General features: G+C 52.2%; 75 protein-coding genes and 7 pseudogenes (2 of these 82 running past the window's edge). 26 read left to right on the forward strand and 56 right to left on the reverse strand.

What is annotated here, in order from left to right; all coding sequences use genetic code 11:
• The 20 genes and pseudogenes from ACQ86N_RS36470 to ACQ86N_RS36565 form a co-directional block, all read right to left on the reverse strand.
• Window positions 1-327, reverse strand: the 5' end (the start) of a protein-coding gene (locus ACQ86N_RS36470; RefSeq protein ID WP_431211336.1) for a DUF1735 domain-containing protein. Its footprint begins 366 nt before the window's first position; only the first 327 of its 693 coding nucleotides appear in the window; the start codon lies at window positions 325-327; its stop codon lies off the left edge, out of view.
• A gap of 227 nt (window positions 328-554) precedes the next feature.
• Entirely contained in the window at window positions 555-2060 is a 1506-nt protein-coding gene (locus ACQ86N_RS36475; RefSeq protein ID WP_431211337.1) for a SusD/RagB family nutrient-binding outer membrane lipoprotein, read from the reverse strand.
• Between the two features lie 30 nt (window positions 2061-2090).
• Window positions 2091-2351: a hypothetical protein gene (locus ACQ86N_RS36480; protein WP_431211338.1), complete on the reverse strand. Its 261-nt coding sequence runs from the start codon at window positions 2349-2351 to the stop codon at window positions 2091-2093.
• Window positions 2348-4300: a TonB-dependent receptor domain-containing protein gene (locus ACQ86N_RS36485; protein ID WP_431217732.1), complete on the reverse strand. Its 1953-nt coding sequence runs from the start codon at window positions 4298-4300 to the stop codon at window positions 2348-2350. Before ACQ86N_RS36485 ends, ACQ86N_RS36480 begins: the two co-directional genes overlap by 4 nt.
• Before the next feature lie 29 nt (window positions 4301-4329).
• Window positions 4330-4875, reverse strand: coding sequence for a TonB-dependent receptor plug domain-containing protein (locus tag ACQ86N_RS36490; protein ID WP_431211339.1), 546 nt, complete (start codon window positions 4873-4875; stop codon window positions 4330-4332).
• Entirely contained in the window at window positions 4793-5314 is a 522-nt protein-coding gene (locus ACQ86N_RS36495) for a carboxypeptidase-like regulatory domain-containing protein (RefSeq protein WP_431211340.1), read from the reverse strand. The genes ACQ86N_RS36490 and ACQ86N_RS36495 overlap by 83 nt, the downstream gene beginning before the upstream one ends.
• 531 nt (window positions 5315-5845) lie before the next feature.
• Window positions 5846-6001, reverse strand: a complete 156-nt coding sequence (locus ACQ86N_RS36500; protein WP_431211341.1) for a hypothetical protein — start codon at window positions 5999-6001, stop codon at window positions 5846-5848.
• Window positions 6002-6206: 205 nt separating this feature from the next.
• Window positions 6207-6416, reverse strand: coding sequence for a hypothetical protein (locus ACQ86N_RS36505; RefSeq protein WP_431211342.1), 210 nt, complete (start codon window positions 6414-6416; stop codon window positions 6207-6209).
• 67 nt (window positions 6417-6483) lie between these two features.
• A complete protein-coding gene (locus ACQ86N_RS36510; RefSeq protein WP_431211343.1) occupies window positions 6484-6957 on the reverse strand; it encodes a SusD/RagB family nutrient-binding outer membrane lipoprotein in 474 nt (157 codons plus the stop codon).
• A gap of 121 nt (window positions 6958-7078) precedes the next feature.
• Window positions 7079-7686, reverse strand: a pseudogene (locus ACQ86N_RS36515) (SusD/RagB family nutrient-binding outer membrane lipoprotein); the annotation flags it as partial.
• Window positions 7587-8054 (reverse strand): hypothetical protein, encoded by a 468-nt coding sequence (locus tag ACQ86N_RS36520; protein ID WP_431211344.1) that lies wholly within the window; start codon window positions 8052-8054, stop codon window positions 7587-7589. The gene ACQ86N_RS36520 and the pseudogene ACQ86N_RS36515, both read right to left, overlap by 100 nt.
• A gap of 29 nt (window positions 8055-8083) precedes the next feature.
• On the reverse strand, window positions 8084-8272 hold the full coding sequence (locus ACQ86N_RS36525) for a hypothetical protein (protein ID WP_431211345.1): 189 nt from the start codon (window positions 8270-8272) through the stop codon (window positions 8084-8086).
• Complete coding sequence (locus tag ACQ86N_RS36530; protein WP_431211346.1) at window positions 8269-8457, reverse strand: hypothetical protein; 189 nt, start codon at window positions 8455-8457, stop codon at window positions 8269-8271. Before ACQ86N_RS36530 ends, ACQ86N_RS36525 begins: the two co-directional genes overlap by 4 nt.
• Before the next feature lie 16 nt (window positions 8458-8473).
• The gene (locus tag ACQ86N_RS36535; RefSeq protein ID WP_431211347.1) at window positions 8474-9169 is read right to left on the reverse strand and encodes a hypothetical protein; all 696 of its coding nucleotides are present in this window, start codon (window positions 9167-9169) and stop codon (window positions 8474-8476) included.
• On the reverse strand, window positions 9141-9317 hold the full coding sequence (locus ACQ86N_RS36540) for a hypothetical protein (protein WP_431211348.1): 177 nt from the start codon (window positions 9315-9317) through the stop codon (window positions 9141-9143). Before ACQ86N_RS36540 ends, ACQ86N_RS36535 begins: the two co-directional genes overlap by 29 nt.
• A 34-nt stretch (window positions 9318-9351) precedes the next feature.
• Complete coding sequence (locus tag ACQ86N_RS36545) at window positions 9352-9558, reverse strand: hypothetical protein (protein ID WP_431211349.1); 207 nt, start codon at window positions 9556-9558, stop codon at window positions 9352-9354.
• Between the two features lie 4 nt (window positions 9559-9562).
• Complete coding sequence (locus ACQ86N_RS36550; protein ID WP_431211350.1) at window positions 9563-9841, reverse strand: hypothetical protein; 279 nt, start codon at window positions 9839-9841, stop codon at window positions 9563-9565.
• Between the two features lie 271 nt (window positions 9842-10112).
• Window positions 10113-10466, reverse strand: coding sequence for a hypothetical protein (locus tag ACQ86N_RS36555; RefSeq protein ID WP_431211351.1), 354 nt, complete (start codon window positions 10464-10466; stop codon window positions 10113-10115).
• Window positions 10435-10560 (reverse strand): hypothetical protein, encoded by a 126-nt coding sequence (locus ACQ86N_RS36560; protein ID WP_431211352.1) that lies wholly within the window; start codon window positions 10558-10560, stop codon window positions 10435-10437. Before ACQ86N_RS36560 ends, ACQ86N_RS36555 begins: the two co-directional genes overlap by 32 nt.
• A gap of 34 nt (window positions 10561-10594) precedes the next feature.
• On the reverse strand, window positions 10595-11242 hold the full coding sequence (locus ACQ86N_RS36565) for a TonB-dependent receptor plug domain-containing protein (protein ID WP_431211353.1): 648 nt from the start codon (window positions 11240-11242) through the stop codon (window positions 10595-10597).
• Window positions 11243-11837: 595 nt separating this feature from the next.
• Between ACQ86N_RS36565 and ACQ86N_RS36570 the strand changes: the two are divergent.
• The 6 genes and pseudogenes from ACQ86N_RS36570 to ACQ86N_RS36595 form a co-directional block, all read left to right on the forward strand.
• Window positions 11838-12023: pseudogene (locus tag ACQ86N_RS36570) on the forward strand (tetrahydrofolate dehydrogenase/cyclohydrolase catalytic domain-containing protein); the annotation flags it as partial.
• Window positions 12024-12047: 24 nt separating this feature from the next.
• Entirely contained in the window at window positions 12048-12182 is a 135-nt protein-coding gene (locus ACQ86N_RS36575) for a hypothetical protein (RefSeq protein WP_431211354.1), read from the forward strand.
• A complete protein-coding gene (locus ACQ86N_RS36580; protein WP_431211355.1) occupies window positions 12151-12471 on the forward strand; it encodes a hypothetical protein in 321 nt (106 codons plus the stop codon). The genes ACQ86N_RS36575 and ACQ86N_RS36580 overlap by 32 nt, the downstream gene beginning before the upstream one ends.
• Before the next feature lie 44 nt (window positions 12472-12515).
• Entirely contained in the window at window positions 12516-12608 is a 93-nt protein-coding gene (locus tag ACQ86N_RS36585) for a hypothetical protein (protein ID WP_431217733.1), read from the forward strand.
• A 116-nt stretch (window positions 12609-12724) separates the two neighbouring features.
• Window positions 12725-13042 carry a radical SAM protein gene (locus tag ACQ86N_RS36590; protein WP_431217734.1) on the forward strand — a complete coding sequence of 106 codons (318 nt, stop codon included), beginning with the start codon at window positions 12725-12727 and terminating at the stop codon, window positions 13040-13042.
• Window positions 13039-13239 (forward strand): hypothetical protein, encoded by a 201-nt coding sequence (locus ACQ86N_RS36595; protein ID WP_431211356.1) that lies wholly within the window; start codon window positions 13039-13041, stop codon window positions 13237-13239. The genes ACQ86N_RS36590 and ACQ86N_RS36595 overlap by 4 nt, the downstream gene beginning before the upstream one ends.
• A gap of 34 nt (window positions 13240-13273) precedes the next feature.
• On the opposite strand, the gene ACQ86N_RS36600 is transcribed toward ACQ86N_RS36595, so the two are convergent.
• Genes ACQ86N_RS36600 through ACQ86N_RS36635 form a run of 8 tightly spaced genes read right to left on the reverse strand, consistent with a single transcriptional unit; the run spans window position 13274 to window position 19065 of the window.
• Window positions 13274-13708, reverse strand: coding sequence for a BT_3044 domain-containing protein (locus ACQ86N_RS36600; protein WP_431211357.1), 435 nt, complete (start codon window positions 13706-13708; stop codon window positions 13274-13276).
• On the reverse strand, window positions 13654-14169 hold the full coding sequence (locus ACQ86N_RS36605) for a DUF1735 domain-containing protein (RefSeq protein ID WP_431211358.1): 516 nt from the start codon (window positions 14167-14169) through the stop codon (window positions 13654-13656). Before ACQ86N_RS36605 ends, ACQ86N_RS36600 begins: the two co-directional genes overlap by 55 nt.
• Window positions 14084-15172, reverse strand: coding sequence for a SusD/RagB family nutrient-binding outer membrane lipoprotein (locus ACQ86N_RS36610; protein WP_431211359.1), 1089 nt, complete (start codon window positions 15170-15172; stop codon window positions 14084-14086). The genes ACQ86N_RS36605 and ACQ86N_RS36610 overlap by 86 nt, the downstream gene beginning before the upstream one ends.
• Window positions 15153-15737, reverse strand: a complete 585-nt coding sequence (locus ACQ86N_RS36615; protein ID WP_431211360.1) for a SusD/RagB family nutrient-binding outer membrane lipoprotein — start codon at window positions 15735-15737, stop codon at window positions 15153-15155. Before ACQ86N_RS36615 ends, ACQ86N_RS36610 begins: the two co-directional genes overlap by 20 nt.
• 31 nt (window positions 15738-15768) lie before the next feature.
• Complete coding sequence (locus ACQ86N_RS36620; RefSeq protein ID WP_431211361.1) at window positions 15769-16500, reverse strand: hypothetical protein; 732 nt, start codon at window positions 16498-16500, stop codon at window positions 15769-15771.
• Entirely contained in the window at window positions 16497-17429 is a 933-nt protein-coding gene (locus tag ACQ86N_RS36625; RefSeq protein ID WP_431211362.1) for a TonB-dependent receptor domain-containing protein, read from the reverse strand. The genes ACQ86N_RS36620 and ACQ86N_RS36625 overlap by 4 nt, the downstream gene beginning before the upstream one ends.
• Window positions 17426-18400, reverse strand: coding sequence for a hypothetical protein (locus tag ACQ86N_RS36630; RefSeq protein WP_431211363.1), 975 nt, complete (start codon window positions 18398-18400; stop codon window positions 17426-17428). Before ACQ86N_RS36630 ends, ACQ86N_RS36625 begins: the two co-directional genes overlap by 4 nt.
• On the reverse strand, window positions 18388-19065 hold the full coding sequence (locus tag ACQ86N_RS36635; protein WP_431211364.1) for a carboxypeptidase-like regulatory domain-containing protein: 678 nt from the start codon (window positions 19063-19065) through the stop codon (window positions 18388-18390). Before ACQ86N_RS36635 ends, ACQ86N_RS36630 begins: the two co-directional genes overlap by 13 nt.
• A gap of 422 nt (window positions 19066-19487) precedes the next feature.
• Here ACQ86N_RS36635 and ACQ86N_RS36640 point away from each other — a divergent pair, with 422 nt between their 5' ends.
• From ACQ86N_RS36640 to ACQ86N_RS36680, 9 genes and pseudogenes are all read left to right on the forward strand, one after another.
• A complete protein-coding gene (locus ACQ86N_RS36640; RefSeq protein ID WP_431211365.1) occupies window positions 19488-20519 on the forward strand; it encodes a tetratricopeptide repeat protein in 1032 nt (343 codons plus the stop codon).
• A gap of 172 nt (window positions 20520-20691) precedes the next feature.
• Window positions 20692-21423 (forward strand): OmpA family protein, encoded by a 732-nt coding sequence (locus tag ACQ86N_RS36645; RefSeq protein ID WP_431217735.1) that lies wholly within the window; start codon window positions 20692-20694, stop codon window positions 21421-21423.
• A 66-nt stretch (window positions 21424-21489) separates the two neighbouring features.
• On the forward strand, window positions 21490-22602 hold the full coding sequence (gene dprA, locus ACQ86N_RS36650; protein WP_431211366.1) for a DNA-processing protein DprA: 1113 nt from the start codon (window positions 21490-21492) through the stop codon (window positions 22600-22602).
• Between the two features lie 53 nt (window positions 22603-22655).
• The gene (locus tag ACQ86N_RS36655) at window positions 22656-23282 is read left to right on the forward strand and encodes an IMP dehydrogenase (RefSeq protein WP_431211367.1); all 627 of its coding nucleotides are present in this window, start codon (window positions 22656-22658) and stop codon (window positions 23280-23282) included.
• Window positions 23249-24156, forward strand: a pseudogene (gene guaB, locus ACQ86N_RS36660) (IMP dehydrogenase). Before ACQ86N_RS36655 ends, guaB begins: the two are co-directional and overlap by 34 nt.
• Window positions 24157-24269: 113 nt before the next feature.
• Window positions 24270-25274, forward strand: coding sequence for a hypothetical protein (locus tag ACQ86N_RS36665; protein WP_431211368.1), 1005 nt, complete (start codon window positions 24270-24272; stop codon window positions 25272-25274).
• A gap of 219 nt (window positions 25275-25493) precedes the next feature.
• Window positions 25494-25856 (forward strand): nitrilase-related carbon-nitrogen hydrolase, encoded by a 363-nt coding sequence (locus tag ACQ86N_RS36670; protein ID WP_431217736.1) that lies wholly within the window; start codon window positions 25494-25496, stop codon window positions 25854-25856.
• 12 nt (window positions 25857-25868) lie between these two features.
• Window positions 25869-26717, forward strand: coding sequence for an alpha/beta fold hydrolase (locus ACQ86N_RS36675; protein WP_431211369.1), 849 nt, complete (start codon window positions 25869-25871; stop codon window positions 26715-26717).
• The gene (locus tag ACQ86N_RS36680; protein WP_431211370.1) at window positions 26714-27382 is read left to right on the forward strand and encodes an SDR family NAD(P)-dependent oxidoreductase; all 669 of its coding nucleotides are present in this window, start codon (window positions 26714-26716) and stop codon (window positions 27380-27382) included. Before ACQ86N_RS36675 ends, ACQ86N_RS36680 begins: the two co-directional genes overlap by 4 nt.
• A 105-nt stretch (window positions 27383-27487) precedes the next feature.
• Here the strand turns inward: ACQ86N_RS36680 and sprA (ACQ86N_RS36685) are convergent.
• The 9 genes and pseudogenes from sprA (ACQ86N_RS36685) to ruvA form a co-directional block, all read right to left on the reverse strand.
• Window positions 27488-30594 (reverse strand): annotated as a pseudogene (sprA, locus tag ACQ86N_RS36685) (cell surface protein SprA).
• The gene (sprA, locus tag ACQ86N_RS36690) at window positions 30546-31187 is read right to left on the reverse strand and encodes a cell surface protein SprA (RefSeq protein ID WP_431211371.1); all 642 of its coding nucleotides are present in this window, start codon (window positions 31185-31187) and stop codon (window positions 30546-30548) included. The pseudogene sprA (ACQ86N_RS36685) and the gene sprA (ACQ86N_RS36690) overlap by 49 nt, the downstream one beginning before the upstream one ends.
• A gap of 64 nt (window positions 31188-31251) precedes the next feature.
• Window positions 31252-31530 (reverse strand): annotated as a pseudogene (locus ACQ86N_RS36695) (hypothetical protein); the annotation flags it as partial.
• A complete protein-coding gene (gene sprA / locus ACQ86N_RS36700; protein WP_431217737.1) occupies window positions 31463-32641 on the reverse strand; it encodes a cell surface protein SprA in 1179 nt (392 codons plus the stop codon). The pseudogene ACQ86N_RS36695 and the gene sprA (ACQ86N_RS36700), both read right to left, overlap by 68 nt.
• Window positions 32602-32928, reverse strand: coding sequence for a hypothetical protein (locus ACQ86N_RS36705; protein ID WP_431211372.1), 327 nt, complete (start codon window positions 32926-32928; stop codon window positions 32602-32604). Before ACQ86N_RS36705 ends, sprA (ACQ86N_RS36700) begins: the two co-directional genes overlap by 40 nt.
• Window positions 32929-32972: 44 nt before the next feature.
• On the reverse strand, window positions 32973-33305 hold the full coding sequence (locus ACQ86N_RS36710; RefSeq protein ID WP_431211373.1) for a hypothetical protein: 333 nt from the start codon (window positions 33303-33305) through the stop codon (window positions 32973-32975).
• Between the two features lie 42 nt (window positions 33306-33347).
• Window positions 33348-33590: a hypothetical protein gene (locus ACQ86N_RS36715; protein ID WP_431211374.1), complete on the reverse strand. Its 243-nt coding sequence runs from the start codon at window positions 33588-33590 to the stop codon at window positions 33348-33350.
• 206 nt (window positions 33591-33796) lie between these two features.
• Window positions 33797-34849 carry a cell surface protein SprA gene (sprA, locus tag ACQ86N_RS36720; protein WP_431211375.1) on the reverse strand — a complete coding sequence of 351 codons (1053 nt, stop codon included), beginning with the start codon at window positions 34847-34849 and terminating at the stop codon, window positions 33797-33799.
• Window positions 34850-35084: 235 nt separating this feature from the next.
• Window positions 35085-35537, reverse strand: coding sequence for a Holliday junction branch migration protein RuvA (gene ruvA, locus ACQ86N_RS36725; RefSeq protein WP_431211376.1), 453 nt, complete (start codon window positions 35535-35537; stop codon window positions 35085-35087).
• A gap of 204 nt (window positions 35538-35741) precedes the next feature.
• On the opposite strand from ruvA, the gene ACQ86N_RS36730 reads away from it, so the two are divergent.
• From ACQ86N_RS36730 to ACQ86N_RS36740, 3 genes are read left to right on the forward strand one after another with little or no spacing between them, the layout of a single operon-like run.
• Window positions 35742-35966, forward strand: a complete 225-nt coding sequence (locus tag ACQ86N_RS36730; RefSeq protein WP_431211377.1) for a hypothetical protein — start codon at window positions 35742-35744, stop codon at window positions 35964-35966.
• Between the two features lie 10 nt (window positions 35967-35976).
• Complete coding sequence (locus ACQ86N_RS36735) at window positions 35977-36822, forward strand: beta-ketoacyl-ACP synthase III (protein ID WP_431217738.1); 846 nt, start codon at window positions 35977-35979, stop codon at window positions 36820-36822.
• Window positions 36822-37217, forward strand: a complete 396-nt coding sequence (locus ACQ86N_RS36740; RefSeq protein ID WP_431217739.1) for a GNAT family N-acetyltransferase — start codon at window positions 36822-36824, stop codon at window positions 37215-37217. The genes ACQ86N_RS36735 and ACQ86N_RS36740 overlap by 1 nt, the downstream gene beginning before the upstream one ends.
• On the opposite strand, the gene ACQ86N_RS36745 is transcribed toward ACQ86N_RS36740, so the two are convergent.
• The 6 genes from ACQ86N_RS36745 to ACQ86N_RS36770 form a co-directional block, all read right to left on the reverse strand.
• Window positions 37214-37498 carry an ACP S-malonyltransferase gene (locus tag ACQ86N_RS36745; protein WP_431211378.1) on the reverse strand — a complete coding sequence of 95 codons (285 nt, stop codon included), beginning with the start codon at window positions 37496-37498 and terminating at the stop codon, window positions 37214-37216. The two genes, ACQ86N_RS36740 and ACQ86N_RS36745, sit on opposite strands and share 4 nt — an antisense overlap.
• Window positions 37443-38105, reverse strand: a complete 663-nt coding sequence (locus ACQ86N_RS36750; protein WP_431211379.1) for an ACP S-malonyltransferase — start codon at window positions 38103-38105, stop codon at window positions 37443-37445. Before ACQ86N_RS36750 ends, ACQ86N_RS36745 begins: the two co-directional genes overlap by 56 nt.
• Before the next feature lie 98 nt (window positions 38106-38203).
• Window positions 38204-38800, reverse strand: coding sequence for a GTP cyclohydrolase I FolE (gene folE / locus ACQ86N_RS36755; protein WP_431211380.1), 597 nt, complete (start codon window positions 38798-38800; stop codon window positions 38204-38206).
• A gap of 10 nt (window positions 38801-38810) precedes the next feature.
• Window positions 38811-39065, reverse strand: a complete 255-nt coding sequence (locus tag ACQ86N_RS36760; RefSeq protein ID WP_431211381.1) for a 6-pyruvoyl trahydropterin synthase family protein — start codon at window positions 39063-39065, stop codon at window positions 38811-38813.
• Window positions 39058-39174, reverse strand: coding sequence for a hypothetical protein (locus tag ACQ86N_RS36765; RefSeq protein WP_431217740.1), 117 nt, complete (start codon window positions 39172-39174; stop codon window positions 39058-39060). Before ACQ86N_RS36765 ends, ACQ86N_RS36760 begins: the two co-directional genes overlap by 8 nt.
• A 74-nt stretch (window positions 39175-39248) precedes the next feature.
• Window positions 39249-39656, reverse strand: a complete 408-nt coding sequence (locus ACQ86N_RS36770) for a 6-pyruvoyl trahydropterin synthase family protein (protein WP_431211382.1) — start codon at window positions 39654-39656, stop codon at window positions 39249-39251.
• Window positions 39657-39799: 143 nt separating this feature from the next.
• On the opposite strand from ACQ86N_RS36770, the gene mqnB reads away from it, so the two are divergent.
• Complete coding sequence (mqnB, locus tag ACQ86N_RS36775) at window positions 39800-40474, forward strand: futalosine hydrolase (RefSeq protein WP_431211383.1); 675 nt, start codon at window positions 39800-39802, stop codon at window positions 40472-40474.
• A gap of 22 nt (window positions 40475-40496) precedes the next feature.
• The gene (locus ACQ86N_RS36780) at window positions 40497-41324 is read left to right on the forward strand and encodes a 1,4-dihydroxy-6-naphthoate synthase (RefSeq protein WP_431217741.1); all 828 of its coding nucleotides are present in this window, start codon (window positions 40497-40499) and stop codon (window positions 41322-41324) included.
• Between the two features lie 4 nt (window positions 41325-41328).
• Here the strand turns inward: ACQ86N_RS36780 and ACQ86N_RS36785 are convergent, their stop codons facing one another.
• The 4 genes from ACQ86N_RS36785 to ACQ86N_RS36800 form a co-directional block, all read right to left on the reverse strand.
• Window positions 41329-42639: a cryptochrome/photolyase family protein gene (locus ACQ86N_RS36785; protein WP_431211384.1), complete on the reverse strand. Its 1311-nt coding sequence runs from the start codon at window positions 42637-42639 to the stop codon at window positions 41329-41331.
• Window positions 42640-42688: 49 nt separating this feature from the next.
• Window positions 42689-43534: an aminotransferase class IV gene (locus ACQ86N_RS36790; RefSeq protein WP_431211385.1), complete on the reverse strand. Its 846-nt coding sequence runs from the start codon at window positions 43532-43534 to the stop codon at window positions 42689-42691.
• Window positions 43512-44183 (reverse strand): response regulator, encoded by a 672-nt coding sequence (locus tag ACQ86N_RS36795; protein ID WP_431211386.1) that lies wholly within the window; start codon window positions 44181-44183, stop codon window positions 43512-43514. The genes ACQ86N_RS36790 and ACQ86N_RS36795 overlap by 23 nt, the downstream gene beginning before the upstream one ends.
• A 669-nt stretch (window positions 44184-44852) precedes the next feature.
• Window positions 44853-45512 (reverse strand): response regulator, encoded by a 660-nt coding sequence (locus ACQ86N_RS36800; RefSeq protein ID WP_431211387.1) that lies wholly within the window; start codon window positions 45510-45512, stop codon window positions 44853-44855.
• A gap of 716 nt (window positions 45513-46228) precedes the next feature.
• Between ACQ86N_RS36800 and ACQ86N_RS36805 the strand changes: the two genes are divergently transcribed.
• The 6 genes from ACQ86N_RS36805 to ACQ86N_RS36830 all read left to right on the forward strand — a co-directional run bounded on the left by ACQ86N_RS36805 (window position 46229) and on the right by ACQ86N_RS36830 (window position 49803).
• Entirely contained in the window at window positions 46229-46597 is a 369-nt protein-coding gene (locus tag ACQ86N_RS36805) for a hypothetical protein (RefSeq protein WP_431211388.1), read from the forward strand.
• A 61-nt stretch (window positions 46598-46658) separates the two neighbouring features.
• Window positions 46659-47318, forward strand: a complete 660-nt coding sequence (locus tag ACQ86N_RS36810) for a hypothetical protein (RefSeq protein ID WP_431211389.1) — start codon at window positions 46659-46661, stop codon at window positions 47316-47318.
• 116 nt (window positions 47319-47434) lie between these two features.
• On the forward strand, window positions 47435-48211 hold the full coding sequence (locus ACQ86N_RS36815) for a sensor histidine kinase (RefSeq protein ID WP_431211390.1): 777 nt from the start codon (window positions 47435-47437) through the stop codon (window positions 48209-48211).
• Window positions 48212-48284: 73 nt separating this feature from the next.
• Window positions 48285-48533, forward strand: coding sequence for a response regulator (locus ACQ86N_RS36820; protein WP_431211391.1), 249 nt, complete (start codon window positions 48285-48287; stop codon window positions 48531-48533).
• Between the two features lie 2 nt (window positions 48534-48535).
• Complete coding sequence (locus ACQ86N_RS36825; protein WP_431211392.1) at window positions 48536-48934, forward strand: response regulator transcription factor; 399 nt, start codon at window positions 48536-48538, stop codon at window positions 48932-48934.
• 80 nt (window positions 48935-49014) lie between these two features.
• Entirely contained in the window at window positions 49015-49803 is a 789-nt protein-coding gene (locus ACQ86N_RS36830) for a hypothetical protein (protein ID WP_431211393.1), read from the forward strand.
• Here ACQ86N_RS36830 and ACQ86N_RS36835 read toward each other — a convergent pair.
• The 9 genes and pseudogenes from ACQ86N_RS36835 to ACQ86N_RS36875 all read right to left on the reverse strand — a co-directional run.
• The gene (locus ACQ86N_RS36835) at window positions 49754-50239 is read right to left on the reverse strand and encodes a CoA-transferase (protein WP_431211394.1); all 486 of its coding nucleotides are present in this window, start codon (window positions 50237-50239) and stop codon (window positions 49754-49756) included. The genes ACQ86N_RS36830 and ACQ86N_RS36835 overlap by 50 nt on opposite strands.
• 21 nt (window positions 50240-50260) lie before the next feature.
• Window positions 50261-50695: a CoA transferase subunit A gene (locus tag ACQ86N_RS36840; RefSeq protein WP_431211395.1), complete on the reverse strand. Its 435-nt coding sequence runs from the start codon at window positions 50693-50695 to the stop codon at window positions 50261-50263.
• Between the two features lie 46 nt (window positions 50696-50741).
• Window positions 50742-50903, reverse strand: a pseudogene (locus ACQ86N_RS36845) (CoA-transferase); the annotation flags it as partial.
• Between the two features lie 85 nt (window positions 50904-50988).
• A complete protein-coding gene (locus ACQ86N_RS36850) occupies window positions 50989-51450 on the reverse strand; it encodes a hypothetical protein (RefSeq protein ID WP_431211396.1) in 462 nt (153 codons plus the stop codon).
• A gap of 139 nt (window positions 51451-51589) precedes the next feature.
• Window positions 51590-52492, reverse strand: coding sequence for a DUF4835 family protein (locus ACQ86N_RS36855; protein ID WP_431211397.1), 903 nt, complete (start codon window positions 52490-52492; stop codon window positions 51590-51592).
• Window positions 52485-53522 (reverse strand): bifunctional phosphopantothenoylcysteine decarboxylase/phosphopantothenate--cysteine ligase CoaBC, encoded by a 1038-nt coding sequence (gene coaBC / locus ACQ86N_RS36860; protein WP_431211398.1) that lies wholly within the window; start codon window positions 53520-53522, stop codon window positions 52485-52487. Before coaBC ends, ACQ86N_RS36855 begins: the two co-directional genes overlap by 8 nt.
• Before the next feature lie 61 nt (window positions 53523-53583).
• Window positions 53584-53658, reverse strand: a pseudogene (locus ACQ86N_RS36865) (hypothetical protein); the annotation flags it as partial.
• A gap of 93 nt (window positions 53659-53751) precedes the next feature.
• Window positions 53752-54093: a DNA-directed RNA polymerase subunit omega gene (locus ACQ86N_RS36870; RefSeq protein ID WP_431211399.1), complete on the reverse strand. Its 342-nt coding sequence runs from the start codon at window positions 54091-54093 to the stop codon at window positions 53752-53754.
• A 57-nt stretch (window positions 54094-54150) separates the two neighbouring features.
• A protein-coding gene (locus ACQ86N_RS36875; RefSeq protein WP_431217742.1) for an outer membrane protein assembly factor BamD crosses the window boundary here: on the reverse strand, window positions 54151-54549 show its 3' portion. The gene runs 333 nt beyond the window's last position; 399 of the gene's 732 nt are visible here — the last part of the coding sequence; the start codon falls outside the window, past its right edge; its stop codon occupies window positions 54151-54153.

Below are 54549 nucleotides of genomic sequence, written 5' to 3' on the forward strand. Positions count from 1 at the left end.
ATTACCGATGATATGAAAATAGATCGTATTCATATTACCGCTGATCGTCACACCCGTGGCAGCCGTGATAGTGATCGGCAGCATATAGCTTTGAGTCGGATCCAGATTGGCATGATTGAAAACAACCCAGAACGTATCCAGCCTGTGGCCAGATTTGATAGTTCCGGTCGTTACCGAAAAAGTATACGCATTGGTCGGGAAAGACTTGAACTGAACCTTGGCCGGATTCGAAATATACGCCGTCCGCGCGGCGTCATTCACACCAACCGTTACAGGGACATCCTTGGTCGGAGGGTAATCCGAAGCGATATTAACGGTGAAAAACACGGTGTCCAATCCCGCAATACTTCCGTCAAGGGTCGCCCCATCAAAGAATGTAAGCCCCCGCTGGGCGCATCCGTCGTACTGTTCGTGCTGGCCGTCGATATCTCAGCTACATACCCGATATTGGAAAGATCCACATTGGGCCTATCTTTCAGGCAGCCCGACAGAAAAAGCAATAATATAACCGGTATTGATATTGATAATTTTTTCATGATTGTTCTTTTAAGTTTTTAGGGCATCCAAAAAATCTTGGAGGTCATATTGTTGATCGACCCCTGCGCATTCACATTCGCGCTATTGCTGTTATATTCGCTCAGCGGATACAACAGACGATAAGGGATATGTGTAGCTGTCGTACCCGGATAAATGGATACCGGCAGATCGGCTGGGACGCCAAGCCTTCTCCAGTTGTTCCAGGACTCGATCGGATCGATCATATTGTATGCCGCCCACGCCTGCAGAACGATCAGTTGTATCTTGTCCGGAGCAGAAGTAAAGTTGACTCTGGTGTCGGGCTGTGCAGTATAGGTAGCCGCAGCAGTCGAAGGACTACTCACACCCATGATCCGGAACGACTCGCTCACCGCCGACTGATACAAACTGGCCGCGCTGCCCGCCAGATACCCCCGCTGAACCGCCTCAGCCTGCAGGAAAAGACTCTCACAGGCAGGCATGATCCACGCCGACTGCGTAGGAGAAGCAAGAATACCAGGCCCAACAGCAGAGATCACCGTATTGTGCTCGGTCCCGTCCTCGCTGCCCAGCGCACGTCCCTTCACTACCCCATTATTATTGAGCGCATAGAACAGGGAGAGCCGGGGATCATTCGTATTCTTATAGAAATTGACAGAATAGCTGCAGGCCCTGTTAAAGGAATTACCCGTGGTAGGACTGGTGCCATTCGTCGCAAAACCAACATTCTGCCACATCGGGTTCTGCTGGTTGAGCGCGGAATTCGAATAACCGGGGTTTACCGCAGCGTCCACGCCCGCTCCCATAAAATCAGCGGTCGTCAGACCATTGAGCTCGGATGTGATAAAGGCCGGCCCGTCGGAGACCTGGGTCATGTTCAGCAGTATCTTCAGCTTCAACGAATTGGCAAAAGCCAGCCACTTGGTCATATTGCCCCCGAACATAACATCGTATTTGCCGGGATTATCCGCAGTGACCGAATTGGCGCCCTTAATAATGGAAATAGCACTGTCTATCTGGCCCACGATCGCCTTGTAAACCGTTTTGGCATCGTCATACTTGGGATAGTAATTGGCCTTGGCGCCATTCAGAGCATCCGAATAGGGGATATTATTATACAGATCCACCAGCCGCTGGAACTGGAAGGCCTGCATGATCTTCGAAATACCAAGATAATACTCCTCCCCCTTCACACGGGACTGGTCCACGATATTCCTGAAATTCTCCAGCGTGAGATATACGTTGTCCCAGTTGGAGGTGGCAAAACTGGTATTCGTGTTGTAAGTCGCTTCCGTGCCATAACCGCCATAGTCCCCGCTAAACGCCCAGTATCCCATATACCGGTTGGCAAAATCCGGATAGCCCGAATTATAGGATTGATTGGCCACATTGGTCAGCGCCGCAGACAGGGTGAACTGGGAAGATACCGTAAGAGGCAGGTTCGGATTGACGTTATTGATATCGAAAGTTCCTTTCTTACACCCCGCCGCCATCAGGAGCAGCACCGGCAAAGCAACAAGGTAATTATATGATTTCTTCAACATAAATGTCTTTTTTTACGAATTCAAATTGGGTTAGAACTGAATGGCCAGTGTAGCACTAAGGATACGGGTCGGAGGCGTCTGTCCTTCACCAGTACGACCAACAGCATTGCTGGTATCCTCACTATACTCCGGATCGGTCCATACATTGGTCTTCGGCCGGATCATCAGCAGGTTCCTTCCGGACACCGTCAAAGTAGCGTGCTGCACGATACGCGTCGGCGCGATCCATTTCCTCGGGAAATCATAACTGACCGCAACTTCACGCAATTTCCATGCCGCAGCGCTGGTCACGTAGTTGGCATTGACAGAGTTATACAGGCTGGGCCAAAAGTTGAAGTTGGCGTCGCTGGTCGTGATATTCGTGTTGTCGACATACTTCCTCCCTGCATGACCACAGAATTCGGGAAGACAAAACGCTGACGGCCCGTGAGCGCCGTAGTCCATCCGTTCCCGGAGAAATCCATGCTCGAACCGATCTGATTCAGGATCTTATACCCGGTCCGGTAGTCAGCCGTAGCACTGAACGTCCAGTTTTTGTAAATGACCGTTGTCGTAAAGCCAAGAATATGCTTCGGGGTAGCCTGACCCATCACTTTCAGGTTGGGGTCGCGCGAAGGGTTGCCGCTGGTCGCGTCGACAATGACTTTGCCGGTCGCAGAATCACGCACCCAGTCGTAAGCCTCGATCACCGGGAAAGGCTGACCAAGCACGGCGTAAGCATTGGTATTCTGGTTGCCGTTCGTTCCAAGACCCAACGATTTCTGACCGCCGTTGATGGAGATAACCTTGCTCTCGTTGTAGGTATAGTTGACACCCAGGTTCCAGGTCAGATTCGCGGTCTTCAGCAAAGTCGCCTTGATTTCAGCTTCAATACCCCTGTTCCGCGTATTGGCGGCATTGACCAGCGCCTGCGTGAAACCGCTGGAATTCGGGATAGTGGCATAAACGATACCGTCTTTCAATTTCGACTCATAGATCGCGGATACCAGCGAGATCCTGTTCTGCAGGAAACCCATTTCCAGACCGATCTCATTCTCCGTAACCTTCTCAGGCTTGATATTCGGATTAGCGATCGTAGTATTCAACTGGAAGCCACCGAGACCATTGTAAGGAAAGCCCACAGAATTGCCATTGTAACCGGCAGCACCAACAGCGATGCCATTCACGCCAACCAGCGAACCCACCGTCTTGTAGGCTCCATCGGCAATATAGGGAGAACCGCTGGCCAGCGCTGATACGTTGCCCGTCAGCGAGTGCGCGCCGCGCAGCTTGATGAAGTTCACGATCTTACCGTTGGCGATGGAAGGGATCATATCGCTGATCACGACAGAAGCGTCCCCGTCATAGTAAGGAATATACCGGTTGTCTTTGGAAAGACGGGAGTCGATATCCGTACGATAAGAACCGTGCAGGAACGCCCAGTTCCTGTATCCGACCGTAGCCTCGCCAAAATAACCCAGGCGGCGGGCCTCTTCCGTATAGTTGCTCTGCGTGGTCGTGTTGTTCGTACCACCCAAACCGGCAGAACCCGTCAGGTTATTGACGTTGTATACCGGGAAGAACAGCGAACCGGCATTGATATAGGTGTTGTTGATCTGGTTGTCGATATAGGTCGTACCCACCGTCACCTTCAGGTTGAAGTCCTTGTTCAGGCTGTGATCGACGGTGGCCAGGAGGTCCTGGGTGATAAGAAAGTTCGAGAAATTGTACATGTAATACGATGCCTGACCGCCATGCGCTGCATTGTATTTCGTTCCCTGACTGCTGTCCAGGACAACACCTGTTCCGTCATAATTCGAGAAATACAGATGCGTATTGGCCTGCGAATAATTGGAATAGGTCTTGTCCGCATTGGTGTTCTCATACTTCCTGTTCAGATTGGTCAGAGCAAGGCGATAAGAGAAGTTCAGCCAGGAAGTAGGCTTCAGCTGCAGATGCATATTACCCGAGAGAGCATTGTCCCTCGTCTTATAACGAACATTCCCGATCGTCCAGTAAGGATTATCGTAATAGTCGTTAAAATAACCATTGATGTTCGCAAACTTGTTGTTCTTCCAGTCTTTCAGCTGTGACAGCGGAATGAAAGAAGGCGTGTTCAGCAGGTTGTCATACGTAGTCGCCTGGTTCGTAACGTTTGTGTTCTTGTACGTGTACGACAGGGTATAATCGGCGGAAAATATACCGTAAGTACGGCTGCCGGAAACCCGGAATGCATCTCTGCGACCCAGATCACCGGGCATCACACCCTTCGTGTTGACGTCCTGCGCACTCAGATAAAACCGGCTGTTGTCGTCGCCGGCAGCATAGGACAGGTCGTTCTGCGTAGTGATCGCATGGTCAAAAAGTCCTTCTTCTGGTTCGGATTGTTAACGTAAGGCACCAGTTCATAAGTACCGTCCGGCTGGGCGCGCCTGATCGGCACCATCGCGCCGCTGCGGTACTCGGGACCATAAGCCTGGTTCTCATAAGGAACCATCGTCGAAAGGTCGTTGAAATCATTGACCCAAAGCTCGCCGCCATTGGAGCCAAAACGGGTCTGGTACTTGGGAATATACGCCACAGACTCCCTCTGTACCGTCGACGAGAATGTCAACTGGGGTTTCCCGCGTACGCCCTTCTTGGTCGTTACCAGGATAACACCGTTCGAAGCGTCAGAACCATACACCGCCGAAGCGCTGGAACCCTTCAGAACGGTGATATCCGAAATGTCATCCGCATTGATCGTGCTGAGGTCATTGTAATAGATGGCCCCATCCACGATGATCAGCGGCTGGTTGTTGCCGGTCAGCGAACGATTGCCGCGCAGCGTTACCACGCGTGGGCGCAAATACACCGTTGTTGGTAGTGTTGATCTGCAGACCGGAAACCTTCCCAGTCAGACCATTCACTGCGCTGATCGGCTTTGCCTGAGTCAGTTCCTTACCGGAAACCTTAGCCGTAGAATAACCCAGCTCCTTGGCCTGCCGCTGAATACCGAGAGCGGTAACGACGACCTCCGTCATATTCGACTCCTTGCGCGATACCTGCACGTTCACCGGACCCGACCCCGTAACGGATGCTTCCTTGGCGGTCATACCGGCCCCGCTCACGACTAAGATATCTCCCGGCTTTGCTTTGATGGTAAAATTGCCGTCTGCATCTGCACTGGCGGCTGTCTTGGTTCCTTTGATGAGGATGGTTGCGAAGGGAACGGGCTGACCCTGCTGGTCGGTAATTCTACCCGTTGTGGTTTTGGTCTGAGCAAATACTGACATGCATAATAGCAGTATTGCTATCAACGATAGACATTTTCTCATGTGACTCTATTTTGTTTTGGTTTTAAGCAGTCTTAAGTAACTGTCAAAAAAAACGTTAAAGAAACCTAAATTAATAAATTCTCTCATTCCACCTAAAATTTTTTAAAAGATTTAAAAAGTTGACAATGTTAATCCATATATTAAAAAAAATCTTTTTAAACAAAACCTTCATATCAATAGAGTTCAGTTCCACGCTGACCTATATCCGCAGATTCGTTAACCGATGGTTAATTAAATTTAACCGCAATATATTTTCGGCGTAAAAATTTAGTTAATTTAAGGACAAGAGCAACCGAAATTTTCAAATTACAACTATACTGCACATGAGAAAGCTGATTATACTCCTGGTTCTACCCATCGTTCATTGTATCCCAACCAATGCTCAACGATTGAATTACAATGAATCCGAGCTACTTCGGATAACCGCCATGACCAGCCTCCCGGTTGACATCGACAACCTCTATACCGACGTTAAGGGCAACCCTTTCTTCAACGACCAAGTGGCTCCCCGGCGCCGCGATCAACCCCGCCGGCCAGCGACTCTCCGGCGTCCGGCTCAAATTCGACTGGTACCGCAACAAATTCTACGCAAACCATCACGATACCGTCTACGACCTCGGCGGGACTCCCCTTCAACCGCTGCATCCTCTATCCCTCCCCAGCAGATACAACGGTTACCTATACCTTCTACAAGGGCCTGCTCATCAACGGCATAGAACCCGGCAAATTCGTCCAGGTACTGGCCTGACGGCCACCTGACCCTCGCCAAATACAGAACCGTTGTAATAAAGGATATTCACGACGACGGCGTCCTGTCTACCTCAAGAGCCTTCATCGGACAGGACTACTACTACCTGGTCCGCAACAGCATCCAGAGTACGCAGGTCCGACTCAACAAAAAACGCTCGAAAAAGAACTGGCCGACAAATGGACAGAAATTGCCGCCTACGCCAAAGAGAAAGCGATCTCCTTTAACGACGAAGAAGGATGGACAGCCCTCGTCGCCTACTACAATACACTCCAAAGTAAAAGAGACCCTTCGGGTCTCTTTTACATACACGTAAGTTCTATTTTAACGGGCTACCGTCACTTTACCGGACGTCACCATTTTCCGGGTTCACCCCATCTTACTGGGCATCCCACCACATACGGGCCAGCTGTGAATCAGCATCCCCCGCCACCGTATACTGCGTGGCAACAGGTGCGACATTCGCCGAATTGGTGCTGTACTCATTGGGGCCATAGGCGAACCGGCGCGGAATGGCCTTGTTCGCGGTCACTGCCGCGGGACCACCAACCAGCGCGGGAACACCCGTCCTCCTCCAGAGCGTCCAGCCCCGCACGCCATTGGGGTAATGCGTTACCCACTCCTGCTGGCAGATCTTGGTCAGCGGATCACCGGAAGAAAGCGTAATGTCAGTATTAGCCAAATAAGCTGTGTACTGCGCGTTCCCAAAGTTCGCAGCCTCGGCCTGAGACGCCGCATCCGATCCCTTCGGAGTCCACAGATCCCACGCAGCCCGGATACCCTGAGCATACAGAGCAACAGGATCTTCCGCCGTCCATCCACGCTGAGCAGCCTCGGCCCTCGCCAGTAGCATCTCTCCAACTCCCGAGGATAGGGAAGCTGGCCGTAGGGCTCGTTCCCTGACCAGCCATCACCTTGGCATAGTTCGTGTTGGCATTGGCAAAAGCAACGGCCGCGTTCCTCGCCAGCCCGAAGGGGAATCCGACCGAGGTCGTCGCGTAAATATTCGCCTGACCACGGGGATCGCTATGCTGGGTCAGCCAATCCGTCATCGTCTGCGACACCGCATAGTCAAACCGCTTCGTGATATCATAATAGCGATAGATCGGGTTGAAGAAGTTGCCACCAGGATAGTTCATCACCATGTCCTTATCGATCAACCCTCCTGCCAGCGCCTTGGCGAACTCCGCCTTTCCGGTCGTAGGATCGATCTTCGACAGATGCAGCGCCAGCAGGGCATGAATGGAATTGGCAAACTTCTTCCAGCTCGCCGGATCGCCACCCAGGAAAATATCGCCGGACACATTTGCACCGCCGTCGAACTGGGCCACCGCCTCATTCAGCTCCTTGAACAGGTCAGTATAGATATCTTTCTGCTTGGTATACACCACCGGCCGTTGTCCCCCACAAGCGTATTGGAGTAGGGCATGTCTCCCCACAAATCGGTTATAGTCGAAAAGATATACGCCTTAAGGATCCTGGCTACAGCGATCTGGTTGGCATTCGAACCATAAGCCACCACCGACGCCTTCGTCTTCGCATCGGTATTCGCCTTGATGACGGTCTGAAGATCAAACAGCATACCATTCTGTGTATACTGATTGGGCGTCGGCTGTGCAAAACGTTCGCAGCGAAGTAGTCATCCCAGTTCAGACTCTCCTTCGAGAAGATGGAGACGTCCGTATACTGCGTCTCGGAATAGTACTGACAGTACAGCCCGGCGACGTCCGCATTCAGCCCCGGCGTGTTCGCAGGCGCAGCCGGTCCGAAAGCCAGCGCATGCATGTTCGAAAGCACCGACGTGAAAAGAGCGCCCGTCACAGGTACAGTTGCCGCATTGGGATCCGTATTCAGGGTTCCAAAATCATCGACCTTCTTACAGGACAGCGTGGACGAGACCATCAGCACAGCAGTCAGTCCAGCTAGTATATTTATTTTCTTGCGTTTCATTTGTCTTGTTTTAAGTTCCTTTTAGACCATTAAAAGTTAAAGCTGAGGTTAAAGCCGAGCGAACGCGTCGTCGGAAGTTCACCATTCTCACCGTAAACATTGGATATCTGCGAAGGATCGAAGTTCCTCGACCCGCTGTAGATCAGCCAGAGACTCCGGCCCACGACCGAGGCCGTGGCACTCTGCATCCATTTCGTAGTGAATCCCCATTTCTTCACCGGCAGCTGATAACCGAGGCTGACTTCCTCAGCTTTACAAAAGAAAGACTGTGCACAAAAGGATTGGCGATCTTGGCGCCATAGTACTGCTGCAAATACGTCTGCCCGTCCACATACATGTCCACAGGCGTCTTGCTGTCTGCCGAGCTCACCCCTTTTACGTGTACGCCGCCGCCGCTTGCCACGTCGTCACGAATGCTCTTACCCTTGTCGTTGTTGACAGCCGTATAGTCGAGGATCCCGGAATACTGTCCCCAGCTCTCCGTCAGAGAGAAGAAATGGCCCCCGGCCTGGTAGTCGACACTGGCATTCAGGATGAAGCGCTTGTAGGTGAATAGGTTCTGGAAACCGCCGGTGACCTTCGGCACCACACTGCCCTGAGTGGTAATTGGCATCACCCGTCACATACAGGCCGGTAGAGGGATTTACCAGCGGCAGACCGCCGTCACCCGTCTTCTGACCACCACCGATCAGCTGACCCCAGTCCTTACCCAGCTCCTGGTAAGCCGACGCATAGTGCGTTCCAAAGCTGCCGATCCAGCCCGTAGGCTGTATCCGCGTCGTCGTACCGAAGATCTTGGTCACCTTGTTGTTCATCAGATAACCCAGCGTCGCAGTTACATTCCAGTTGAAATTCGTCGTCTTCAGGATATTCCCCGTCAGCGTAAATTCGAATCCTCTTCTTACAACAGTCGCCGCGTTGATCGTCTTTGCACGGTAGCCACTGACTGCATCAACACCGATCTGCACTGGCTGAGATGCCGCACTTTCATTATAATAGTTGATCGTCAGACCATACCTGTTCTGGAAGAACCGCAGGTCGATACCAGCCTCATACGTGGTGATCAAAGCACCCTTCAGAGCACTGTCAGGAACCAGCCCAGGAGCGCTCATCATCAGATTGCCATTCCACTGGTACTGGTTCGAGGCTATAGGGTACCGACGTAGCATAGATATCGAGCGCCAGCGGCTTGCGGCCCCAGGAACCATACAACTTGGCAAAAGACAACCACGAAGGCATCGTCTTGACCAGCTCCGAAGGCACAAAAGAGAAGCCCGCAGCGGGATAGAAAAGGTGGTTATTCCCGGAAGGTAAAAGTAGATATCCAGTCTTCACGTACAGCCCACGTAGCGCTGATAAAACGCTTGTATTCAAAATCACCCGAGGCGAACGCCGACTTAGTCTCCGATCCGAGACGGGCATTCGAAATATTCGGTTGAGACTTGGAGTTCGAGATCGAATACAGATCCGGAATGGTCAGTCCATTCACTGTCTGCATCTGCATATCCTTACGGGTATACTTGTTGACGTTGTTCCCCAGCCAGCACATTCAGATTGAAGTCCTGGGACAAGGCATGATTGTAAGAAGCGATCACCTCATAGTTCAGCTCATTCTGATAGCGCTGACCCGTCAGATAGCTGCCCAGCAGACCGGTCTGATAGCCACTCTTCTCAAGTAGCGACTTCGTGATATTCTCCTTCCAGAAATTGAACTGGTCCTTACGAACCGTACCCTTGATGCTAAAACCATCGAAAAGATTGAATTTCAGATAAGCATCGCCATACAAGCGCTCGCGCCGCAGCTGCTGCGAAAGATTGTCCTGATAAGAGTAGAAATTGTACCAGTAGTTACCGGAATAGAACGCCGCCGGATTCGAAGCATCATACCCATCCGGATTACTCGCCCAGGTTCCACGAAGCCAGCGTACCGGCAGGCGTCATCAAACCCCTGAATTTCTTCATCAGCTTCAAATCCAGGTCGCGGTGGTTCCACTGACCAAAATTACCCGACGTATTGTTGGCATAACCATCGTCGAACTGACCGGAGATCTGCTGCGGTTATAGGTAATGTCCACACTCGGCAGTAATGAACTTGTTCAGATCAACCGTAGCAGACGCGCTCAGAACATCCCTGTCCGATTTGGTATCCGGGATCAGACCATGGATATACTGCTTGGAATACGAAAGACGGGTCGTATAACCCTGCCCCGACTTGGTAAAATTGACGTTCGTATTATTCGTCACACCGGTGTTGAAGAACTGCTTGATATTATTGGGCATGGGCGTCAACTTCTGCGACTTTGCCGGTATACGACGTACCCGGAACCCACGCATACCAGGGCGCATAACTCCGCCATCCATCTCCGGGCCCCAGCTGGAGTCATCCGTATAGGTCAGGGAACCCCACTCCATCCAGCGTCTTCCACTCCACAGGATCACCGGCCTTCCAGTGATAAGTAGTAAGATAATTGTTCGCACCGCCGGCATACCGGTTCTGCGCGTGCATCAGATGAAACACCTTCTCAAAAAGTACACCCTGGTTAGACCTGCACAGAAGACCTGCCACTCGCAGAACCCTTCTTCGTAGTAATAACAATAGCGCCATTGATCGCCTTGCTACCGAACAGAGCCGTAGCATTCGCGCCCTTTAGGACCGTGACCGTCTCGATATTCGACGGATCGATATCGAACGAACCGTCATTGTCACCGTCATTTCCGATGATCGTCCCGTCTACCACATAGATCGGGCTCACATCCCCCGAAAGCAAAAGACCACCCCGGATACGTGCAAAAGACTGACTGTTCAGCTTCGAAGGCGACTGGGTACGGAATTGTACACCGGCAACCTTACCCGCCAGGGCGTCAGCCACATTGGTCTGGGGAATGATATTTACCGCATCTGCCTTGATTACCTGCGCACTGTAGGGAGTCGTACGCTCACTTTTCTTTACCCCGAAAGCCGTGCTTACCACGACTTCAGAAAGAGACTGGTTGGTGCGCTTCAGCCTGAAAGACATGTCGCCGCCGTCCGTGGCCATTTCGGAGCCGGCATAGCCAACCGCATTTACCTGGAGAACGGCACCTGTTGTGACTTTAATGCTGAAATTTCCGTCGGCATCGGCGCTGACGCCCTGCTTCTCCCCTTTGACCCTTACGGAAGCAAAGGGAAATAGGCTGTCCCAGCTCATCCAACACCTTACCTTTTACGGGAATTTTCGTCTGGGCGAATGCTGTCGTGCATAGCACAAACAACACCGCAAGCAGTGATAGAAGTTTTCTCATGTGACTGTTAAGTTTTGTAGTAGAAAGGCGTAATTTATATTAAGTTTTTTTGACAACAAAAAAATTTGTTAACAAACTTTAACAAAAAGGTTAAAATTTCTTAATCTTCGGCTTTAAAAGATGCTTATATTACTATGTATACATTATTAAATATCAGTTAAATACGAAACAATTTACTAAACCCAAGGGACACCCTAAAATAGTAGTGTTTAAACTAATATTTTTTTATCCTTATACCAATGACAAATATCAATAAATCGTAATTAAAAATGGATCGTCTAAAAATCCCCTAAATTCATACAGAATTTCAGATAGTTTTCATATATTATATAAGGCTAACCTATACAAACTTTATTGATTTTTTCTTTCTTCCGAATCCTACCTTTGCGGGATGGAATTACTAGACGGACAGCTCGCCTCCCGGGCGATTAAAGACGCTCTCGCAATACAAGTAGCCCAGCTTAAAACAGAAGGAAAAAGATCCCCCACCTGGCCGCCGTTCTGGTAGGCAACAACGGCGCCAGCGAAACCTACGTCGGCGCAAAAGTCAAAGCCTGCGCAGAGATCGGCTTCAAATCGACCCTTCTCAGACTGGAAGACACCATCAGCGAAAACAGACTACTCAATATAATCGAGGAGCTCAACAACGACCCGGACGTAGATGGCATACTGGTACAGCTGCCCCTGCCCAAACATATCTCCGACGAAAAGGTGATCAATACGATCCACCCCTCCAAGGACGTGGACGGCTTCCACCCCGAAAACGTCGGCAGAATGGTCCAGGGCCTTCCAACCTTTATCCCCGCCACCCCCTATGGGATCATGGCTCCTCCTCGAACACTATAAAATAGATACCCGCGGCAAACACGCAGTAGTCGTCGGCCGCAGCAACATCGTCGGCCGCCCTATGAGCATCCTCCTTAGCGGAAACTCCAACCCCGGCAACTGCACAGTCACCATCTGTCACTCCCATACCCACAACCTTAAAGAAATATGCCTCCAGGGTGATATCATTGTCGCCGCCCTGGGCAAGCCGGAATTCGTCAACGCCTCCATGGTCAAAAAAGGCGCCATCATCATCGACGTCGGCATCACCCGCGTCCCCGACGCCAGCAAAAAAGCGGCTTTGCCCTGAAAGGAGACGTCAACTTCAAAGAAGCAAGCCCCCTGTGTAGCTATATCACCCCCGTACCCGGCGGCGTAGGCCCCATGACCATCGCCGCACTCATGAAAAATACCTTCAGAGCCTGCGCAGAAAGAAATGACAACTGAGACGACATACCACACCACGCCAGCCCCCGCGGCTCCCCCTCTGCCGGTTATGGAATCGTTCCTACACTCTCCAGGGTGAAGGCTTCCACCAGGGAAAGGCCGCATATTTTATCCGGCTGGCCGGCTGTGACGTCGGCTGCTTCTGGTGCGACGTAAAAGACAGCTGGGATGCCGGCAAACACCCCCTTCGTCAGATCGATCAACTCGTAGGCGAAGCCGCCGCACACCCCTGCCGCATTGCTATCATCACCGGCGGCGAACCGCTGATGCACGACTGTACGCCCCTCACTACCCGGCTGCACCGGGCCGGCTTCGCGACACATATCGAAACATCCGGCTCCTCTCCCTCAGCGGCGACTGGGACTGGATTACACTGTCCCCCAAAAAATTCAAAAACCCCCTCCCCGAAATACTCCCTCTGGCGGGCGAATTGAAGATTATCATCTACAACAAAAGCGACCTCGACTGGGCCGAACAATGGGCTCGCCAGGTATCTCCCTCCTGCCGTCTCTACCTCCAGCCCGAATGGAGTAAATCAGCCACCGTCACACCACTTATAATAGAATATATAAAGGAGAACCCCCAGTGGAGATTCTCCCTTCAGTTGCACAAATATATCCACGTACCCTAGTACCTCTGTGCAATACCATCACGGCCGTCGCACTCTACTGTCCCACCATTACCTCATCGATATGACGCAGGTTCCCCGAACCATTATAATATTTATAATGAAGCGTAAAAGTCTTCGTCGCCGGATTATACGTACACGCCCCGTCATTGGCAAGCGTCCCAAAGGAATTGCCCGGATTTAGCATACTCGGAAGCACGTTCACCGTGTTGTCCGGATTTATCTGCAGCGACATCTGACTCGTCAGGTCCCCCAGCTGACCGTCGATCACATTCGGACTCACTGTAGCGAAAGTCGCACTTCCGGTAATTCCCGCGGTGGTAAGAATACCCGACCCTACCGTCGCACCATTATACAATATCCTCGCCCCCGACAGATTATAGGTATCTTCATAAATACTCTTCAGCTTGATCAGGATCACCTCCTGCTTGAGATTGTCCGGGATCTTCGCCCCCTTCGCATTGGTGAGCAACAGCGGCAGCGCATAGTCCTTCGTGAAGTCGATCTTATTCCCGAAAAAATGATCGAGTCTTTCACGATCTGCTGCCCCGGACTGATCGTCACAGCCCCGTTATTCGCTATCTGATAATTGTCTGCCGGCAGCAGCAACCTCGTACTGTCCGAATTGGCGGCTTTATATTGATCCAGCGTCGCCTGGTCGACCATCAGCGTAGCGGTTACCGGAGTTGAGAGCGTCAGATTCGCGACCGACAACGTTATCTCGACATTGATCCCGGCGGAAGAAATAGGCAGGACGGACTGGGAAGCCACGAATATTCCGTTGTACTGGCCGTCCCCCTGAATGCTCACCAGAGCCGGACTCTGCGAATAATCCTGTATCGGCCCGTTATTCTTCAGACAGGCGCTGAAGAAAATAGCAATGGCGACCAACCCGACAACTGCCCGCGACCCTATATTGAATAGTCTTTTCATTGTTTTTCGATTTATTGATTCCAAAAATTTTGGCCGAGAACTGAGCGTTGGCGCCCAGCTGCGGCACATTGACACCATTCGTATTCAGCTCGGACTGAGGATATAAATACCTGACAGGTATCTCCGGCTCTATATGAGTAGGCGCTTTTGAGATCGGCAGCGCCGGGATACCCATCCTCCTATAGTCAGTCCAGGCCTCGACCTGATTGATCCCGTTGAGCGCAGCCCATTTCTGCGTCAGTATGGCATGCAGCTTGTTCGGCGAAGCCGTCCAGTCCACATCCGCAACCCCCTGCGTATAGTAAGCCTTCGCGTCATCATCCGGCGTTGCTCCTGCGGGTATCTGGTTGGTCCCATCCTTATACAAATATTCGAAAGACTGCGTGATGGCCGACTCGAATAAAGCCTGCGCGTTCCCCGGTATCCAGCCCCTCTGCACGGCCTCCGCCTGAAGGAAAAGACTTTCAAAATCCGAAAAGACCAGTTGGTCCTGGCCAGGCCCCTTCAGTACCCCCGGACCTATCGCAGAAGTATTCGCATTCGATACCGCCGCCGGATCACCGTCGTAGTTGCCCGCATAGCCGCCGTTCACAGCCGCATAGAAATAACCCAGCCTCGGATCATTATTGCTGTTGTAGAAATCCACCGCATAAGTATTCGCCCTGTAATAGGCTACATTGGTCGTAGAAGCGGTGACCGTAAAGAACGTCGCGTAGAAAGGATTGATCTTGGCGGTAGAGTTCTGATAGCCTGGATTGACAACTGCACTCTCACCCGCCCCTATAAAGCCTCTGCCATTGGCGGCGATCCCAGCCAGCTCGGTATTGATCAACCCCTGCTGAGAACCCACCTGCGACTGATGCATCAGCAGCTTTAGCAGTAGGGTGTTGGAGAACCGGACCCGGGAATCCATCCGGTCGCTGGCGGTAGCAGGATCCGTCCCGCCATTGCCGCCGGCGTTACCAAAGAGCACATCATACTGTTCATCGGTCTTCAGCGTCACAGTCGGCGCCGAGGCATAATATGCCTCTTGCCGAATCGAACAAAAGGATGGCACTGTCGACCTGCCTTACAAGATCGTTATAAATATCCAGCGCCTTATCATACTTCGGCTGCACGGAGTTCTGGGGATTGAAAGCGTCCTTGTACGGAACATCATTGTAAATATCCACCAGCATCGAGAAATGGTAGGCTTTCATCACCTTCGCAACCGCAACATAAAGAGGCGCCTGAGCAGCCCGGCCGGCCTGCTCGATATAATTGAACCTGTTCAGCGTAGCATATATATTACCCCATTCGAAGTCGGTATAGTTGTTCGGTAAATTATAGGTCTCAGTTTGCACATCCGGCACATAGTTACCGCTCCTGGACCAGTACGCCATCCACCTGGTCAGGTTTTGATAATCCCTCCCGAGATTGTCGGCAGTTCCGACAAGGGCCGCGGACAATACGACGTTGGGAGTGACTGTTGTCGGCTGATTCTGATTCTGGTTTACGTTGAGGTATTTCTTGCACCCTCCAACCATTACCCCAATCAGTATAACTATTATAGTGGTCGCTTTTTTCATATCCAATATTTTTAATTGCTCAGAGAGCAGACTAGAAGGTTATAGTAATATTGGCGCCGTAGAGCCGTGTAGGAGGCGTCTGGAATTCCGACGTCGATCCGATGGCATTACCCGTACCCGTATTGTTGGTGCCAATGCCGGTCGTACTGTTGTCATTGAATTCCGGATCGGACCAGAAATTTGATTTGGGCCGCAACATCAGCAAATTCCTGCCCACAAGCCCCACAGTGATCCGCTTGATAAAGGACGTCTTTGACAATGCCCTCGCCGGCACCTCATAACTAAGAGCCACCTCTCTCAACTTCCAGAAAGCTGCGCTGGTTATATAGGGAGTGCCGATGCCGTTGGTATACAGCGTCGGCCAGAAACCAGCCCCGCCAATATTACCGCCGTTGGAAATAGCTACGCTCGTATTTGGTATATATTTACCCGTCCCATCCGGGATCTCCGAGTTCGGGAAGATGAAACGCTGGCGCCCATTCTCGGCAGAATGCCACGAAACACCCGTAAAATCCATGTTTTGCCCCAATGCATTCATGATATAGTTTCCGCCCCGGTAATCAATAACCGCAGAAAGGGTAAAACCCTTATAAGAAACAGACGTATTGATACCAAGGATATCCCTCGGGTTCGTATTCCCGAAAACCTTTTCATTCGGGTCCAGCGCAGGCAATCCCGTCTGAGGATCGACGATCACCTTTCCGTTGGCCGAATCCCTTACCCAGTCCGTCGTCTTGATCACCGGATAAGGCTGTCCCTTCACAGCATAGATCCCCCCGCTACACCAGCCGAACCATTCGCAAAATTGCTCAGTTGCAGCTCATCCACACCCGGTAGCAGCTCGTTGATCTTATTCATATAGTGCGCATACGAAACGCCCACACTCCACGTCACATCCTTAGTCTTTATCGGGGTCACATTCAAATCCAGCTCATAACCCCGGTTCGTAACCAGCCCCGCATTCACCACTTTTGACGTGAACCCGGTAGGCGCAGGAATCGACGCCGTCAGCGTCTGGCCCTTGCTCTTGCTCTGGTAATACGCACCCGACAAATTGATCCGGTTATTATAGAACCCCAGTTCACCCCCAACCTCGAACTCGTCTGTGATCTCAGGCTTGATGAGAGGATTTAAATAGGTCGAACTCTGGGAATATCCCCCGAGGGACCCAAACGGGAACCCCGAACTCGTCTGCTGATACCCCGTGGCCGGCACAAAAGGATTGACCAGCAAATAGGCGCCATAGGCATTGTTCCCGCCAAGATTGATATTGGCTACGTGCGTAAACCCTCCTCTCAGCTTGCCATAGGTTAACACTTTACTGTTCTTCAGCGCATCGATAGCCTGCGTAAAGATCAGGGAAGCATCTACCCCATAATAGTTATATCTGTACTGAGTGGGATCGAGCGTAGAGTTCCATTCCATCCGGTCGCTCCCATGCAGAAATAAAAACTCCCTGAATCCAAGGGTGAGGTCCCCATAGAACGCTCCATCCCTTTGTTTATATGTGGTCTGACTATAACCCGGCACGCCAAGCACGCTGGAAATATTATAAAAGTCCATGAACTGCAGGTTGTCTCCTTCCAGCCATTGGTCCGTCTGATACCGCTGCGCGAGATTCCATCCCGCCAGTCCCTTCAGCGAGATATCCCCCCATTCTTTGCTGACAGCGGCGATAAGGTCATTATTCAATCGCTGTTCGAAAAAGACTCGTCGTACTCCGAAGGCGCGAGATAACCCTGACTGCTCGGAACATTTCCTGCGCCCCAGGGGTCGGCGATCGCCCAGGGAGCAAAATTGATCCCCGCACGCGTATACTTTCGGTTGAACGTACTCTGCGTAACGCCAAGCCGGTCCGACAGCGTAAGCCAGTCTGTAACCCTAAAGGATAGATTGAGGTTTCCCAACAGGTCATACGTATTGGTCTTCCTCCTGGAATTATCGATCGTCCAGTAAGGATTCGTCGCATAAGCGTCAAAATAGCCATTGGGATCGGCAAACATATTATTCCTCCAGTCCTTGAAAGAGGTCAGTGGAACATGCGCCGGATTATTCAGCACTTCGAAATACAACGGACGTCCGGAAAAAACTCCGCCATTGGTCTGGTTGTAGCTCAACCCCGCGATATCCACCGAGGACTGATTGAAGGACGCGGTGTACTCCGCCCTGAACCGGCCATAAGTCCTCGAACCCCCAACACGGAAATTGTCCCGCCTCGACCTGTCATTCGGCACGACCCCGGTCTTCTTCACATCCTGAAAGCCCATATAGAACGTCCCCCTTTCATCTCCCGAAGAAAAAGAGACATTGGCCTGATTGGTCAACCCCGTATTGAAGAAATCCCGGATATTATTCTTTACGGGGGAATACCGCACGAAATTGGTGTCCAGTTTATCGAGGTTTACCGTCCCGTCGGGATTCCGTTCGGGTACGCCATAACCCAGAGGCACAAGCGATCCGTCATAAGGCGGCCCATAGCTCTGATTCTCATATGGCACATACCCCACGGTGCCATCCGGGAACGTTGCAAAACCTTCGCCGCCGTATGACCCGAACCGCGTCTGCACCTTTGGCATATACGATATGGTTTCCCACGAAGTCGTATTGCCGACCGCGATCGTCGGCTTGCCCCTCGAGCCATGTTTCGTAGTTATGACCAGCACGCCGTTGGAAGCCTTCGATCCATAGATAGATGCGGCAACCGCCCCTTCAGTACAGTCACATTGTCCACGTCTTCCGGGTCGATCTTGTTGATGTATGTCGGATCATCTACCGGAATGCCATCCAGCACCAGGAGCGCCTGGTTGTTCCCCGTGATACTTCGGTTGCCGCGAAGCACAATGCGTGTCGTGGGATTCACGCTGTTATTGGTCAGGTTGACCTGCAACCCCGAAACCTTGCCCGCAAGGCCGGTAGAGATATCGGTAACCTTTGCCTGCGTTAGCTCCTTCGTGCTGATCTTGGTAGTGGCATACCCCAACTCTTTCGACTGCCGCTGAATACCAAGCGCAGTCACCACTACCTCGGCCAGCGCAGTCGTACTGCGCGCAACCTGAATAGCCAGCACGGCATCACCGGTAACACTTACCTCCTTTTGGATGATTCCTGTTCCGGATACGACAAGCACGTCTCCCGTCTTAGCCTTGATTGTAAAATTGCCATCGGCGTCGGCGCTTGTCCCCGACTTGGTGCCTTTGATCCTGATCGAAGAAAATGGAACCGGCTGCCCCAGGGGATCGGTTACCCGGCCGGAAATAGACCTAACTTGGGCAAATAGCAACTGACATGACAGTATAAGCACTGCCAGCAGTGGTGGAAGTTTTCTCATGTGGGGGTGTTTTGGTTTGTATTTAATTAAAAGTCAATACGAATACATAAGTTTTTTATCAAAACTTTAAAAGGCTCCAACCCCATTCTTTTCAGATGATAAATAAAAAGACATGCATAATTCAGCCGCCGCTGCCGGAACAAGTGTGAAAGAAATGTTAACGAATCCAACCACCCGACCCTAAGAATTCCCCACGCCCACCACTCCAACCCTCAAAAATCCCCCGGCGTCCCCTCCCCAACTCCGAAATTCAGCCGAACCTACACCGCCCCTCTCCCAACTTCCGCCCAAAACACTCTCCCCCCCAACTACTCCGGGGATCCCCTTTCCCGAAAATTTGTCGCACCTTTTTTGCTTCAGCAACAGAAACTCCTTATACCGTACGTTTTAGTTATTTTCAGCAAGCAAATAAATGATTCCAGATGAAAATCTTAGGTCTCCCGTACCCTCAGATCCTGCTCGCAGTAGCTTTCCTTATTCCCTCGTTCGCGGGACAGGCACAGTACAACCCCGACAAAGTGAATAAAAAGGCCGTCCAGCTGTATTCAAAAGGGCTCGAACAGGCCCAGAACGACGACCTGAAAGGCGGCATAGAAACCCTGAAAAAAGCCCCGGCCATCGACAACAACTACGAGGAAGCCTGCCTGTCCATAGCCGGTATGTACTCCGAAATGAAGGACCATCGCTCCGCTGTCCAATACTATGAAAAAGCCAAAGCGATAGACAGCGATTTCTTCAAAGACTACAACCTCCCTTACTCCATTGACCTCGCAGGCACCGGGAATTTTGAAAAAGCCCTCCAGGCGATCGACGTCTTCCTTACCGTTGACAACCTCAACGAAACCAGCCGGAAAGCAGGCGCATACCGCGAGCGCTGTTATCAGTTCGCCCTCGACTACTCCGCCGCCCACCAATCCTCAGCCAATTATAAATTTGAACCCCACAACCTTGGAGACAGCATCAACACGGAAGTCTCCGAATACTATCCCTCGATCAGCCTCGACGGCAGCACGCTCATCTTTACCAGGCGCGTCAACCACAATAACGAAGACTTTTACCAGTCCACCCGCACGGGCAACTCCTGGAGTAAAGCGCACAGCCTCGAGGGAGACATCAATACCAACTACAACGAAGCCGCACAGACCGTCTCTCTTGACGGGCAGATGCTTATCTTCAACGGCTGCGACATCCCCGGCGGCAGGGGCGAGCTGCGACCTCTATATCTCTTACCTGACAACCGGCGGCTGGAGCACGCCCGAGAACATGGGCGACAGCGTCAACTCGGAATCCTGGGACGCCGCACCCTCCCTTTCCCCGGACAAAAAGGACCTCTATTTTTCCAGCAGCCGACCTGGCGGATACGGCGGCATGGACCTCTACGTCTGCCACCGCCTCCTCAACGGGCAGTGGAGCGCCGCCGAGAACCTCGGCCCGGTGATCAACACCGTCGGTGACGAAGGAACACCCTTTATCCACGCCGATAACCAGACCCTTTACTTTAACTCATCGGGACACCCCGGCTACGGCAGCAACGACCTCTTTGTAGCCCACAAGGGTTCCAATGGCGAATGGGGCAAACCGGAAAACCTCGGCTACCCGATCAACGACATCGAGGACCAGGGCAGCATGATAGTAGCCGCCGACGGAAAAACAGCCTACTACGCCAGCGACCGGTCGGACAGCCGCGGCGGACTGGACCTATATACATTCGAGTTGCGCGATGACATCCGCCCCGCCCGCACGCTCTGGGTGAAAGGAAGAGTCTATGACCGCAGCACTCGCAAAGGCCTGCCCTCCAGCGTCGTCCTCACCGACCTGAACACCAGACAGATAATCAGCAATCTCCAGACCGACGAGACGGGTAACTACCTGATCACGCTGCCAAAAGGAAAAGACTATGCCTTTAATGTAAAAAGGAAAGGCTACCTCTTCTTTTCAGACAACTACTCCCTGAGCCGCGAACAGGGCGATACCGCATTCAACGTCGACATCCCGCTGCAGCCCATCGAGGCCAACGCCGCCATCGTACTGAAAAATATATTTTTCGAGACAAACAAGTATGAACTCAAACCACAGTCCGAAGCCGAACTGAATAACGTCGTTCAACTCCTGAAAGACAATCCTACCCTCCGCATCCAGATCAACGGCCACACCGACAATTCCGGCAAAACGGCCGACAATCAGTTGCTGTCGGAGAATAGGGCAAAAGCGGTTACCACCTACCTCGTGTCCAAAGGCATCGCAGCGGCGCGCCTGGCATTCAAGGGATTCGGAGACACTGTTCCCGTCGCCGACAACTCTACACCCGAAGGCCGCGCCCAAAACCGTCGCACCGAGCTCAAAGTAATAAGCAGATAGGATTTTTATTCTATTTTCTTATTAACTTTACTACTACCAAGCCACTACCACCTTTAATCTTGCCCAATGAAAGAAGAAGCCCTCCACCTGTTGGCCCTCACCCGTACAAAAGGTATCGGCGTTGCCTATTCGAAAAACCTGATCCAGCGCTTCGGAGACGCTAAAGCCGTTTTCCAGGCCAGCCCGGCAGCCCTCCTCAAGTCGGGCCTCCCCGTCGAGTCTGCCCACGCCATCCATACCTTCACGGATTGGGCTTCGGCAGAAGCCGAGCTTCTCTACCTCGAAAAGATCGGCGCCCGTCCGCTATTCTTCACAGACAGCGAATACCCGCAGCGCCTTCTGCCGCTCGATGACGCCCCACTCCTCCTGTTCTATAAAGGCGACGCCGACCTCAATACCAAAAAGATCATATCGGTCGTCGGCACAAGAAATCCCACGGAACACGGCAAACAAATAACAGAACAGATCATCCGCCAGCTCGCCCAGCCCGACCTTCTCATCGTCAGTGGCCTTGCCCATGGTGTCGACGCCCGTGCCCACAGCGCCGCGCTGAAATACAATATCCCGACAATAGGAATCCTGGGCCATGGACTCAACTACATCTACCCCCGCGAAAACCGCGGCCTCGCAAAAGAAATGCTGCGGCAGCAGGGAGGCCTCCTCACCAGATTCTGCACAGATACCTCTCCCGATAGCTTCCAGTTCCCACTTCGGAATCGCCTTATCGCAGGCATGTGCGACGCGGTCATAGTCGTAGAGACCCGGCTCAAAGGAGGAAGCATGCTCACCATCGGAAACGCAGAAGCATACGGCAAAAAGATCTTCGCCGTACCCGGCAGGTTCGATGACGCCTGCAGCTCAGGCTGTAACTGGCTTATTCAGCAGGGAAAGGCCGGACTGTTTCTCTCCGGCCAGCACCTGCAGGAAAGCATGGGTTGGGAAACCCCGGCTCCCCACAGTGGTAAACAGGCATCTCTTTCTTTTCCAACGGAAACAACCAGCCTTTCTGTCGCGGAAAAGGCTCTGCTTAATTTGTTAACGGAAGGCAAAACCCTCTCGCTCGACGAAATATGTATAAAAAGTCAGCTTGAATTTTCAACCGTCGCCAAACATCTCCTTAGCCTTGAATTACAGGGACTGATCTGCTCATTGCCAGGAAAGAGATACCGGCTCAGCTAGGCCCCGCGGACAAAAAATTTGGACCATACCACCGGGCCACCCTATCTTTGCACATGGCAAGAAACAATACCACTGCTGGAAAGCAGGCTTCCCCCTCAAAGTTTTTCGGAGAAGGACTCACATTCGATGACGTACTGTTACTCCCCGCTTTTTCCCAGGTACTACCCCGCGAAGTCGATATTCGGAGCAAGCTGACTAAGAATATCACGCTTAATATCCCCATGCTGTCCGCCGCAATGGATACCGTTACCGAAGCGACCCTCGCAATAGCCCTCGCACGTGAAGGCGGCATCGGCATCCTTCACAAGAACATGAGTATCGAAAAGCAGGTCGAGCAGGCGCGCAAGGTAAAAAGAAGCGAAAGCGGCCTGATCATCGATCCGATCACCCTCAACGAAGACGCCACCATCAGCGACGCACTCCGGCTGATGAAAGAGAACAAGATCGGCGGTATTCCGATCACCGACAAAAGCAACGTCCTCGTCGGCATCCTCACCAACCGTGACCTCCGGTTCGAAGACAACAAACGCCGGAAAGTCAGCGAAGTGATGACCCCCAAAGACAGACTGGTCACGGCTCCCGAAGGCACCGACCTGAAAAAGCCGAAAAGATCCTGCAGAAATACAAGATCGAAAAACTGCCCGTCATCAGCAAACAGGGCAAGCTCATCGGTCTCATAACCTATAGGGATATCCTCCAACTATCCAGCTACCCCAACGCTGTAAAAGACACATACGGCCGTTTGCTCGTCGGCGCCGCCCTCGGCATCACCAAAGACCTGCTCGACCGGGCCAGCGCACTGCAGCAGATCGGAGTGGACGTAGTAACACTCGACAGCGCACACGGACACCATATCGGCGTTATCAACGCCCTGAAATCCCTGAAAAAGAATTTCAAACAGCTCCAGGTCATAGCAGGCAACATCGGTACCGCGGCGGGAGCAAAGGCCCTGGCCGACGCCGGTGCAGACGCCGTCAAGGTCGGGATAGGCCCCGGATCCATCTGTACCACTCGCATCGTCGCCGGAGCCGGTGTACCCCAGATAACCGCCGTGATGGAGGCCGCCTCTGTCCTTAACGCAAGAAACGTCCCCGTCATCGCCGACGGAGGTATCCGCTATACCGGCGATATGGTAAAGCCATCGCCGCAGGCGCCAACCTCGTAATGATGGGCAGCGTCTTCGCGGGCGTAGAAGAAAGCCCCGGTGAAACGATCATCTATGAAGGAAGAAAATTCAAGCAATACCGCGGCATGGGCTCCATCGGAGCGATGACCAAGGGCAGCAGCGACCGCTACTTTCAGGACGTGGAAGACGATATCAAAAAGCTGGTCCCCGAAGGCATCGAAGGCCGCGTAGCCTTCAAGGGCAATTTGTCGGAAGTCGTCCAGCAATACGTTGGCGGACTCCGCGCGGGTATGGGATACTGCGGTGCGAAAGACATACGCACGCTTCAGCAAGAGGCCCAATTCATCAAGATCACCAACGCAGGCATGAAGGAAAGCCATGCGCACGACATCGAGATCACGAAAGAAGCCCCTAACTATAGCCGCTAGTCCTTATTAGAATCTTATAAAAAATGCCCTGGCTCCCCGGGGCATTTTTCTTTCCATTGCCCATCTCCCGGCGATTAAGCTTATTTTTACCTCAACAACAAAAGACTTCAGGTTTGAAAAAGCTTCCTCCCATTCTTCTGTCTGTGCTTACAGGTTTGCTGCTATTCGCCGCATGGCCAGTGTCCCCCCTGACCTTCCTGATCTTCATCGCCTTCATTCCCCTGCTATGGCTGGAACGCCGGGGCATTCGACGGAAAAGATTCTTCGCATGGGTCTATCTCTCGATGCTCATCTGGAACGCCGCTACCACCTGGTGGATCTGGAACGCAACCGCCCCCGGCGCCATAGGAGCCATCCTCGCCAACAGCCTGCTCATGTGCATACCCTGGCTCGGCTTCCATTCTGTCAAACGGCGCCTCGGCGATACTGCCGGCTATCTGTCACTTATATTCTTCTGGCTCAGCTTCGAATACATCCATCTGCAGGACTGGGGCCTCAGCTGGCCCTGGCTGACCCTCGGCAACTCCTTCTCCACACGGACCAGCTGGGTTCAATGGTATGAATACACGGGCACCAGCGGAGGAAGCCTGTGGGTAATGACGGTGAACGTTCTCCTTTTCCGCTTCCTCTGGAAAAAATTCAGAGGCGGGCAGCTCAACAAACCATTCGCCGTCTACTCCGGTCTCGCCCTGCTCCTTCCCTTCCTCCTTTCCATCCTCATCTCTTCGGCGGAAAAAACCAGCTCTGCCGATCAGACTACCGCCAGCCTGTCCCTCAACAATATTGTCATCGTCCAGCCCAATATCGACCCCTATGAAAAGCTCTACACGGGAAGTATCGAAGCCCAGCTGCACAAACTCATCCGCCTCAGCGACTCGGCCATCGACTCCGGGACCGTTCTCGTAGTATGGCCGGAAACAGCCCTGTACAGCGAGAAAGGATTCATAGAAGACCAGCTGAAACAGGACTTCTTCCTCAATCCTCTCTGGGATTTCCTCCATCGTCACCCCAACATCAACCTGCTAAGCGGCACTGGAGGCCGTCCGCATCTTCAACGAACGCCACAGCGCCTCCGCACAGAAGATCCCCGGCTCCGCCCAGTACTACGAAAGCTATAACGCAGCCGCACTGTTCGACAGCACAGGGCCAGTCTCCTTCTACCACAAGTCCAGACTGGTACCGGGCGTAGAGACCCTTCCCCCTTCCTGCATATTCTTGATTCCTGGTTCGAAAAATTTGGCGGAACGACCGCAGGCTATACCGGTCAGAGCGACCGCTCCGTCCTCAACACCACCAATCGAACCTATCATATAGCCCCCGCGGTATGCTATGAAAGTATATACGGCGAATTCATGTCGCGCTACGTCCGCAATGGGGCGAACGTCGTCGCCATCATCACCAACGACGGATGGTGGGGCAATACCCCAGGCTATAGGCAGCACGAATCCTACGCCCGGCTAAGAGCCATCGAAACCCGGCGCTGGGTCATCCGCAGCGCCAACACCGGAGTCTCCTGCGTCATCAGTCCCGCAGGCGAAATAACTACTTCCCGTCCCCTGGGTCTCGACCGCCTTCATCCGACAGTCCATTCCTCCCAGGAACGATATGACCTTCTACGTCCGGTACGAGGATTGGATATCCAGACTGGCCCTCCTGCTTACCATCCTGTTCGTTATCTGGAATATTGTCACGGCCATTAAAACAAGAAACTCGTGGATAAGAAAATAGCCGACGGCACAAATACCCTTTTCTACCGGGAAGAAGGCTCGGGCCTGCCGGTCGTCCTGCTGCACGGCTTTGCAGAGGACGGCGCCATCTGGAGCAACCAGTCCGACTACCTGCGATCCGGCTTCCGCCTGATCATTCCCGACCTTCCCGGCACCGGCGACTCCATCCCAACCAGCTATTCCTCAGCCAGCTCTCCAACCCCCACCTCACAGTCATCCGCGGCCAACATTTCCATGGAATCCATGGCAGAAAACGTACTAACCATCCTCAACCACGAAGGCATCGACAAATGCGTACTCATCGGCCATAGCATGGGCGGATACGCCACACTCGCCTTCGCTGAAAAATATCCCGACCGGCTCAAAGGCTTCGGACTATTCCATTCCACTGCCTACCCCGACAGCGAAGAAAAAAAATCAGCCCGCAGAAAAAGCATCGACTTTATTCGCAACAACGGCTCTGCCCCCTTTATCCGCCAGTCTACACCCAATCTCTTTGCCGCAGGGACCCGCACCAGCCGACCCGATCTCATCCAGTCAACGATAGATCGCTATTCCGGCTTCGCCCCCAAAGCGCTGATCGCATGGTACGAAGCCATGATCCGCCGCCCTGACCGAACGGCCGTCCTCAGGGACGCGGCGACCCCCGTACTCTTCGTCATCGGCAAAGACGACCAGGCCGTTCTGCCGGAACAGACCCTCCAGCAGTCCCATCTGCCATCCCTGACCCATATCCATATCCTTCAACGATCCGCACACATGGGCATGCTCGAAGAACCCGACAAAAGCAACGGCCTCTTACAATCATTTTTAAACTTTGTGATACATACATGAACAAGATCATACTCATCACCGGCGCAACTTCCGGATTTGGCGAAGCCTGCGCCCGCAAATTCGCAGCAGCAGGCGGCTATGATATCATCGTCACCGGCAGAAGAAAAGACAGACTGGAGGCCCTGAAGACCGAACTGGAAAGCGGCGCCTACGGCCCCGTCAGCTCTCCAAAAATACTACCCCTCGTCTTCGACGTACAGAACAAGGCCGCCGTCGACGCAGCCATCGGCAGCCTGCCGGACGACTGGAAGAAGATCGACCTGCTCGTCAACAACGCGGGTCTGGCCCTCGGCAGGGACTATTTTGACGAAGCGAATATGGATGACTGGGAGACCATGATCGACACCAATGTTAAGGGTCTTCTCTACGTGTCACGGGCCGTCCTCCCGTTCATGACGGCAAGAGGCAAAGGGCATATCATTAACCTGGGCTCCGTGGCAGCCAAAGACATCTACGAAAAAGGCAACGTCTATTGCGGCTCCAAAGCCGCCGTCGACGCGATCTCCCATTCAATGAGGATCGACCTGCTGCGCCACAATATCAAAGTGACCGCCATCCACCCCGGCGCCGCCGAAACAGAATTTTCGAGCGTCCGGTTCAAAGGCGACGAAACCCAGGCAAAAAGATCTACGAAGGCTATACGCCGCTGTACGCCGCAGACGTAGCCGACGTCATCTTCTACTGCGCAACTTTGCCCCCCACGTATGCCTCAACGACATCGTGATGACCTGCACGGCCCAGGCTGACGGAATATATTTTTATAAGAAAAGCTAACCAAACCCTGCGTGAATCGCGGCTACACCAGCACCTACGCGAGAACCCCTGACCCGCGAACCGCGGCCCATATCACCCCGGGTCAACCGCAGAGCCACACCATCCACCCCCGCAGGCGCCCAAACGCCGCGGGGCCACCCTACGGCGCCAGCGATATCCTTATCTGTATCCCCCTTCGTCGTAACGATCGGAGGCGTCGTCGATATCTTCGGCGTCGTCCGCTGCTGATCAAAATATAACTTCAGATTGATCCGGTTATTCAATACATAGTCGATCGACGGATCGATCCGTATCACCCGCTGACCACCAGTCGGCAACGAGGCATTCTGATCCAGATAACTGCTGGAGGTCGCATCATCCCTGATGCTGATATCAAGACGGAAAGTGAGATCGTTCTGCGCCTTCTGGCTGTTGATACTGCCCGGCGGCCCGTTCGGCGGGGTCTTCCCGTTCCCCGCCACCTTCCAACCAAACGGCAGCCCTACACCCCGCTTGCGGAAACCACCACCGATGGTGATCTCGGTAGACCGGCTTTCACTCAGCTGGAAGTCGATCAGACTCAGACTCAACTGCCGGCTGCGGCTATACCCCACTTTCGCCTGCACCTGGTTGACGAACTGCATATCGATGTCCAGCAGCGGGGTGAACTGCTCGTTGATCGTAATATTGGGAACAGCATAGAAAGGCACAAAATTTCCACTGATGGTATCTATGAACCCCGGCGTCCCATACCCCAGCGGGTCGCGATAACGCAGGTCGGAGTTGAAACTATTCATGCTCAGCGTACTAGTATACCCGTTAGTGACATTAAAACTGGTAAAGACCTTGTTGAACCACGGCAGACGGCTAAGCCCGCTATACGTGATATGCCAGTTCGGCTTCGGCAGATACCCCCCGAACGGATTGGTCGTCACGTCCCCGCCCTTCTCGTTGAGCAGCGCCACCGTATTTGGACTCTTCCCAGTATACGCTGCAATAAAGGCCGGGATCAGCACGTCCTGCGCATAACGCCCATAACCCGCCGAATAGCCATCACTGCCGACCAGCCCACCGGTATACTTGTTGATCGCCCCAAGCCTCGAAGAGATAATGCCCCGGTAGGTCTCGAATTTTGCAAAGGTCGCCGATATCTCGTTGGGCTTGTACGACTCGAACAACGTCTTGTAGGAAATGAAACTAACACTGAATGTACCTGCCATATACGGATTCAACCTCGAATAACCGCTGCCGCCCGCCGTATCCTTGTAGAGCTCGGAATAATTCTGCCCGAACGTCTTGTCCAGGTTCAGCGTAATATGCAGGTCCCGCACCGGCTCAATGACCGCCGACGCCGATATCTTCTGCGTATAGCTGATCATATTCTGGTTGTTCAGAGTCGTATCCGTCGAGATCAATCCCCTCTTCCCCAAACCATTGATAAAGCTTGTATCGGCCCGCCTGCCAAACACATACCCCCAACCCGGCTGCATCGACCTGAAATCCATCCCCAGCACATGCGTGCTGTCCAAAAATCCATAGATGGTGGAAGAAGAATTGTCCGCATAATTGAAGGATACGTGCTTCAGCGAAGTAAGGATCCTCGCCAGCCCCTTGACGACACCCTTGAGCTCGTAAGGCTGATTCTCTTCGGAACCGGGCTTCTTATTTCTCGCCGTATCCTGCCTGGCACCCTGCTGCCCCTGCCGCTGCTGGCCACTCTGGTCGAGCCGCTTCAATAACCCCCACTTCGCGTAAAGACGGGTAAAATCGAAATCGGCCACCACCGTGCGCTGCTGCGTATTCTGTAGCGTGTTCCCCAGCGTAAGCGCCAGCTGCGACGCCCCAGTCCAGGTATAGGACGCCGAATAGCCCGCCTGCACCTTAGTCCAGTCCAGCGCCGGTATCTTGTTGGTCGGCAGCGTATAGGTGACGTTGGCATTCTGCGTATAAAGTACGGTACGACCACCCCTGAAGAACCGGTCCCACATTTTCCTCCGCTGCACCTTGTCCAGCCTGCCGCTGTCCTCGTCGATCCACGACCTGTTGGTAGCCGTAAAATCCAGCGCCAGCGACCGGGTAAAATCCCAGCGCAGCGTATACAGACGGTCGAACGTAAAGAACTTGTTGTAGGTCTCCGGCAGGATATCCTGAGGCCCGCCGATATTACGGCTGCGGTACGCGCCGAACTGACGGACGACATTCGCCTGGAAGCCCAGCACCGTCGGCATCGGGTTAAAATTAAAATCCCTTATAAGCCCTAGCCACGGCGACCTCGACTTTATCTTCTTCTTGAACGGCTCTATGAACTTCGCCGTACGGTTATAGTTATACGCCAGCGTAGCCTTGTGCACGATCAGCTCGTCCTCCACCGCCAGCGGGCTATGGTGCTCGGTCCGGCTATAGGAATAGCTGACATTCACGTTCTCGATACTCCAAACCTTCAGCTTCTTGTTGCTCATGTTGTTCTTGTGAACGTTGGTAAAATTCACAGTCGTTATCGTCGTCTGGTCGACAGCCTGCTCCCGAATCGAATCCTTCTGCGCCCCCGGCGCCGCCTTCAGCTTGTCTTTTAACTTGATGTCCAGATCGAACGGATCATACTGCGGCGTACTCGTCGTCCTGGTCAGTCCCGCATAGACGGGTATCGACATGCCGGCCTTTTTCGGCAACAGCTTGCCCAGCTCGAGATTGGTCGCCACATCGAACTGCGAATTATTATCCATCGAGCGCTCGTTGGTGCTCTGGTCGATAGTTCCAAAACCCGCCGTCCGGTTGCTTCCCGACACCGTCAGCGTACCGAGATCGGCCAGCTTGACATCCACCTTGCCCACGGCCGCCCACCCCCCCGGGTACTTATATCGGTCAGCCGAAGCTCGTTGAACCACACCTCCGTACACGCCGAAGCCAGATTGACGTTCTGAACCCCAAGGAAGAAGGCCTGTATCGCCCCCAGATTGGGATTACCCAAAATGGCAAACGTCCGCCCCGTCGCATCCGTCTCTTTATAATAGGAATTGCTGACCCCCTTATTATTTCGGTTGACCTTCAGCTGTATCAATCGCTGCAAACTCAGACTTAGATTGTTGGCCGACGGCCAGATGGCGTCTGCAGTGGTGGCCCCCACACCGTTCGCTTCAGCGGTATCCGTATCTCATAGTAGTTGCTCACAAAGTCGCTACCCATTCTGATCACCGCGGAAAGATCATTGTCGTTAAGCCCGTTCTGGTTGCCGGAAGCCTCGGCATGGATAAACATATCCATGGTACCATATCGGCGCAGGTCGAGAGCGGTTGTTTTGTAAACCCCGCGCACATCGCCCTGAGCGAGATTACAGATCTGCAGGCTCATCGCCTGTTCGTTCAGCAGCAGGTTGACGTTGTTGTTGCTCAGCTCCTGCTGCCGGACCACGCCGGGAGGCGTAACGTAAGGAATGGGCTGCCGCGAGCTGTTCTGCTCGATATTGACCGCCGTCACATTGAACGAGGTGACATTATTGGCGGGCAACAGCGTATTATTCCCAGTCGTATCGATGATATAGTTGAAATTCCTCCAGTTGTTGCGCACCAGTTCGAGCTTGGCGAATCGCAGTACGACCGAGTCCGTAAACCCGGTAAGATACATACGGATGAACTGGATCGACTTGAAGTCGGGGATATTGCCCACCTTCTGGTAGTACTCGGAGATAGGTATACGCATCTGATACCAGGTCTGCTTCACCCCCGCTGGGAGAAAAGGTCATCGAGTCCGTGATATAGCCCGACCCAAATCCGTTTGGGACCAGATCCACCTTGTACTCGAAGTATTCTTCCAGAGTATTCATCGTATTATCCTTGTTCAGGTCTTCCTGATCCGGATACAGCGTATAGGCCGAAATGGTGGTCGAACCCGTCGTGGCTATCGGCGAGTTGCCCTGCGGATTGTTCACGTTCTTATAACGACCAAGAATACCTGCTTGATTCGCATCGTAGCTGGGGTCCCTATAGTTGGTAAAGTTATCGCTCGACGGGTCGTTGGCGGCCTTCTGATAGATCGCGGACCCCGTCCCGAAAGCTGGTGGCAAGCGTGTTCAGATAGCGCTGGTATTTGGTCCTCTCGGCGCTGTCCGTCATCCCGTCGAAACCCACGTCCTGATAAGGCCGGTCGCCGGCGTCATTGCTGAAGGCCGTCGTCACCTGTATCGGATTGGCCGGTACCCTGCCCCAGACCGAGCTCTCGTCTATCTGAGCGTTGATATTGGGCGTGTTCAGGCCGTTCTCGAACTGCTTCTTCCCGTCCTTGAGGATGTCTTCCGAAACGCTACCGAGATCGATAAACATCTGTCCTCCCGTGGTATTGCCCACACCGGTCGCGGTCTTGGCAAATGGACTCAGCACCCAGAACTGCAGCACCTCGATATTGTTCGTTTCGAAGTCCGTCTGATCAAGCGCGCGCATGATACCACCCCAGCGCTTTTGCGGGTTCAGCAGCTTTCCGCTGTTATCGACACTGCCTGCCCGCGTGTCGAAATTATAGGGTCCCTTCTCAGAAGGGTAATAGGCCATATCGAACGTGATCAGCTGCGCCTGCCCGGTCTGCACCGTCTGTTCGGGGAACAGCTGCTGTGTCTGTATCGGCCCTACGCGGGGATCCAGCAGTGTATTCTCGTTCCTGTCGGGGTTATTGGGATTGCTCCTGTCCTGAAGGGTAGGCTCGATATTGTACCACGCGAACTTCGCCCGGTTGAATCCATAGTCGACAGAGTCGGTCAGACTCGCTTCCGGGAATAGCGGCGGAAACTGGCCATTGGTTCCCCGGGGAGCAGACGCAAGCGCCCAGCTCGTCAGCGGAAAACGCAGGTCGATCGAACTCGTCGAACCCTCGAAGTCGTCTATGTACACCGCGCCGCTCGTCCCCTTACCGATCTGAGGCGGGTGCCCCGGCCGGAGGATAGCTCCTTCACCATAGGCATTGATGGTACTCATCTCCTTCGTACTGTAAAATGGCAGCTTGTCCAAAAGACGCGTCAGACCAGGCAGCTGTCCACGGTAGTTGACGTCGGCCCCATACATCGTATTACGAATAGGGTCTTCACCATATTCCGTCTTGCTGAAAAAAGGCCGCTCATTCAGCCTTTCGAAAGTCGCTCCGAAATTCAGCGATTCCGTCGCCGTCGACTTCGCCAGATAGTCCATTCGCACCCCATAAAGCTTCGCTGCTGAAGGCCAAAACTGGCGTTGTTCTCAAAGGAGACGTTCACAGGAGTACCCGAATTGATGATAGCCTGGTTGATTATCTGTACCTGGCCCAGGTTGTAATCGACCACATAGTCGACATTCTCCTTCAGCGTCTGACCGCCGGCGGTGACTACCACGGAGCCGGGCGGAACATTATATGCATTCAGCGAAAGATTCGTCGTCGACTGCCCCTTGGCCGTCCCGCTCAGCACATAACGATCCACGTTGGCATAGGTCTGCGCCACCGCCTTGATCGTATCGTACAGCTGATTAAAAACATATTTGTCCTTTAAAGACTGCGGCGCCCCGAAAACGCAATGGAATCCAGGTCATGACCGAACGGTTCCAGCAGCGGGAAGATGATCCGCCCCTGATTGGAAAGCACGGTATACCCTTCCAGGTAGTCGAATATACCGTCCGGCTGCGGATCGTTGTGGGCATTCAGACGATCGAGGTTCAACACTGTCAGCAGGGGTATCGCCGCCTTCGGCCCTTCCGGCAGATAGCGTTTAGTACCCTTGCTCGGCTCGTCATAATTGATATTGAACTGAAAACCGGCCTGCTGGATATTCGACAAAATGCCCCCGGCCGCCGTCTTCAGGGAATAGACGTTTTTCATCATCAGATTCCATAAGGAGCAGATTGGTCCGCTGGGACGTAGCTTTCAGCAATTTGAGATATAATACCTTGGAAGATCCCGCACCTGTACCGACCGTGGTATCGGGGGAACATCCGCGGCAAATTCCCCCACCTGGTAAATCTGGCCGTTATAACTGTATTGGTAGGCTACCGCAAGGACGTCATTCGACTGCAGCGTCTGGTTGACCGACAGGAAGCCGACCTGCGGGTTGAAATAGTAGTCGGAAGCGCTCGGCTTCCGGGCATATACGATCTCGAAATCCTGCACCTGGCTCAGGCCCAGAGAGTTCAGCTTGGCCGCCGCCTGCGAAGGGCTCCGGCTCGACCGGTCGCCGACTATCGAATTATACTCCGTATTGGCGTTGTTGAATGGATAGGGGCAGGTTCGTCAAAGGACGGATATTCCTATTATAAGGAGCCGCTTCCCCCAGGTCCATCAGACCCACGATCTGGCGCGAACCCGTGTCGACACCGTTACGGTTGGTAACCCAGACCTCCATACGCAGAACCTGCACCTGCGAGGTGACGATAGGCAGCACTGGACATAGCTTTGTTATAATTGTTCCGGAAATACTGAGCCAGCAGGAAGTGCCGGTTCTCTTCATAGTCGTCCGCCTTGAAAGAGTAAGAGGTAACCGCCGCCCCGCCCTGAGAGGCTATATTCTGCTTCTGCGAGCGCTGGTTTGCAAGGACCGCGGTGACCGACAGCCTGCCAAACTGCAGCTTCGTTTTGATACCAAAAAGGGACTGCGCACCCGTCATCAGCGTGCTGGGCGTGGTAAAAGAGACGTTCCCCGCCTCGATCTTCTTGATGATCTCGTCGGGTCCGCCGGTATAATCCAGCTTGAGCTGGTTCTCCAGGTCGAGATTGGCCAGCGTGTTATAGGAAATAGGGAGCTTTAGCTTGTCCCCGATATTACCCACCACGTTCAGGTTGGCGTTCATCCCAAAATCCGGCGACCAGGTTCGCCTCGCACTTTCCGGCAGAGTGGGATTCTGGATATTCTGACTCTGGAAGCCGGCATTGATGTCCACATTCCCCTGCGGCCGGATATCTATCTTCCCATTGCCAAAGATCCGGTTGAAGAGATTGTCGCCGACGGTTAACTTGGGCCGGAGCAGTTTCCGGTTCAGCGCATCCAGAGCATCCGCCCGTTTCCGGAAATAGTCGTCCTCGGAATTCTGCCCCTGCATCTGCATCAGCTCGTCAAAGGTCAGATAGGTTGGTTTTCTAAAATATTGGTTACCAACCTTCTCTATAATATAATACTGCTTGGTGACCGGGTCGTACTCGATGGAATCGTGAATATTGGCTGGATCCTTGAGGTTGAATGGATTCTTATTGGGATTGGTGAACCGGTCGCCGCGACGGTCATAAAGGGGAAATCGGAGTGTATCCTTGTGAAATGTATCGGCCAGCGGACGGGTGCCCGTATCAGCCGCTCTCCGGCTGGATGAATCATTGATCCTGCGAATAGAGTCTCCTAGCCGCCGGATGGAATCCGCAGCCCTCCTAAGACGGTACATATCCGGAGAGAGTCCTACCGTATCTGTCCTATGTCTTGTCGTGTCAATCTGCGCACATGCAGTTGTTGCAAAAACAACCGATGCCGCGGTCAACAATAACGTTGCCAGGGATAACTGAAACAAATAACGGGTCAATCTTCCTCAATGAATTAGTTAGATAAAGTTCGTCCAATAGGCTACAGGAGTTTTAAGGCTTTCTTAATAAGATCTTCGACTTTATCAACCCCCTCACGACTCACTTTTTGATTGCATTTTCTGCGGCGGGTCTGGCGATGCCAAGCGTGATCAGGGCATTTAACGCGTCCTGTTCCAACGTATTGTTTGTCAGGGATGAAATATTTGTAGTGTCTTCTTTGCCCTTGCCCAGTTTGTCCCTAAGTTCAAGGATGATCCGCTCGGCCGATTTCTTGCCGATTCCCTTGATGCTTTCCAGCTGCCGGGCATTACCCCGGAGGATGGCGCGGTTGATCTCCTCCGGCCTCATCGCGGAAAGCATCATCCGGGCCGTCGACGCGCCGACCCCGGACACGCTGATCAACTGGATGAACAGGTCCTTTTCCGCCTTCTCAAAAAATCCATAAAGGATATGGGCGTCTTCACGAATATGCAGATGGGTGAGCAGCAACCCTTTGTCCAGGCTCTCGATATGAGCATAGGTATTAAGGCTGATCTGGAGCTCATAGCCCACCCCCCACTTCCATATGGACAAGGGCTGGACTCTTGTAGGCGAATGTACCACGCAAAAAGGCGATCATGGCTGCGAAAATAGGCTAATTCGTTAACATCCGCACCGGCCATTCCCGTATAATAACCACCCCCAACCCCCGTTATAAATTCATTTCAATATTTTTCAGCACCTTTGCAAAAATCTTTTTATAAACGCTGGAATTTAATGATGAGTAATAAAATGACCGCCGCTATTACTGCGATCGGAGGATTCGTACCCGAAGACCGTCTTACCAATACCGACCTCGAAAAGATAGTGGATACAAATGACGAGTGGATCCGCACCAGAACAGGAATAGAAGAAAGAAGAATTTTGAAAGGCGAAGGAAAGGCGACCTCCGACCTCTGCGTACCGGTCGTCCGAGGAGATCTGCCGTCAGAGAGGGATTAGCCCTGAAGAGATTGATTGTGTGATCGTTGCCACCGTAACCCCCGACATGCTCTTCCCCTCCACCGCCAATATCGTCTGCGACAAAATAGGCGCGAAGAACGCCTGGGGATTTGACATGAGCGCCGCCTGCTCGGGCTTTTTATACGCCCTCACTTCGGGAGCCATGTACATCGAGAGCGGCCGGTTTAAAAAAGTGATCGTTATCGGCGGCGACAAGATGAGCAGCATAGTCGACTACAGCGACCGTACGACCTGCATAATTTTTGGCGACGGCGCCGGCGGCGTCCTTCTCGAACCCAACTACGACGGATATGGCGTGCTCGACAGCATTCTGAAAAGTGATGGCAGCGGACGGACCCACCTCCATATGAAAGCCGGCGGTTCACTCCGCCCTTCCAGCATCGAGACCGTTGCAGCCAAAGAGCACTATATCTACCAGGAAGGTCAGGCCGTTTTCAAATTTGCCGTCAAAGGAATGGCCGATGTCAGCGCCGAACTGATGGAACGCAACCACCTGACCGCCGACGATATCAGCTGGCTGGTCCCCCACCAGGCCAACAAACGGATCATCGACGCCACCGCTCACCGCATGGGACTAGCGGAAGAAAAGGTCATGATCAATATCCAGCGTTATGGTAACACGACCGCCGGTACCATCCCCCTCTGTCTCTGGGACTGGAAGGACAAGCTAAAAAAAGGTGACAACCTCGTACTCGCCGCCTTCGGTGGTGGCTTCACACTGGGGCGCAACCTGGGTCAAATGGGGACACTAAGGTTCCTTGAAAATTTATTATGGACAACAATATATCGATCCGCAGGGCAGTCCGGGAAGACTGCCCTCGCCTGTTGGAATTAGTGCGCGAACTGGCGCTCTACGAAAAAGCGCCCGAAGAGGTCACGGTAACCCCCGAACACTTTACAGAGAGTGGTTTCGGTCCCAACCCCGTCTGGTGGGCATTCGTCGTCACCGTCGACGGTATTGTCGAAGGCTTCGCACTATACTATATCCGCTATAGCACCTGGAAAGGCCAGCGCCTCTACCTGGAAGACCTCATCGTCACCGAAAAAATGCGCGGCAAAGGCCTGGGCAAGCTGCTCTTTGACCGTCTGCTCGAAGAAGTAAAAGAAAAGAAATTCCAGGGCATGTCATGGCAGGTACTCGACTGGAACGAACCGGCAATCAGATTTTACAGGAAATATAACGCGAGCTTTGACGCCGGTTGGGTCAACTGCGCAGTGACGGTATCCTAACTGACCCCGTCTACCTGCGTCGTCTTGTCGATCTTCTGGATCAACCCCTGTAACACCTTGCCGGGCCCGATCTCCGAAAAATGAGAAGCCCCGTCGGCTATCATGGACTGCACAGACTGCGTCCACCTCACAGCGCCGGTCAGCTGATCGATAAGATTCTTCTTGATCTCGTCCTTTGCTACCACCGCCTTCGCTACGACGTTCTGGTATACCGGACATATGGGATTATAAAACGTAGTCTTCTCTATCGCAGTTCTCAGCTCGTCCTGTGCAGACGCCATCAAAGGCGAGTGAAACGCCCCGCCCACCGGAAGCACGAGTGCGCGCTTGGCGCCGGCAGCCTTCATCGCTTTCGCAGGCAATTTCAACCCCGCGGACACTACCGCTGATGACCAGCTGTCCCGGGCAATTGTAATTGGCAGGTACCACAACTTCTTTTGTTTCCTCCTGCACCGCCACACAGATCTCCTCTACTTTGCCGTCTTCCAGTCCAAGTATGGCCGCCATGGAAGAAGGTTGCTTATCACAGGCACGCTGCATAGCCATCGCCCGCGCAGCCACCAGCTGAAGCCCATCCTCAAAGCTCAGAACGCCGTTGGCGACAAGCGCGGAGAATTCTCCCAGCGAATGCCCCGCAACCATATCGGGCTTGTTATTTTCGATGCCCTTGAACACGATCACCGAATGAAGAAAAATGGCCGGCTGGGTCACCTTCGTCTGACGAAGCTCATCCTCCGTACCATTGAACATGATATCCGAAATACGAAACCCAATTATCTCATTGGCCTGCTCGAATAATTTCTTTGCGAAGGCGCTATTCTCGTAAAGATTCTTTCCCATGCCGGCGAACTGAGATCCCTGTCCCAGGAAGACATACGCATGCTTCATATTCCTTGGTGTTTAGTTGATCCGGGGACGCATGATCACAAAAATTACCCATCCCCGGGGGCAAATATGCCACAAAGACCCGATTCAAAAAAAGAAAATTAATGAAGATTGGAGGATATCAGCTTGGTAAACTCACTCCTTGTTTCATTCTTCTCGAATTCCCCCCAGAACGCGGAAGTGGTCGTGACCGAATTCTGCTTCTGTACTCCCCGCATCATCATGCACAAATGCGAAGCTTCGATAACGACTGCTACTCCCAGAGGATTAAGTGTTTCCTTTATCGCATGCAGTATTTGGGTAGTCATTCTCTCCTGCACCTGCAAACGCCTGGCGTACACATCCACGACCCTGGCTATCTTACTCAGCCCTGTGATCCAGCCATTCGGAATATAGGCAACATGCGCCTTACCAAAAAAAGGCAGCATATGATGCTCGCACAGGCTGTATAGCTCGATATCCTTCACAAGGATCATCTCGCTCACGTCTTCATGGAACTTTGCCGAGTTCAAAATAGCATGAGCATCCTGCGAATAACCCTGTGTCAGGAATTGCATCGCCTTCGCCACCCGCTCGGGAGTCTTTAACAGACCCTCACGGGCCGGATCCTCTCCAAGAAGGTCCAGGGATTGCTGATAGTTTTTTGTCAGTGCATGGGTGACCGCATCGTCGTACTGGTCAATTTTCGTATAAGCCATCGTTTACAGTTTAATCCGCAGGGTATTCAACAAAATTCCTTTCGGTTTCATATAGTCTCACCTGTAATTCCAGTTTGGGATCGATACGCGCCCGAAGCAGCTCATATATGACCATCGCAATATGCTCCGCGGTAGGGTTGAGATCCTTAAAATAAATGGTATCCAGGTTTAGATTCTTGTGATCGAACTTTTCCAGTACTTCCTCCGCCGTGATACGCGACAACGCCTTCATGTCCATTACATAGCCGGTCTCGGGGTTAGGCACGCCCACCAGCTTTTACTACCAGCTCATAGTTGTGACCGTGATAGTTCGGATTGCTGCACTTGCCAAACACCTCCGCATTCTTCCGGTCATCCCACGCGGGATTAAAAATACGGTGCGCCGCATTAAAATGCTCTTTCCGAAAAACCGCTACTTTTTTTCATGCGTGCTCATGACTATTTATTTTCACCCAAAATATTCAACGTAAATCCTCGGAGTCTCATAAAGCTTGATACAATGCAGCGTGATCTCCGATGGCAGATGAGGGACCAGCTGCTGCCAGATGCCGATCGCCAGGTTCTCCGTCGAACACATCTTCCCTTTGAGAAAATCCACCTCGATGTTCAGATTCCGGTGGTCCACCTTTTCGATCACCTGATCCTTTATGATCTGGCTCAGTTTTTTCACGTCGAACAGGAATCCTGTATCCGGGTCCGGCTCGCCCTTAATGGTCACATACAGATCATAATTATGCCCATGCCAGTTCTCATTGGCACATTTGCCAAAGACTTCTTCGTTCTTTTCCCTGCTCCAGCCCGGATTATAGAGTTTATGCGCCGCATTGAAATGTTCCAGGCGCGTCAAATACACCATGTCTGTTCCTTAAACACCGGGATTGAGTTACCCGAAAAAAACCCATTCCCGGTGTAAGGCTAATGATGGGCCTTCGGCCGGCGAACCCGTGGTTCGCCCTGTTAAAATTCCCGCAAAGTTAAATGATTCCGGATATTTGCAATATGCATATTCTCCTTACGGCCGCCACCCCTTTCGAAGTGCAACCAACCATTGACTATCTGGCATCCGGACCGGCCCAAACCAGCCACCTGACCATCACCCCACTCGTGACCGGCGTCGGCAGTCTCCCCACAACCTGGTCACTTATGCGACAGATTGGCAGAGAGCGTCCCCGGCTGATCATTCAGGCTGGCATCGCCGGCTGCTTCACGGACAGAAAGCCCGGAGAAGTCGTAGCGGTCGGGAAAGAGACCCTCGCGGACATAGGCGTATGGGAAGACCGGACTTTCAAATCTATCTTCGACCTGCGGCTGGCCGGGCCTGATTCCCCTCCCTTCACCGGCGGACAGCTGATCAACCCCTGGAGGCAGCTGCTGGGCCTCACGTCACTGGACCCCGTCCCGGCCGTCACAGTCAACGAGATAACCACCGACCCGGCCCGGATCAGCTGGTATCAACAAAATACCGGCGCCGTTGTTGAAAGCATGGAAGGCGGAGCACTACACTTCGTATGCCTGCAGGAAAATATCCCCTTCATCCAGCTGAGGGCCATTTCCAACGAGGTTGGCGTAAGAGACAAGACAAAATGGGATATCCGGTCGGCTATCGCCAGTTTGAACACCCGCCTGACCGGCTTTCTGGAAAAATTGAACACGACCGCCGATACGATCTTCTAACCGTCAAATAATTACCAATGCGATTTACCCTGGATTCAGCCCCTGTCCTAATGATACCTTCATATTCGACGCCCTCGTCAACAAAAAGATCGATACAGAAGGACTCGAATTCGACGTCGTTCTGGAAGACGTACAAACCCTCAACCAGTGGGCCATGCAGGGCAAACTTGACATTTCCAAGATCAGCTATGGCGTCCTGCCGCTGGTCCTGCACCAGTACAGGCTGCTGGAGGCAGGCGGTGCACTCGGAAAAGGCGTCGGCCCACTGCTGATTTCCCGGGAACCCAAACCCCTCCAGGCCGTCGCCAGCTGCACCATCGCCATCCCCGGACAACAGACAACTGCACACCTCCTCTTTTCTCTCGCCTTCCCGGAGGCCGCCAAAAAAGAGTTTATGGTATTCTCCGATATCGAGGACGCAGTCCTCTCCGGTCGGGTAGACTGCGGCGTGATCATTCACGAAAACCGCTTCACCTACCAGCAAAAGGGACTGACCAAACTCATGGACCTTGGAGAATTCTGGGAAAAAGAGACCGGTGCCCCCATCCCCCTCGGCGGCATCGTTTTCCGCAAAGACCTGGACCCCGCCCTGTCGAATAAAGTAAATACCCTCATCCGCCGAAGCCTGGAATACGCCTTTGCCAACTACCCCGACTTGTCGGACTATGTAAAGGAACACGCTCAGGAAATGGACGAAAGCGTGATGCGCCAGCACATTGATCTCTACGTCAACAACTATTCCCTCGAACTGGGCGGGGACGGCAAAAAAGCCATTCAAACCCTGCTGGCGACCTATGGCCGTATTCACGCACAGGGACCAGCCCAAACCACTCCCGAGATCGTCAGCTGACTTCCTATCTGTCCTTCACCGCTTTTGCATAGACAGCGAGCGCCCTCTTCCTCGCCTCCTCATGATCGACCATCGGCGCAGGATAGCTGAGCCCTTCCAACTCCGGCACCCAACGCCGGATATAGTTTCGATCGGGATCGAACCGCTTCGCCTGCAGCGTCGGATTGAAGACCCGGAAATAAGGCGCCGCATCACAGCCGCAGCCAGCCGCCCACTGCCAGTTGCCATTGTTGGACGCCAGCTCGAAATCCAGCAGCTTTTCCGCGAAATACGCCTCCCCCCAGCGCCAGTCGATCAGCAAATGCTTGGCAAGGAATGAAGCGGTAACCATCCGGACGCGGTTATGCATAAATCCGGTAGCATTCAGCTCCCGCATCCCCGCATCGACGAGAGGATACCCCGTCTGCCCCGAACACCACCTGGCGAACTCCTCTTCGTTATTGCGCCACCGGATATGATCATACGCCGGCTTGAACGACCTGCCCTGCCCCACTGCCGGAAAATGCCATAAGATCATTTGATAAAATTCCCTCCAGATCAGCTCACCCAGATACGCGTCGCTCAGCTCTACCGCCTTCCGAGCCAGCGCGCGAACGCTCACCGTACCCATCCGGAGATGAACCCCCATTCTACTGGTTCCCTTCACAGCCGGAAAATCCCGCAGCTTTTCATATTTCCTGAGCAACTCTGCCCCGACCACGGCGGGAGGAAAGGACTCCCCCGTCTTCCTGAATCCCATGGAACCCAGTGTAGGCATGGCTTTATGACGCTGCTGCAGGAAATTACCCCAGTATTTTTTCACCGGATACGGAGCCAGATAAAAATCATTCAGCAGCGCCCTCCACTTCCGGCTATAAGGCGTAAACACTGTATAGGGCTTGCCGTCATCCTTCAGCACTTCCCCCTTTTCGAAAATGACCTGATCCTTATAGCTTCGGAAAAAAATGCCCTTCTCCTCCAGCAACTTTTGTACGGCCCCGTCCCGCTCAGCCGCATAAGGCTCATAGTCGCTATTCGTGTAAACCCCTGCAATATCATATTCGGTGATCAGATGCCGGAACACCGCGACCGGCGCCCCGTAACGGACCTCGAGTGTGGCCCCCAGCTCTTCGAGTTGCTGCTGCACTTCTGACAGCGCGGAATGGATGAACTCGACCCTCAGGTCGGCCTTGTTCTCCAGTAAATCCAGAATATTCCGGTCGAAAATGAACAGCGGTAAGACAGGGTTGGCACCCCTGAGCGCGTGATAAAGCCCCGCATTGTCATCCAGCCGCAGGTCGCGGCGAAACCAAAAGATAGCTAGTTTTTTCTTCACTGAGTAAATTAACAGCAACCGACGTGCCCGCAAAACTTCTGTTTATCGTTTACAGCGTTTTTACGAGCTGTTCATCAACAACCGCCGACAGCCGCCGGCCAAACCGCCTTCCCTGAAAAGCTCCCACCCAGATAACTCCCCGAATCGCATTGGTCAGGAATACTTCATCGGCATCCATCAGGTCCGGAACGGTCACCGGCTGCTCGACCACAGTATAGCCCGCCCCGGGCAAAGCCTCCAGCAAATAACGTCTCATTACCCCATCCACCACTCCCTCAGACAACGGCGGCGTATAAAAGACGGAATCGCGGACATAGAACAGACTGGCGATTGTAGCATCGGCCAGACGCTCCCGGCTATTCAGGACAAGACACTCGTCCAGCCCTTGTTTACGGGCATATTGCGCCGCCAGTATATAAAGGAGATAATTACTTGATTTCAAATTGGCCAGGACATCGCAGGCCTTCCGGCCATCCGGAAACAGGCCGAGGACGAGGCCTGTTTCGTCCGCATCACCCGCAATGGCCAGGGGCCAGGACTGGATGATATAGTTAGGCTGCCGGTCGACCGGCCCGGTAAAAGAGCTCTCTCCACGGAAAACCGCAAGCCGGACGCGCGCCGCCCCGGATGCAAAAGAGCCATTGGCTTCGCAAAGCGTTAACACCTCACCGGCGATCTTTTCTGCAAATCCAGGGGGAACATCTAGATCCAGCAGCCGCATCCCGCTCACCAGGCGGTCAAAATGATAAGAAGAAAGTCTGATCCCCCCGGGACCCACAAACAGAGTCTCGAAGAGCCCGTCTCCATAACGGAACCCACGATTGTCCGCCGTCAGCAACGGACGGTCGGACGGATACAAAATACCATTGTAATTACTGCTGCTCGATAATGCCATTTTTCACCGCATACATGACCAGGCCGGCCATTGATTTTGCGCCGGTCTTCGTCTTTAGCTTATCCCTTATCGCCTCCACGGTACGGGGACTGATATCGACGATGTCGGCTATTTCCTTCGTAGTCTTCTCCTCACACATCAGTTTGAGGACGGTCAGCTCCTTTTCGGTGAGATTGACGTCCTGAGGAGTCCCTATTTCGGGCCTCTTGGTACGTAAACCCGTAAGCAGGGCTTTATTAGTCAATTCGTTAAAGAAAAATTCCTGCTCATAGCAGGTCTTGATCGCCTGGTAAATGGTCTCCGAATCGGAGTTCTTGGTCAGATAAGAATTGGCGCCGATCTCCATCAATTTGGATATCATGGAGTGGTCATTGTGCATCGACAGAATGATAACCTTTACGTGGGGGTGATCCTTGCGGATTTCGGGAAGTGTCTGGATCCCATCCATTATAGGCATCTGTATATCCAGCAGAATAACGTCCGGCTCCACGTGCTTGAGCAGATTCAATAGTTGCATGCCGTTGTCAGCCTCAGCGATCAGTTCGACATCCTTCTTTACGGCTAATGCTGTTTTAACCCCAGCCCGAAAAAGTGCGTGGTCATCTGCAATAGCAACCTTGATCGCCTGGTTAAGCTCTGGTCTTTTCATACGATTTTAGTGTTTATACAACTGGCAGTTGGATAGGCTGCCAAACATTCTCACAAATTGAAGCAAAAATTGCAACACTTACTATAGTAAATCTACGCAACAACTTCATCTCGGAATATACCTTCCCACATACCTCCTCACGAAGATAAGTGGTTTTTTTCGATTATAAAGAGGAATTTATACGTTAGAAAACATGGTTATTTTACGATCCCCCCAGTAAAACCCGAAAGGTTAAAATTCAGCATTTGTGCGCTTGTCCACATACTTATCCACAGCTATTTTTGTTACAAGTTGATTGACGGGGATTAGCAACCTCAGACCGTCCAATGTCCTAGAAACCGTCCAAGAACATAATTTCAATATCTATGAAATCCACGCAAAATCCAATGTCAATCAACTTATTTTAGATTTTCCGGTTCAGTATCCTATAAAGTCCATGTATCCAGTTCTACTGTCCGGTCCTATGAAAACCAGCTCCAGGTTCCTATGAAAAACGAAACCATTCCAATATCCCGGCCCTTCTGACCGGCCCGTAGTGAGTCAGAGTTCTGTTGGTTCTCTCTCTGGTTTGTAAAAAGTTTGTATTTGCCTGCTTCTATGTAAGCAGGCATTTTTATTTGGCAATCCCGGCCGTAGCATCCGGGGCTTTCTTCGTGGTAAATGGGTAGTTTAGTCGATGATCTTGTTGCGCATGGCGTACATGATGAGCCCCGCGATCGTCTTAGCCCCGATCTTGGTCTTCATATTCTGCCTGATCGTCTCGATAGTGCGGGTGGAAAGGAACACTTCCTTGGAGATTTCTTCAGTAGTCTTGTCCTCAGCCAGCAGTTTCAGTATCCTGATCTCCTTTTCAGAGAATTTGATGGGACTCGGATAGAACTGACGCACCTGCCGTTTGGTCTGCAGTTTGGATAGCACCGCCTTATTGACAAGGTCGTTGAAATAGAAGTCATCATTCATACAGGTCAGGATCGCCTGGTAGATCTCATCCGGGTCGGTAGTCTTAGTCAGATAGGCGTTGGCCCCCATTTCCATCATCTTGGAGATCATCTCCTGGTCGTCATACATGGTCAGGACGATGATCTTTACTTCCTCATATTCCTTTCGCAACAGCCCTATCGCATTGATGCCATCCACCTCCGGCATGCGAATATCCATAAGCAGTACGTCCGGTCTCTTGATCTGCATCTTGTGGACCAGATCCTTTCCATCTTCGGCCTCCCACAGAATTCTTAGATATTCCTTATTCTTCAGCGCCATTTTAATACCGTCACGGAAAATCTTATGATCATCCGCGATCGATACCTTGATTACTAATTCAGCAGTCATACCGACAGGTTTGTAGAATTAATAGGTATAGGTCTTAATTTTTTTTGTTTAAAAATCGGATCCCACATTATGCATAGAATTTTTACGAATTGAACGGTAATTTCCGCATTTCACAAATTGGGCAGTTCTGCTCTTGTCGCGCATTGCACCTCCCTCTATCTTTACATCCAGAAGTTGATTGATGGGTTCACAACCAAACCGTCTAATGTCCCGTTTACCGTCCAGTAAAAGATTTCAATATCCTCAAAAACCAAAGGTTAAATCCAATATCAATCAACTTCTCTTCTCTTCTACAATGCTGCAAAGTCCTTGAGGTAATGAATTTACCTTTAATTTCTGGTTATATACCCCGTTAAACGAAAAATCAGGAATTTAATTACTCTCTACCTATCCGCCTCTACGATTTCGTATTCTTAAGCAGCGACCTCGTAAGTTGTCCACAGAAAACTCCCATATCGTGAATATCTTTCGTTTGGTAATTTCACCTGGGCGTTTTACGATTTTTGAGATAGTAAAAATACTATTTTTCACACGTGAAACTACTCTATTTTCCCATCGTAACTCCCCTGGGAAAAACCCGTACAATGCAGTACAGGCTTGAATTACAGGCAATTTAAAGCATTTTACCATCATTTTTGGCCGTTGCCCAGATTTTTTTTTAGGGGTTATTTAGCCTTACAAACTAACATTTTACAAACCTCTAAAAACTTACTTTTATGCAGAAGGAGTTAACTATCAAGAAGGATTACAGCAAGGTTGGGGAAGAGATTAGCCACGAAATGGCCCAGGATTTCGTAAATGCCCACGCAAAATCCACCGGCGAAGGCGTAACCTCCTTCGTGATCGGCCGCAATATCATCGACGCAATCCTCGCTCAGCCCGGTTGTGCTGGAATGCGTTTCTACAACGCCATCAACGAGAACGGTCAGAAAACCCTGGTTTACGTAGCAATCGACGCGGACGGAAAAGACATCCTCAAGAAAGTCGTCGTTCTGGAAGACGGCCAGCTCGCTACCGTTAACGCTATCGCAGCTGACAGATCCGGATGGGAAAGCAGCATCTGGGAACTGATCTTCGGCAGCTAATTCAATCGTTTTACTTGGATTATACTGCAATGCCTTTTATATTTGAATAAAAATAAAGGTATTGCTTCCACTTCTAAGTGTATTCTCTGGTGTATTACCCATGATCTTCTTTGTTTGTTTTTTTAAAAGGAACAGACAAGGTGGATTCTGGGTAATATTCTTTTATTGCCTTATCTCCTTCCTATCCGACAATATATTTCACTATCTCGAACACAAGGTCAATGTCTTCTACCTCTATAGTGGTTTTACGATCTGCGAATTCGTCCTGCTTAGCCTGTTCATCTACCTTTCCCTCAAAACCAGGATGTTCCGTCTTTTCACCCTGATCGGCACCCTCGTCTTCTTCCCTATCGCCATCATCAACCTGCTGCATGGCAGCGACGGAAGCTTCTTCGATTCTCTGTCGGCCTCATCCGAATCGATCCTTCTGATCATCTACAGCATCTTCTTCCTTTATGAACAGCTCACCGATGCAACAGTCATTTATGTCTACTACCTCAAAAAGTTTTGGATCGTCCTGGCCATACTGCTCTACTTCGCGTCCACCCTATTTTTGTTCATTTATGCAGCGACTCTGACTAAAGCAGAATACAATAATTATTGGCCTATTAACAATATTTTTAATATATTAAAAAATATTCTGTTCTCTATCGCGTTCATAATGAAAAAAGCAATAAAGCTTCATCATTCGCTGGATACCGCTTATCCTGATATCCAGTAAATTGTGAAAACCAAAAACCCTAAGCAACGTCGCAGGACGCCTCATCCATGATAATTCTAGAAGTCACGAGTCCTGGTAGCAGTGTATCATTAGTGCTCTTTTTTGGCACTATTGGCATGCTGGCGCTCACTATTGGGCTTATCGTTTTCATCATATTTCACCAACGCAAGGTCATCCGGTACCAGCTGCGGCTCCAGCGCATGGAACAGGACCAGCAAAAACTGCTGCTCAACGCTTCCATCCGCCTCCAGGAAGAAGAACGCCAGCGCATTGCCGCCGACCTCCACGACGACGCAGGCCCCCTTCTCGCTACCGCCCGTCTGTACCTTAACGAGAACCTCGTCAACCTCGACAAGACCACCCAGCTGCAAAGCATTTACAATGCCAAACAGATTATCGACGATACCATACAGCTGATCCGCAACATCTCCCACAGTCTCATGCCCCCAACCCTCAAAAATTTTGGGTTGGAGTCCGCCGTCAATGACCTCTTTCAAAAGATCAGCGGCTCGGGCAGCATGAACGCCAGCTCCCGCTTTCACGACTACCGCGAACGCCTGCAGGCAGAGAACGAACTGATCATCTTCCGGGTCATACAGGAACTGGTCAATAATATCCTCAAACACAGCAACGCCAGCTTCATCCACCTGACCCAGAATACCAGCGGCAATAAGTTCTTCATCCGCCTGCACCATGACGGCAGGGGCATCACCCAAAACGATTTTAACAAGCTAAATAAAAGCAATGTAGGCCTCGGACTAAAAAATATTCAAAGCCGCCTGAAAGTCCTTCATGGCAAGATTTTCTTTGAAAAGGATATGTCCCAGACCTACTATAAAGTAACCATCGAACTGGTTAAGGAAGAAGAAGATAAGCTACAGGAACAGGAATAGAATTTATATGTATCTTTAGATGTCCGGACCTCAGATCGAACCCAATGTAGCCCAACCAATTATACCATTGCTTATGGGAGTGATTAAAGTTGCAATAGCCGATGACCACAAGATATTCCGAAAGGGTGTCATTCTGTCTCTACGCCCTTACAGCGCCATAAAATTTGTTCAGGAAGCAGAAAATGGACAGGAGTTGCTGGATGGACTGGCCGCCTCCGAACCGGACGTCGTTCTAATGGACCTCCGGATGCCCCAGAAAGACGGTATCGAAACGACCAAGATAATCGCCAAACAATACCCTCCATACATATCATCGCGCTGACCATGTACGAGGACGAGCGCTTCGTCAGCCACATGATGGAGATCGGTGCGAACGGCTACCTGCTGAAAAGCGCCGACCCCTCCGAGATCAAACGGGCTATCATAGAAGTGGCTACTAAAGGCTACTATCTGAATAACTTCGTAAATCGCATCCTGCTGAAGAAGTCTCACGTGCGCACAAAGACGATCCCCAGCCTCAATACGGAAATTACCCTCAACGACCGGGAAAGAGAGGTCGTTCGGTACATCTGTATGGAATTCACCGCCCAGGAGATCGCGCAGAAAATTGACGTCAGCCCCCGGACGGTAGAGGCCATCAAAGACAGGCTGATGGAGCGCTTCGGCGCCAAGAATACCGCCGGACTCGTATTCTTCGCCGTGAAGAATAACCTGATCGACTAGACCTATCCGATTGTTTGCTATGTATTACCCAGCTTCCAACGCATGCACTTTCTGGCCATAGTCATCGATTTCCTCCCCTCATGACCGCCCTTCTCATCTTCGGGCGAAAGCTCTATTTACAGGAGCCCCTGAACTTTCTGCTTACCATCTGCCTGCTCAGCTTCTTCAAAGGGATACTCGAGCTGACATACCCCCTGACAAGGGAAAATCAATACGTCATTGGCAAACTCTTCACCCTCGCCCTCCTGCTCCTGCTGGTCCCCTGCTTCCGGCCCGATTTTAACGGCCGCAGCCGCTATATGCTCGACCTGTCGCTATCGGCCCTCGTTTCCTTTGCCATCACGGCATTGTTCTTTACGGGTTGGGAAAAACCCAACCCCGCTATCGACGCCATCCTGAACGTATATATGGCCCTGCTTATCCTGACAAGCCTCCCTTTGATCATCCGGAACGGCGCCCTCCAGGTACTCCAGTGCGCCCCGCTTCTATATCGGAGCAGGTACCCTTTTCTATATCCTGCTGTATTTATTACTGGAAGTCATCGGGTCCTGCTGCCGGCCCGCCTCAAACGCCCCCGACCCGGACAAACACCTGTTCGTCCTGCTGGCCGAAGGAGTCAAGTACCTGTTCTATGCCGCCGCCGCGGCGCTCACACGGCCATCTCCGGAACCTTCTCCGGCACAATAAGCCTGCCGCTGGTCCGGGCCTTTATCTCCTCCACACTGACGCCGGGCGCACGCTCCATCAACAGGAAGCCCTCAGGCGTAATGTCCAGCACCGCCAGATCGGTCACTATTTTCTTCACGCATTTTACCCCCGTCAACGGAAGGATGCAGGCCGGCAATAATTTAGGCTCCCCCTCGGGTTAGTATGCTGCATAGCCACGATGATATTTCGCGCACTTGCCACCAGATCCATCGCCCCTCCCATGCCCTTGACCATCTTGCCGGGGATCTTCCGGCTGGCGATGTCCCCGCTGTCCGAGACCTCCATCGCCCCCAGAACGGTCAGGTCTACCTTTCCCGCCCTGATCATCCCGAAACTTTCCGCACTGTCGAAAAAAGCTCCGCCCGGCAGGATGGTCACGGTCTCTTTGCCCGCATTGATGAGGTCCGCATCCATCTCCTCCTCTGTTGGATAGGGCCCAATACCCAGCATGCCATTCTCCGACTGCAGCATAACCGATATGCCGGCAGGAATATAATTAGCAACCAGGGTCGGAATCCCGATCCCCAAATTGATATACATGCCGTCCCGCAATTCCTGCGCAATGCGTTTGGCTATACCAAATTTATCCAGCGCCATATGCCTTGATTTGTTGATCGATTATTTTGAATCCGTCAGCCTCACCGTCCTGCGTTCAATACGTCGTTCGTAGCCACTCCCCTGGAATATCCGATGGACATATATGCCGGGAACATGAATATGATCGGGATCGAGTTCGCCCGGCTCTACCAGTTGCTCGACCTCGGCGATTGTGACACTACCCGCCTTGGCCATCGAAGTGGAAAAATTACGCGTCGTTTTCCGGAACACCAGATTTCCCAGCTTGTCCCCCTTCCAGGCCTTTACGATCGCAAAATCGGCGTGAAGAGCGTATTCCATAAGATGGGGCTTACCGTCAAACACCCTTATCTCCTTGCCCTCGGCCACCTCCGTGCCATATCCCGCAGGTGTGAAGAATGCAGGGATCCCCATGGCGGCCATCTGGATCCGGGTAGCCAGCGTCCCCTGAGGTACGAGGTCCAGCTTCCAGCTCACCGCTAAGCAGCTGTCGCTCAAACTCCTCGTTCTCGCCAACGTACGAGCTGATCATCTTCTTTATCTGATGGCTTTTGAGCAGCAAACCCAGACCGAAATCATCGACCCCGGCATTGTTGGAGATACAGGTCAGCTGATTGACCCCGCTAAGGCTTAGTGCGGATATACAGTTCTCAGGGATGCCGCATAGCCCGAAACCGCCCAGCATTAGGACGGCGCCGCTCGGGATATCATGGATGGCCTCCCCGGCCCCGGCAACAACTTTTTCATCAGGCAAGAAATTTATGATTTAGCTAAAATACGACTAAGCAGGAATCTTTCTGCTCTTTATCAACGAATCCCGCAGTTTTGGGGACAGCAGAGGGGAATGCTTCTTCAGCAATGAATCCCGCAGCGAAGGAATGTGCGCGGGATTCGCCGCTGCGAACCGTGGCCGGAGCAGACGCGGGAGTCTTTGCCGGCGCTGTTGCAGGAGTCTTCACCGACGAAGGAGGCGGAGTTACAACTGGCCGGAACGGACGGCTATAGCTTTCTGTCCGTAGCCTGTTGCCCTTGTTCAGCAAACTATCAAAAAGTGTCTGGGCCAGGTCGGCACGCCCTATATAATACCGATAACTTTTCCGAAACTGCTCTCTGGACGTCTGATGAAGACGAAAAATCTCGTCGTACATCCGAAGGTTCTCCAGCTTCAGATCGAGGCGTGCTGAATCTTTTATCAGGTAATTGGCCGAATACTGTTCTGGACTGGATGACATCCCACATGACAGCCTCCATCTTATCGTGAGGCAGAACATCCGACGGTACGCTATCTTTATCCGAACAGCCGCTTGTCATCAACAGAAACCCCAGCAACAAGCCGGCAATTGTCCTCGTCATTGCAAATCCTGTTTGTATTTATTGATATTCGAAATATCCAGCTTGGTAAAGCAGGTCCAGCGCCCTCGCCTTTTCGTCGGGTGGAGATTTTATAAAGATCTTTGACACCTCACCCGACCTGCTCTGAAAAAAGAACTGCAGGATCATACTGTTGGGATTTTCAGTATTGACGGTGTTCAGCATATTCAGCGCGTTCAGGACAGCCGCCCTTCCTTCCGACTCCTTGTCATACAGTTGATCCATTCCGCTCCGGTAGTAACTGTAATAGGCGTCGTGCACCAGCGTATATTTGCTGTTGGTCAGGTTTTCGATCAGCCAGTACCTGTTGCGTATGCCGTCAAAAGCCTTCCATCCAAGGATATCCCTGCTGTCGGGCGCATTGTTGACAATGTTCAATGCCTTCTGAAAATAAGGGTCGCCGCCACGCAGCCCAAACGAATCGAAATCGAGTCCCAGAATAACGTTGATATAATAAGCGATCTCAGCCGTCAGATTAGCCGCATACGGCTCGGAACCCTGCACCCGGTTCTCATTGAAATCCATCGGCTGAAATTCCACATAACGGAACGTATAGTCGGGATCCTGAAAATTGATCAGCGGGCTCTGGTAAGAAGAGTTGTAGACAGGACGCCCGGCCTGCACCGTCAGCGTCGAGTGATAGGTATTATTGTCCCCCGTCGAACTGATATTGATCAGGAAATTGCAGACGATCTTCTCGTTGGTCTGAAACGATTCGTTCGACCATTTCCTTCCCGTGATAAAATTGTACAGCGCCGTCTGCATCGTCTGAAATATCTTATGATCGACCGTAGACGGAAGTCTGCTGGCGACAATAGAGACATTCGCCTGTATTTCCTGGGCGCGAAGACCCGGCCCCATCATTACCAAAAGGACCGCCAATAAAAGATTTTGTCTACGCATATAACAGTTTTTCGATTTGATCGACAATGTCAGCCGCTACCTGCTGTTTGGGCTTTCGCCCATAGACCTGCTCGCTCCCGCCCCGGCCAAAAATGGTGACCTTATTGGTATCGAAACCAAAACCGGCTCCGTCATCATTCAGCGAATTGAGAACGATCAGGTCCGCATTCTTCGCCTGGAGCTTGCCCAGCGCATATTCTCTTTCCCCGGTCGTCTCCAGGGCAAAACCAACCACGACCTGCCCCTTCTTCTTTATCCCGCCCAACGTCTTCAGAATATCCTTGGTCCTCATCAATTCCAATACCAGATTGCCGTCCGTTTTCTTGATCTTCTCCGCTGCCCTGGCTACAGGTGTATAGTCAGCGACCGCAGCCGATAAAATGGCTATATCGGCCCCCGGAAACTTCTCGAGGCAGGCCGCATACATCTCTTCGGCCGAAGTTACCCGGTGAACCGAAAGCCCGGGCAGGTCTACTGTCAAAGAAGAAGGCCCCAATACCAGATCGACCTCAGCCCCCCGCTGCACAAGCTCTCTGGCCAGAGCTACGCCCATTTTGCCCGAAGAATGATTGCCAATAAAACGCACAGGGTCGATGGCCTCGTGCGTCGGGCCAGCAGTAACTAACGCTTTTTTCCCTTTGAGATCACCGCGCTTCTGAAGCATGTCCCGAAGAAATTCCAGTATCGTCTCTGGCTCGGCCATTCTGCCATCCCCATACAAACCACTCGCCAGTTCTCCCTTCTCCACCGGAATTATCCGGTTGCCGAATGCCGCCAGACGCGACAAATTGGCCTGGGTGGAAGGATGGTGCCACATATCCTCGTCCATGGCCGGCGCCACGACGACGGGGCAGACAGCCGACAGATAGGCGGCCAGCAGCAGGTTGTCGCATAGCCCATGAGCCATCTTCGCCAGCGTATTGCAGCTGAGTGGAGCAATCACCATCACGTCCGCCCATCGGCCCAGCCCAACATGATTGGCCCAGGTATCTCCTTCGAACAGATCGGAAAGGACAGGATTTTTCGACAAAGTTGGCCAGCGACAGCGGGGTGACAAAATCTTTCGAGGACGGGGTCTGAATAACCTTTACGACAGCCCCCTCCCTGATCAACGCCCGGACCAGCAGGAGTGATTTATACGCAGCGATACTTCCCGTAACGCCCAATAGGATCTTTTACCCTGCAGCATAAATTATCTTTAAATAAAGAAGGCAGGACGCTCCAAACATCCTGCCGTAACAATATTTTCCGGATCCTTTCTATTTGAAGAGATCATCATCATTGCGACGATAGTAGATCTTCTCGTCCATGAATTCCTGTGTCGCCAGCAACGCCGGATTGGGCATCCGCTCGTACGCCTTCGAGATTTCGATCTGCTCCTTGTTCTCGTGGATCTCTTCCAGGCTGTCGGTATGACTGGCAAACTCCTCCAGCTTGTTATGCAACTCTTCCTTCAGGGAGATATTGATCTGATTGGCCCTCTTGGCGATAATGGCAATAGACTCGTACAGATTGCCGGTCCCGGCCTTGATATCGGTGAGGTTTTTTGTCTCCACTACATTGGTAGTGTTTGCGTTAACTTGCCTTCTTAACCTGCTCATTTTTTAACGTTTTAAGATTGTTCTGAGATATGTTCAGGTATTCCTGTACAGTTTTTGTCAGCTTGCTTTCTGGAAAACGATCGAAAAACTCATTGCATTGTATAACGACCGTCCCAAAACGCTCTTCTTTTTTTCTTCTACGCTCTGTAACGCGAACTGATAATCAGATTTGATTATCAATAGTTTATAATCTTCGCTTTTCTCCGAATCCGGATAGCTCGTCATCAGGCTGTTCAGCGCAACCGCGGCAGCCCGATAGTACTGGAGGTCATAGTACAACTGCGCACTCCTGTAGTCCTTCAGCTCCATCTTCGCCCGGCATTTGTCGATGATATCGGTCGCCTCCTTCGTCTTCTCAGCCCCAGGGTGCGTATTGATAAAGGCCTGCATAAAACCAATGGTCTTGGTGGTATTGGTCTGATCCAGGTCTACCTTCGGCGACTGTTTATAAAAGGT

It is taken from the genome of Puia sp. P3 (genome assembly GCF_050632245.1).
In the GTDB taxonomy this organism is placed as follows: domain Bacteria; phylum Bacteroidota; class Bacteroidia; order Chitinophagales; family Chitinophagaceae; genus Puia.

Excerpts from the sequence above, each read along its gene's own strand:
- ACQ86N_RS36580 (WP_431211355.1), top strand. The coding sequence starts at position 12,151 with ATGGGATCATGGCTCCTCCTCGAACACTATAAAATAGATACCCGCGGC.
- ACQ86N_RS36770 (WP_431211382.1), bottom strand. The coding sequence starts at position 39,656 with ATGGTGTATTTGACGCGCCTGGAACATTTCAATGCGGCGCATAAACTC.
- ACQ86N_RS36545 (WP_431211349.1), bottom strand. The coding sequence starts at position 9,558 with ATGCAGATGCAGACAGTGAATGGACTGACCATTCCGGATCTGTATTCG.
- ACQ86N_RS36855 (WP_431211397.1), bottom strand. The coding sequence starts at position 52,492 with ATGCGTAGACAAAATCTTTTATTGGCGGTCCTTTTGGTAATGATGGGG.
- ACQ86N_RS36800 (WP_431211387.1), bottom strand. The coding sequence starts at position 45,512 with ATGACTGCTGAATTAGTAATCAAGGTATCGATCGCGGATGATCATAAG.
- ACQ86N_RS36495 (WP_431211340.1), bottom strand. The coding sequence starts at position 5,314 with ATGTCAGTATTTGCTCAGACCAAAACCACAACGGGTAGAATTACCGAC.
- ACQ86N_RS36825 (WP_431211392.1), top strand. The coding sequence starts at position 48,536 with ATGTACGAGGACGAGCGCTTCGTCAGCCACATGATGGAGATCGGTGCG.
- ACQ86N_RS36475 (WP_431211337.1), bottom strand. The coding sequence starts at position 2,060 with ATGTTGAAGAAATCATATAATTACCTTGTTGCTTTGCCGGTGCTGCTC.
- ACQ86N_RS36520 (WP_431211344.1), bottom strand. The coding sequence starts at position 8,054 with ATGAAACGCAAGAAAATAAATATACTAGCTGGACTGACTGCTGTGCTG.
- sprA (WP_431217737.1), bottom strand. The coding sequence starts at position 32,641 with ATGGACTATCTGGCGAAGTCGACGGCGACGGAATCGCTGAATTTCGGA.
- ACQ86N_RS36535 (WP_431211347.1), bottom strand. The coding sequence starts at position 9,169 with ATGATGAGCGCTCCTGGGCTGGTTCCTGACAGTGCTCTGAAGGGTGCT.
- ACQ86N_RS36510 (WP_431211343.1), bottom strand. The coding sequence starts at position 6,957 with ATGCTACTGGCGAGGGCCGAGGCTGCTCAGCGTGGATGGACGGCGGAA.
- ACQ86N_RS36655 (WP_431211367.1), top strand. The coding sequence starts at position 22,656 with ATGGCAAGAAACAATACCACTGCTGGAAAGCAGGCTTCCCCCTCAAAG.
- ACQ86N_RS36710 (WP_431211373.1), bottom strand. The coding sequence starts at position 33,305 with ATGATGAAAAACGTCTATTCCCTGAAGACGGCGGCCGGGGGCATTTTG.
- ACQ86N_RS36500 (WP_431211341.1), bottom strand. The coding sequence starts at position 6,001 with ATGCAGCGGTTGAAGGGGAGTCCCGCCGAGGTCGTAGACGGTATCGTG.
- ACQ86N_RS36615 (WP_431211360.1), bottom strand. The coding sequence starts at position 15,737 with ATGAAAAAAGCGACCACTATAATAGTTATACTGATTGGGGTAATGGTT.
- ACQ86N_RS36745 (WP_431211378.1), bottom strand. The coding sequence starts at position 37,498 with ATGGCGTCTGCACAGGACGAGCTGAGAACTGCGATAGAGAAGACTACG.
- ACQ86N_RS36835 (WP_431211394.1), bottom strand. The coding sequence starts at position 50,239 with ATGGCGCTGGATAAATTTGGTATAGCCAAACGCATTGCGCAGGAATTG.
- sprA (WP_431211375.1), bottom strand. The coding sequence starts at position 34,849 with ATGTACCGTCTTAGGAGGGCTGCGGATTCCATCCGGCGGCTAGGAGAC.
- ACQ86N_RS36830 (WP_431211393.1), top strand. The coding sequence starts at position 49,015 with ATGACCGCCCTTCTCATCTTCGGGCGAAAGCTCTATTTACAGGAGCCC.
- ACQ86N_RS36680 (WP_431211370.1), top strand. The coding sequence starts at position 26,714 with ATGAACAAGATCATACTCATCACCGGCGCAACTTCCGGATTTGGCGAA.
- ACQ86N_RS36795 (WP_431211386.1), bottom strand. The coding sequence starts at position 44,183 with ATGAAAAGACCAGAGCTTAACCAGGCGATCAAGGTTGCTATTGCAGAT.
- ACQ86N_RS36850 (WP_431211396.1), bottom strand. The coding sequence starts at position 51,450 with ATGTCATCCAGTCCAGAACAGTATTCGGCCAATTACCTGATAAAAGAT.
- dprA (WP_431211366.1), top strand. The coding sequence starts at position 21,490 with ATGAAAGAAGAAGCCCTCCACCTGTTGGCCCTCACCCGTACAAAAGGT.
- ACQ86N_RS36645 (WP_431217735.1), top strand. The coding sequence starts at position 20,692 with ATGATAGTAGCCGCCGACGGAAAAACAGCCTACTACGCCAGCGACCGG.
- ACQ86N_RS36815 (WP_431211390.1), top strand. The coding sequence starts at position 47,435 with ATGCTGGCGCTCACTATTGGGCTTATCGTTTTCATCATATTTCACCAA.
- ACQ86N_RS36555 (WP_431211351.1), bottom strand. The coding sequence starts at position 10,466 with ATGGAGTGGGGTTCCCTGACCTATACGGATGACTCCAGCTGGGGCCCG.
- ACQ86N_RS36730 (WP_431211377.1), top strand. The coding sequence starts at position 35,742 with ATGATGAGTAATAAAATGACCGCCGCTATTACTGCGATCGGAGGATTC.
- ACQ86N_RS36750 (WP_431211379.1), bottom strand. The coding sequence starts at position 38,105 with ATGAAGCATGCGTATGTCTTCCTGGGACAGGGATCTCAGTTCGCCGGC.
- ACQ86N_RS36805 (WP_431211388.1), top strand. The coding sequence starts at position 46,229 with ATGCAGAAGGAGTTAACTATCAAGAAGGATTACAGCAAGGTTGGGGAA.
- ACQ86N_RS36565 (WP_431211353.1), bottom strand. The coding sequence starts at position 11,242 with ATGAGCTGGGACAGCCTATTTCCCTTTGCTTCCGTAAGGGTCAAAGGG.
- folE (WP_431211380.1), bottom strand. The coding sequence starts at position 38,800 with ATGGCTTATACGAAAATTGACCAGTACGACGATGCGGTCACCCATGCA.
- ACQ86N_RS36605 (WP_431211358.1), bottom strand. The coding sequence starts at position 14,169 with ATGAAAAGACTATTCAATATAGGGTCGCGGGCAGTTGTCGGGTTGGTC.
- ACQ86N_RS36820 (WP_431211391.1), top strand. The coding sequence starts at position 48,285 with ATGGGAGTGATTAAAGTTGCAATAGCCGATGACCACAAGATATTCCGA.
- ACQ86N_RS36640 (WP_431211365.1), top strand. The coding sequence starts at position 19,488 with ATGAAAATCTTAGGTCTCCCGTACCCTCAGATCCTGCTCGCAGTAGCT.
- ACQ86N_RS36560 (WP_431211352.1), bottom strand. The coding sequence starts at position 10,560 with ATGCACGCGCAGAACCGGTATGCCGGCGGTGCGAACAATTATCTTACT.
- ACQ86N_RS36870 (WP_431211399.1), bottom strand. The coding sequence starts at position 54,093 with ATGAGCAGGTTAAGAAGGCAAGTTAACGCAAACACTACCAATGTAGTG.
- ACQ86N_RS36485 (WP_431217732.1), bottom strand. The coding sequence starts at position 4,300 with ATGCCCGGTGATCTGGGTCGCAGAGATGCATTCCGGGTTTCCGGCAGC.
- ACQ86N_RS36635 (WP_431211364.1), bottom strand. The coding sequence starts at position 19,065 with ATGAGAAAACTTCCACCACTGCTGGCAGTGCTTATACTGTCATGTCAG.
- mqnB (WP_431211383.1), top strand. The coding sequence starts at position 39,800 with ATGCATATTCTCCTTACGGCCGCCACCCCTTTCGAAGTGCAACCAACC.
- ACQ86N_RS36790 (WP_431211385.1), bottom strand. The coding sequence starts at position 43,534 with ATGGCATTATCGAGCAGCAGTAATTACAATGGTATTTTGTATCCGTCC.